The 57393-nt window shown below is 68.5% G+C and carries 52 protein-coding genes, 1 tRNA gene and 1 pseudogene (2 of these 54 cut by a window edge); 19 read left to right on the forward strand and 35 right to left on the reverse strand.

The window, feature by feature from the left end; genetic code table 11:
• The 5 genes from OHA11_RS03670 to OHA11_RS03690 all read right to left on the reverse strand — a co-directional run.
• Window positions 1-452 carry the beginning of a toxin TcdB middle/N-terminal domain-containing protein gene (locus OHA11_RS03670; protein WP_266491886.1) on the reverse strand. It extends 5374 nt beyond the left edge of the window, so only the first 452 of its 5826 coding nucleotides appear in the window; its start codon is at window positions 450-452; its stop codon lies off the left edge, out of view.
• Window positions 453-462: 10 nt separating this feature from the next.
• The gene (locus tag OHA11_RS03675; protein ID WP_266491888.1) at window positions 463-3873 is read right to left on the reverse strand and encodes a hypothetical protein; all 3411 of its coding nucleotides are present in this window, start codon (window positions 3871-3873) and stop codon (window positions 463-465) included.
• 334 nt (window positions 3874-4207) lie between these two features.
• Window positions 4208-4816, reverse strand: a complete 609-nt coding sequence (locus tag OHA11_RS03680) for an ester cyclase (protein ID WP_266491890.1) — start codon at window positions 4814-4816, stop codon at window positions 4208-4210.
• 178 nt (window positions 4817-4994) lie between these two features.
• The gene (locus OHA11_RS03685) at window positions 4995-6257 is read right to left on the reverse strand and encodes a luciferase family protein (RefSeq protein ID WP_266491891.1); all 1263 of its coding nucleotides are present in this window, start codon (window positions 6255-6257) and stop codon (window positions 4995-4997) included.
• A gap of 12 nt (window positions 6258-6269) precedes the next feature.
• A complete protein-coding gene (locus OHA11_RS03690; RefSeq protein WP_266491892.1) occupies window positions 6270-6899 on the reverse strand; it encodes an NADPH-dependent F420 reductase in 630 nt (209 codons plus the stop codon).
• A gap of 105 nt (window positions 6900-7004) precedes the next feature.
• Between OHA11_RS03690 and OHA11_RS03695 the strand changes: the two genes are divergently transcribed.
• On the forward strand, window positions 7005-7472 hold the full coding sequence (locus OHA11_RS03695) for a MarR family winged helix-turn-helix transcriptional regulator (RefSeq protein WP_266491893.1): 468 nt from the start codon (window positions 7005-7007) through the stop codon (window positions 7470-7472).
• Window positions 7473-7626: 154 nt separating this feature from the next.
• Window positions 7627-7872: pseudogene (locus tag OHA11_RS03700) on the forward strand (alcohol dehydrogenase catalytic domain-containing protein); the annotation flags it as partial.
• Window positions 7873-7909: 37 nt separating this feature from the next.
• Here OHA11_RS03700 and OHA11_RS03705 read toward each other — a convergent pair.
• The 9 genes from OHA11_RS03705 to OHA11_RS03745 form a co-directional block, all read right to left on the reverse strand.
• Window positions 7910-9346 (reverse strand): class II 3-deoxy-7-phosphoheptulonate synthase, encoded by a 1437-nt coding sequence (locus OHA11_RS03705; protein WP_266491894.1) that lies wholly within the window; start codon window positions 9344-9346, stop codon window positions 7910-7912.
• A 43-nt stretch (window positions 9347-9389) separates the two neighbouring features.
• The gene (locus OHA11_RS03710) at window positions 9390-10319 is read right to left on the reverse strand and encodes a diiron oxygenase (protein ID WP_266491895.1); all 930 of its coding nucleotides are present in this window, start codon (window positions 10317-10319) and stop codon (window positions 9390-9392) included.
• Between the two features lie 13 nt (window positions 10320-10332).
• Window positions 10333-11160 carry an aminotransferase class IV gene (locus OHA11_RS03715; protein ID WP_266491897.1) on the reverse strand — a complete coding sequence of 276 codons (828 nt, stop codon included), beginning with the start codon at window positions 11158-11160 and terminating at the stop codon, window positions 10333-10335.
• A complete protein-coding gene (gene pabB / locus OHA11_RS03720) occupies window positions 11157-13259 on the reverse strand; it encodes an aminodeoxychorismate synthase component I (RefSeq protein WP_266506920.1) in 2103 nt (700 codons plus the stop codon). Before pabB ends, OHA11_RS03715 begins: the two co-directional genes overlap by 4 nt.
• On the reverse strand, window positions 13259-14089 hold the full coding sequence (locus OHA11_RS03725) for an arylamine N-acetyltransferase (RefSeq protein ID WP_266491898.1): 831 nt from the start codon (window positions 14087-14089) through the stop codon (window positions 13259-13261). The genes pabB and OHA11_RS03725 overlap by 1 nt, the downstream gene beginning before the upstream one ends.
• A 14-nt stretch (window positions 14090-14103) precedes the next feature.
• Window positions 14104-14931, reverse strand: a complete 828-nt coding sequence (locus OHA11_RS03730; protein WP_266491899.1) for a 4-hydroxybenzoate octaprenyltransferase — start codon at window positions 14929-14931, stop codon at window positions 14104-14106.
• 79 nt (window positions 14932-15010) lie between these two features.
• Window positions 15011-16183 carry a cytochrome P450 gene (locus OHA11_RS03735; protein ID WP_266491900.1) on the reverse strand — a complete coding sequence of 391 codons (1173 nt, stop codon included), beginning with the start codon at window positions 16181-16183 and terminating at the stop codon, window positions 15011-15013.
• Complete coding sequence (locus OHA11_RS03740) at window positions 16180-16437, reverse strand: hypothetical protein (protein ID WP_266491902.1); 258 nt, start codon at window positions 16435-16437, stop codon at window positions 16180-16182. The genes OHA11_RS03735 and OHA11_RS03740 overlap by 4 nt, the downstream gene beginning before the upstream one ends.
• A gap of 45 nt (window positions 16438-16482) precedes the next feature.
• A complete protein-coding gene (locus OHA11_RS03745; protein WP_266491904.1) occupies window positions 16483-17520 on the reverse strand; it encodes a polyprenyl synthetase family protein in 1038 nt (345 codons plus the stop codon).
• Between the two features lie 584 nt (window positions 17521-18104).
• Here OHA11_RS03745 and OHA11_RS03750 point away from each other — a divergent pair.
• The 3 genes from OHA11_RS03750 (at window position 18105) to OHA11_RS03760 (ending at window position 20352) form a co-directional block, all read left to right on the forward strand.
• Entirely contained in the window at window positions 18105-18542 is a 438-nt protein-coding gene (locus OHA11_RS03750) for a hypothetical protein (RefSeq protein ID WP_266491906.1), read from the forward strand.
• A gap of 181 nt (window positions 18543-18723) precedes the next feature.
• The gene (locus OHA11_RS03755) at window positions 18724-19872 is read left to right on the forward strand and encodes a cytochrome P450 (protein WP_266491908.1); all 1149 of its coding nucleotides are present in this window, start codon (window positions 18724-18726) and stop codon (window positions 19870-19872) included.
• 51 nt (window positions 19873-19923) lie between these two features.
• Window positions 19924-20352: a hypothetical protein gene (locus tag OHA11_RS03760; protein ID WP_266491911.1), complete on the forward strand. Its 429-nt coding sequence runs from the start codon at window positions 19924-19926 to the stop codon at window positions 20350-20352.
• Window positions 20353-20373: 21 nt separating this feature from the next.
• On the opposite strand, the gene OHA11_RS03765 is transcribed toward OHA11_RS03760, so the two are convergent.
• The 4 genes from OHA11_RS03765 to OHA11_RS03780 form a co-directional block, all read right to left on the reverse strand.
• The gene (locus OHA11_RS03765; protein WP_266491913.1) at window positions 20374-21288 is read right to left on the reverse strand and encodes an IS982 family transposase; all 915 of its coding nucleotides are present in this window, start codon (window positions 21286-21288) and stop codon (window positions 20374-20376) included.
• A 202-nt stretch (window positions 21289-21490) separates the two neighbouring features.
• Window positions 21491-21682, reverse strand: coding sequence for a hypothetical protein (locus tag OHA11_RS03770; protein WP_266491915.1), 192 nt, complete (start codon window positions 21680-21682; stop codon window positions 21491-21493).
• Window positions 21683-21773: 91 nt separating this feature from the next.
• Window positions 21774-22607 carry a methyltransferase domain-containing protein gene (locus tag OHA11_RS03775; RefSeq protein ID WP_266491916.1) on the reverse strand — a complete coding sequence of 278 codons (834 nt, stop codon included), beginning with the start codon at window positions 22605-22607 and terminating at the stop codon, window positions 21774-21776.
• A gap of 554 nt (window positions 22608-23161) precedes the next feature.
• Window positions 23162-24073: a cyclopropane-fatty-acyl-phospholipid synthase family protein gene (locus tag OHA11_RS03780; RefSeq protein ID WP_266491917.1), complete on the reverse strand. Its 912-nt coding sequence runs from the start codon at window positions 24071-24073 to the stop codon at window positions 23162-23164.
• Between the two features lie 635 nt (window positions 24074-24708).
• Between OHA11_RS03780 and ispH the strand changes: the two genes are divergently transcribed.
• The 3 genes from ispH (at window position 24709) to ispG (ending at window position 28881) form a co-directional block, all read left to right on the forward strand.
• Window positions 24709-25659 carry a 4-hydroxy-3-methylbut-2-enyl diphosphate reductase gene (gene ispH / locus OHA11_RS03785; protein WP_266491919.1) on the forward strand — a complete coding sequence of 317 codons (951 nt, stop codon included), beginning with the start codon at window positions 24709-24711 and terminating at the stop codon, window positions 25657-25659.
• A 259-nt stretch (window positions 25660-25918) separates the two neighbouring features.
• Complete coding sequence (locus OHA11_RS03790; RefSeq protein WP_266491921.1) at window positions 25919-27742, forward strand: 1-deoxy-D-xylulose-5-phosphate synthase; 1824 nt, start codon at window positions 25919-25921, stop codon at window positions 27740-27742.
• 17 nt (window positions 27743-27759) lie between these two features.
• Entirely contained in the window at window positions 27760-28881 is a 1122-nt protein-coding gene (ispG, locus tag OHA11_RS03795; protein WP_266491923.1) for a flavodoxin-dependent (E)-4-hydroxy-3-methylbut-2-enyl-diphosphate synthase, read from the forward strand.
• 170 nt (window positions 28882-29051) lie between these two features.
• On the opposite strand, the gene OHA11_RS48470 is transcribed toward ispG, so the two are convergent.
• A complete protein-coding gene (locus OHA11_RS48470) occupies window positions 29052-29345 on the reverse strand; it encodes a LuxR C-terminal-related transcriptional regulator (protein ID WP_353962944.1) in 294 nt (97 codons plus the stop codon).
• 223 nt (window positions 29346-29568) lie between these two features.
• Here OHA11_RS48470 and OHA11_RS03800 point away from each other — a divergent pair, with 223 nt between their 5' ends.
• Window positions 29569-29835, forward strand: coding sequence for a hypothetical protein (locus tag OHA11_RS03800; RefSeq protein WP_266491924.1), 267 nt, complete (start codon window positions 29569-29571; stop codon window positions 29833-29835).
• A 670-nt stretch (window positions 29836-30505) separates the two neighbouring features.
• Here OHA11_RS03800 and OHA11_RS03805 read toward each other — a convergent pair.
• The 12 genes from OHA11_RS03805 to OHA11_RS03855 form a co-directional block, all read right to left on the reverse strand.
• Window positions 30506-31480 (reverse strand): CdaR family transcriptional regulator, encoded by a 975-nt coding sequence (locus tag OHA11_RS03805; protein ID WP_266491925.1) that lies wholly within the window; start codon window positions 31478-31480, stop codon window positions 30506-30508.
• Window positions 31481-31488: 8 nt separating this feature from the next.
• Window positions 31489-31917 (reverse strand): helix-turn-helix transcriptional regulator, encoded by a 429-nt coding sequence (locus OHA11_RS48475; RefSeq protein WP_353962970.1) that lies wholly within the window; start codon window positions 31915-31917, stop codon window positions 31489-31491.
• Between the two features lie 868 nt (window positions 31918-32785).
• Complete coding sequence (locus OHA11_RS03810) at window positions 32786-33973, reverse strand: ABC transporter ATP-binding protein (protein ID WP_266491927.1); 1188 nt, start codon at window positions 33971-33973, stop codon at window positions 32786-32788.
• Between the two features lie 26 nt (window positions 33974-33999).
• The gene (locus OHA11_RS03815; protein ID WP_266491928.1) at window positions 34000-34833 is read right to left on the reverse strand and encodes a carbohydrate ABC transporter permease; all 834 of its coding nucleotides are present in this window, start codon (window positions 34831-34833) and stop codon (window positions 34000-34002) included.
• Window positions 34833-35750, reverse strand: coding sequence for a carbohydrate ABC transporter permease (locus OHA11_RS03820; RefSeq protein WP_266491929.1), 918 nt, complete (start codon window positions 35748-35750; stop codon window positions 34833-34835). The genes OHA11_RS03815 and OHA11_RS03820 overlap by 1 nt, the downstream gene beginning before the upstream one ends.
• Window positions 35747-37057, reverse strand: a complete 1311-nt coding sequence (locus tag OHA11_RS03825; RefSeq protein WP_266491930.1) for an ABC transporter substrate-binding protein — start codon at window positions 37055-37057, stop codon at window positions 35747-35749. The genes OHA11_RS03820 and OHA11_RS03825 overlap by 4 nt, the downstream gene beginning before the upstream one ends.
• Before the next feature lie 228 nt (window positions 37058-37285).
• A tRNA-Pro gene (locus OHA11_RS03830) sits at window positions 37286-37359 on the reverse strand.
• 84 nt (window positions 37360-37443) lie between these two features.
• Window positions 37444-38319 carry a MurR/RpiR family transcriptional regulator gene (locus OHA11_RS03835; RefSeq protein ID WP_266491931.1) on the reverse strand — a complete coding sequence of 292 codons (876 nt, stop codon included), beginning with the start codon at window positions 38317-38319 and terminating at the stop codon, window positions 37444-37446.
• Window positions 38320-38460: 141 nt separating this feature from the next.
• Window positions 38461-39390 (reverse strand): ABC transporter substrate-binding protein, encoded by a 930-nt coding sequence (locus OHA11_RS03840; RefSeq protein ID WP_266506922.1) that lies wholly within the window; start codon window positions 39388-39390, stop codon window positions 38461-38463.
• Window positions 39391-39427: 37 nt separating this feature from the next.
• Window positions 39428-40117 carry an ABC transporter permease gene (locus OHA11_RS03845; RefSeq protein WP_266491932.1) on the reverse strand — a complete coding sequence of 230 codons (690 nt, stop codon included), beginning with the start codon at window positions 40115-40117 and terminating at the stop codon, window positions 39428-39430.
• Entirely contained in the window at window positions 40114-40779 is a 666-nt protein-coding gene (locus OHA11_RS03850) for an ABC transporter permease (RefSeq protein WP_266491933.1), read from the reverse strand. Before OHA11_RS03850 ends, OHA11_RS03845 begins: the two co-directional genes overlap by 4 nt.
• The gene (locus OHA11_RS03855) at window positions 40776-42065 is read right to left on the reverse strand and encodes an ABC transporter ATP-binding protein (protein ID WP_266491934.1); all 1290 of its coding nucleotides are present in this window, start codon (window positions 42063-42065) and stop codon (window positions 40776-40778) included. Before OHA11_RS03855 ends, OHA11_RS03850 begins: the two co-directional genes overlap by 4 nt.
• A 120-nt stretch (window positions 42066-42185) precedes the next feature.
• On the opposite strand from OHA11_RS03855, the gene OHA11_RS03860 reads away from it, so the two are divergent.
• The 4 genes from OHA11_RS03860 to OHA11_RS03875 all read left to right on the forward strand — a co-directional run bounded on the left by OHA11_RS03860 (window position 42186) and on the right by OHA11_RS03875 (window position 46329).
• Window positions 42186-43196 (forward strand): ornithine cyclodeaminase family protein, encoded by a 1011-nt coding sequence (locus OHA11_RS03860; RefSeq protein WP_266491936.1) that lies wholly within the window; start codon window positions 42186-42188, stop codon window positions 43194-43196.
• Complete coding sequence (gene hutH / locus OHA11_RS03865) at window positions 43193-44758, forward strand: histidine ammonia-lyase (protein WP_266491937.1); 1566 nt, start codon at window positions 43193-43195, stop codon at window positions 44756-44758. Before OHA11_RS03860 ends, hutH begins: the two co-directional genes overlap by 4 nt.
• The gene (locus tag OHA11_RS03870) at window positions 44755-45660 is read left to right on the forward strand and encodes an amidohydrolase family protein (RefSeq protein WP_266491938.1); all 906 of its coding nucleotides are present in this window, start codon (window positions 44755-44757) and stop codon (window positions 45658-45660) included. The genes hutH and OHA11_RS03870 overlap by 4 nt, the downstream gene beginning before the upstream one ends.
• A gap of 132 nt (window positions 45661-45792) precedes the next feature.
• Window positions 45793-46329 carry a hypothetical protein gene (locus tag OHA11_RS03875; RefSeq protein ID WP_266491939.1) on the forward strand — a complete coding sequence of 179 codons (537 nt, stop codon included), beginning with the start codon at window positions 45793-45795 and terminating at the stop codon, window positions 46327-46329.
• Between the two features lie 14 nt (window positions 46330-46343).
• On the opposite strand, the gene OHA11_RS03880 is transcribed toward OHA11_RS03875, so the two are convergent.
• Entirely contained in the window at window positions 46344-47258 is a 915-nt protein-coding gene (locus tag OHA11_RS03880) for a YceI family protein (protein ID WP_266491941.1), read from the reverse strand.
• A 206-nt stretch (window positions 47259-47464) separates the two neighbouring features.
• Window positions 47465-48499, reverse strand: a complete 1035-nt coding sequence (locus OHA11_RS03885; protein ID WP_266491942.1) for a LacI family DNA-binding transcriptional regulator — start codon at window positions 48497-48499, stop codon at window positions 47465-47467.
• Between the two features lie 148 nt (window positions 48500-48647).
• Between OHA11_RS03885 and OHA11_RS03890 the strand changes: the two genes are divergently transcribed.
• From OHA11_RS03890 to OHA11_RS03915, 6 genes are read left to right on the forward strand one after another with little or no spacing between them, the layout of a single operon-like run.
• Window positions 48648-49874, forward strand: a complete 1227-nt coding sequence (locus OHA11_RS03890) for an amino acid ABC transporter substrate-binding protein (RefSeq protein ID WP_266491944.1) — start codon at window positions 48648-48650, stop codon at window positions 49872-49874.
• 7 nt (window positions 49875-49881) lie between these two features.
• Entirely contained in the window at window positions 49882-50769 is an 888-nt protein-coding gene (locus tag OHA11_RS03895; RefSeq protein WP_266491946.1) for a branched-chain amino acid ABC transporter permease, read from the forward strand.
• On the forward strand, window positions 50753-51889 hold the full coding sequence (locus OHA11_RS03900; protein WP_266491948.1) for a branched-chain amino acid ABC transporter permease: 1137 nt from the start codon (window positions 50753-50755) through the stop codon (window positions 51887-51889). The genes OHA11_RS03895 and OHA11_RS03900 overlap by 17 nt, the downstream gene beginning before the upstream one ends.
• The gene (locus OHA11_RS03905; RefSeq protein WP_266491950.1) at window positions 51886-52638 is read left to right on the forward strand and encodes an ABC transporter ATP-binding protein; all 753 of its coding nucleotides are present in this window, start codon (window positions 51886-51888) and stop codon (window positions 52636-52638) included. The genes OHA11_RS03900 and OHA11_RS03905 overlap by 4 nt, the downstream gene beginning before the upstream one ends.
• Window positions 52628-53443, forward strand: coding sequence for an ABC transporter ATP-binding protein (locus OHA11_RS03910; protein WP_266491951.1), 816 nt, complete (start codon window positions 52628-52630; stop codon window positions 53441-53443). Before OHA11_RS03905 ends, OHA11_RS03910 begins: the two co-directional genes overlap by 11 nt.
• 31 nt (window positions 53444-53474) lie before the next feature.
• Window positions 53475-55658: a sorbosone dehydrogenase family protein gene (locus OHA11_RS03915; RefSeq protein ID WP_266491953.1), complete on the forward strand. Its 2184-nt coding sequence runs from the start codon at window positions 53475-53477 to the stop codon at window positions 55656-55658.
• On the opposite strand, the gene OHA11_RS03920 is transcribed toward OHA11_RS03915, so the two are convergent.
• On the reverse strand, window positions 55648-57120 hold the full coding sequence (locus OHA11_RS03920; protein WP_266491955.1) for a glycoside hydrolase: 1473 nt from the start codon (window positions 57118-57120) through the stop codon (window positions 55648-55650). The genes OHA11_RS03915 and OHA11_RS03920 overlap by 11 nt on opposite strands.
• Window positions 57121-57220: 100 nt before the next feature.
• Window positions 57221-57393: the 3' portion of a maleylacetate reductase gene (locus tag OHA11_RS03925; RefSeq protein ID WP_266506924.1), read on the reverse strand. The gene runs 874 nt beyond the window's last position; only the last 173 of its 1047 coding nucleotides appear in the window; its start codon lies off the right edge, out of view; it ends in the stop codon at window positions 57221-57223.

The following is a 57393-nucleotide window of genomic DNA, read 5'->3' on the forward strand; positions in this document are numbered from 1 at the left end:
GGAGCCGTGACGCGTCCGGCGGCGGTCGTGCCGAGTTCGGAGCTCAGGCCGGTGCGCTCGTCGACGATCCAACCGCCGTTGTGGCGGCGGTAGCGGGCGTACGCGCTCTCCACCAGCGCGCGGTGCTCGCCGGGGGCGACCTCGACGAGCTCCACGCCCCCGTCGTGGTAGCGCTCGACGCCGCTCTCGCCTGGGACGCCCAGGTCGAGGCTGCGGTCGATCCGGCGCAGCGGCATGGTCCAGCCCTGGCCGAACGGCGAGACGCCGCTGCCGTGGGCGTAGCGCAGTCGCAGGTCCGGCTTGAGTCCTGCCACCCCTTCGGGCATGGGCAGGGCGACCGTGTAGCCGCCCTGGCCGGTGTTGAGGTCCAGTGTGAATGCCTCGCCGAGCCCCGGGGCGTTGCCCGTGCCCGCCGGAGGAGAGACCGCGGTGGCCTCTGTTCCGTTAGCCATGGCAGAGCCCCTATCGGTAGTCGAATCCGTACTCCTGGAACACCTGGACGTCGGTCAGCGCGCCGAGGTCCAAGGTGCCGTCCTCACCGATCGGGCCGGGGTTGTCGGCCGCGGTGATCCGGAGTTTCCAGACGTCGAGCATCGGATGGCCGATCAGTGAACCCAGCGGATCGCCCGGGGCGGAACCGGCCACCATGCCGTCGGCGTCGGTCGTGACGACGAGTTCGGTACCCGTGCTGTCGGGGGTGATCCGCAGGACGAGACCGGCCGCCAGGGACGCGGGTCCGCTCACGCGCAGGGTCGCCGACCGGCGCACCAGGTTCTTCTGGAAGCGCGGGAAGTCGCCCGGTACGAAGGCGAGTTCGGCCTCGCCGGAGTTGCGCAGGAAGAACAGCTCGTCCGGTGCGACCAGCCGCAGCGAGGTGGAGCGCGACGCCGTGCCCGAGGTGGGCAGCGAGGCGCGTACGGCGTCCTCGATGTCGGTGTCGTGGAAGGCGTCGAAGCACAGGACCACCTGGACGTCCAGGATGTCGTCGAGGTCGAAGTCGTTGGCGCCGGGCGGCAGATCGAGCTGCCACATGGTGGCGACCCCGTTGTTCTCGAAGAGCCTCAGCTCGTTGGGGTCGGCGCGGAAGACCAGCGCGTCCTGCCGGATGTCGTAGCGCGAGAGCGGCATCACGTCCGAGGGGTAGACCTGCTGGCGGATCGAGCCGGACTGGTCGCGGAAGCTGGAGACACCGATGTTGCGCAGCGTGCCGTGCACCTCGCCGACCCCGGTGACACCGACGAGGGCGAGCTCGACGTTGTGCAGCTTCTGCAGATACAGCCCCGGGTAGAACCGGTCGAACTGCTCCATCGTGGTCTCGAAGAACGCCTGGCCGGTACGGTGCAGCGCGTCGAAGGCCATCGGGTACAGGTCGGCGAGCGAGAGCGTCACCTTGACCGGCGCCTTCTTGGTGCGCGTCGTGGTCACGTGGTCGAGGGTGAAGTAGTCGATGTCCCTCAGCAGGGTGTCCGCGCCGAGCAGCCCGAGGGTGGCCGGGATGTGGTAGTCGAAGCGGATCTTGCGGAGGTCGCGGCCGGTCTCCCCCTCGTAGGCGCGCTCCATCAGTACGGCGACCTCGACCGCCATGTCCAGGTAGCGCTGGGACAACGCGCGCATCGTGCGGGCCAGTTCGTACCACAGCCGCGCGCCGAACTCCTTCTGGTCCAGGAACTCCTGGTTCTCCTTCGCGTGCCGTTCCTGGAGCTGGGCGACGACCACCCGCTGCTGGGCCACGGCGACCCGGCTCTGTGCTTGCAGCACCTGTTGCTGGGCCACCGCCTTGTAGGCGGTGGAGGAGGCGATCTCGCGGCTCAGCCGGGCGGCCTCCAGGTCATGGGTGATGAGCGTGCGCTTGGCCGACAGCTCCTGAATGACGTGACTGCGGCGCTTCGACCCGGTGCTGTACGCCGACCACGAGTCGGGGATGTTCAGCCGCACCTCGTCGTCGGCGCTCACCGACTGCGCCGACGCCCATGCCTCCAGCTGGGTGAGCTGGAGAAGGTCCCAGCGTATGTTGGCGAAGTCGTTCGCCGACTGGACGGCGTTCGCCCGCTGGGTCTCCGCGTAGTTCAGCCCTGCCCTGGAGACCCGCTCACCGGCCCGTGCCTCGTCGACGCCGCGCCGCTCCAGCTCCACCGAGGCGCGCGCCAGGTCGGCCTGCTGGTCCATCTGCTCCCGGCGGAACTCCTCGTTCTCCGCCTGCGACTTGAACTGGATGTAGCTCTGCTCGATCGCCGCGGCGTGCTGGGCGAAGTACCGCGCGGTGTTCTGCAGGTGCGTGAACCCGAAGGGAGGCAGATAGTCCGGCGGAATGCCGAAGAAGTTGAGGCCTGCCGCCAGTTGTCCGAGCCTGGCCCGGGCGTTCAGCAGCGCGCCGATGACGACGGGGTTCTCGTCCAGAACCGTCGGATCGGCGGCGGCCAGCACCGCCTGGGCGCGAGGCGCCATGGGAGCCAGCCGTCCGCGGTAGAGATCCGATGCGGGGAGGGTGCCGTCCCGCCGGACGATCCGCTCGTAGACGGGCCGCGCGGCGGCCGCCGCCGCCAGATCATTGCCGCCGGCCCGGTAGAGGGCGTCGCCCCAGGCCAGATAGAGCTCGGCCAGCCGCGTCCACACCTTGGGCAGTTCGACATGCACGTTGAGGAAGGGATACGCCGCGGCGGTCAGGTACTGGCGCTCGGCCGCGGCGAAGTCGCCCATCTCCGCGAGGGTGTCCGCGATGGACATGGGCAGCACGAAGAAGTACACGTGCGGCAGATAGGCGACCAGGACGGGCGGAGACAGCGCCTGTACGTGCAGCAGCGACAGGTCCTTGGTCGACGCCAGCGCCTCCAGGTGCCGGCGCAGACCGTTGCCGCCGCCCCCGCCTCCCCCGCCGCTCCCGCTGTCCTCGCCGCCCTCGCCGCCCGTGTCCAGATCCACGGTGTGCAGGCCGGATTCGGTGTTCAGTACGAGATGCCTACCCGCGCTCTGCTTCGTCGCGTAACGCAGCGCGAGCAGCACCGCGCCGTCCGCGCCGCCGCCCTGGACGGTCGCGCTGACGCCCACCCGCCGCGCGGGCAGATCGATGCCGACGGCGTGGATGCCGCGCTCCGCGGCCAGCTTCTTGGCCTCGGCGTCGGTCTTCTCGGCCTGCTCCCGCTGCCCGGCCCGCCGCAGCACGCCGGCGAGAGCGGTGAACGTCCGCACCTGGCCCTCGGAGTCACCGGCCCTCTTGAAGGTCTTGACGGCCTCCTGCATGGTCTCCAGCGCCGTGTCCCGCCGACCGTTCCGCTCCTGGAGGATCGCGAGGTCGCGCTGGAGGAAGCCACGCATCTGGTTCTCGTCGCGGGGCACCGCTTTCAGCGCCTCCGTGTAGGAGTCCCGTGCGCCCTGCCAGTCCTCCTGCTCCACCGCCGAGGCGGCGTTCTCCATGTGCAGCGCGACGAGGTCGACCTCGGTGGGCTGGCGCAGCCCGCCGCTGAGCGCGAGGTCAAGTTCCTTGCCCACGGTGTCGTCGAGCCGTACCGGTCCCACGATCTCCGGCGGGAGGGACGGGACGGGCGGCGGGGTGCGCCGCAGCACCTGGAGGGACCCGGTCAGGATCGCGTCGAAGAGCCCCGCGACATGGGGCGCCCTGAACTGCGGAGTCCGGCTCTGGCCGACGGGCAGCGCGGGGTTGACCGTCTTCAGGATCAACGCCTGCAAGCGCTGGTAGCCCACCAGCGCCCGGCCCAGCTCCTCGCGGAGGTGCGCGGTACGCGCCTCCGCGAGCTCGGCCTGCACCTGCTCCTCGAACACACTGGTCGCGCTGGCGACCTCGTAGTTCAGGCTGCGGACCCGCCGCAGGTCTTCCAGGTGCGAGTAGCGGTTCTCGACTAAGTACGCACGGTCCATCGAAAGCCCCCGTGATTGATGGCCCCCGCGAGGCGCGGGGCCCGGCCCTCGACAATCTCCGCCGCACACAGCGGACTGTCCATGCGGCTCGGGGCGTGCGCGACAAAGTTCAGCCGGGTGTGGTGGCCGTGTCTGCAACGGGATACGACCGGCGATCGCGGCAACTGTCCCGGCTCGCCGACCACAAACGAACCGGGGCATCACAGCCGGGCCGGTCCTCACCTGGTCCGCCGTCGACTCGCCCACCGTCGACTCGCACGAATCGCGTCGGCTCGCACGGACCGCGTCGGCCCGGCCGGGGTGGCACTTCCCCGGCCGGGCCGCGCTCACCGGCTCAGCCGCCGAGGCCGATCTGGCTGTAGAAGGTCTGGTTGTCCCAGAACAGGAACTCCTCGTCCATGGTGCCCCCGCGGTTCCAGAGGCCGACGGTGGCCATGTTGATGGAGTACTTCTTGCCGGTCGGCTGGATGAAGCCGCCGTTCCCGTCGGGCATGGGGCGGGTGAAGGTGCCCTGCATCACGCCGGTGACCGCGGTCAGTTCGTTCTTGGCGACCCGGAGCGGGTGGGACAGGATGCGGGTGTCGGGTGCCCACACGAAGAGGGCGGCGAGGTCCTTGATGTGCTTGTCGATGCCGTCGGTGTAGTGCCCGTCAGGCCAGTGCACGCGGACGTTCTTCGCGTGGCTCTCGCCCAGGCGGGACCAGTCGGCGTGGGTGAAGATCTCGAAGTCCAGCTCGTCGAAGGTCTCCAGGTGCTTGCGCTCGGCGCGGGTCAGGTCGTGGGGGTAGGGAGGGTTCGGCACCGGCGTGGTGGCCGGGTCCGGGAGCAGGCCGGGGTACTTCTGGGACGCCTCGGCCAGGCCGCCCCCGTTGGTGACGGCGGTGATGGCGAGCGCGCCGAACGCGGCGGCGGCTCCACCCTTGAGCATGGAACGACGCTCCATGGCGAGTCCTCGATTCTCGTGATGAGCGCTCTCGACGAGCGCTGGATGGTGAACCTGTTCTCTGTGACGGCCCGGCTCTGACGGCCCAGCCCTGATGGCCCGGCCGACAGGCGGGTGGCTGTGTGGTGCGGGATTCCGCGGAGATGAGTTACGCGGAGATGGGTTACGAGGTGGTGGGCTACGCGGCGGCCGGGGTGAACCGGCCCGCGGCCCAGGCGTGGCTGGTGCTCACGATCGCGGTGACGATGTCGAGCTCACGCTCGTCACGAGGTCCGTAGACCAGCACCATGCCCGGAGTGAGCCTGATCCCGGCGAGGGGATGGGCCACGGCCCAGCCGTGCCGGATCGCGTCGGCGGCCAGGCCGACCGGCAGCGCGATGTGGAGCGATCCGTCGTGTCCGGGGTGCAGATGGGCGAACTCCCTGGCCCGTGGCACCAGGAAGGCCTGCTCGGGCCCGGTGGTGTGCGTCCCGGTGAGCATGAATCCTCGCGCGCCCGGCACGGAGATCGCCGACTGGCCGGTGTCGACGTCGGCGAGCGCGCTCAGCCGGGCGAACAGTTGCTCCTGCATTTTCGGCGGGGAGTTGTCGCTGGTCTGCTGCTGGGGGATCGTCACGCTGACGTGCGGGCGCGGTCCGTCGCGATCGGGAAGGCGGCCGGGAAAGCCGTCGGAGAGACCGCGGGGAAGGCCGTCGGTAGGGCCGCCGGGCAGGATCGGCCATCGCGCCGGTTGCCTGCCGGGAAGTCCATGGCGGGCCACGTGGTCGGCGCGCTCCGCGAGCCAGCCGCCGAGACCCGCCAGCGCGGCGGTGGCGATGCCGTGCCCCACGGGGTCCCGTCGGGCGATCGTCGGCGCCCCGGATTCGCCGGTCAGGTAGTGCCAGGTGCGGTCGAGCAGTTCGCGCGGGATGACGTGGTCGTGCTCGCCCTGGGCGACGAACACCGGTACGCCGGCCAGTCGGGCGGGCTCGGTGGGCACACCCGCGTCGAAGGGCAGCGTGCCGTAGAGGATCGCCGCTCCGGCGAAGCGTGCCGGGTTGTCCAGTACCAGCCCGCCCGCGAAAGCGGCGCCGCCGCTGAAGCCGACGAGCAGAACCGGTCGGCCGGGCGGGGCGATCTCGTCGAGCCAGGCGTTGAACCAGTTCATGGTGGCGCGCAGTGATTCCGGGACCGGGCGGCCGATGCCACGGTTGGCGAACCACGCGAACCCGGGGCCCTCGGCCAGGGGTGCGCGCACCGCGGCGTACGACAGCTCGGGAGGCAACGCTTCGGCGAGCGCGATGATCTCGGTCTCGCGCGAGCCGCGGCCGTGCAGCAGGACCACGAGCGGTGCCACCGCATCGCCCCGGGTCACCACGGTCGGCGGCCCGAACGAGGAGCCCGGTCTCTCGGCGTCAGCAGCAGTTGGAGTGGGCGTACGCGTACGCGGAGGAGTAGTCATGATCGGCTCTCCTCAGCCCGTCGGGCCGAGCAGCGCCCACCCGGACTGCCAGGACCAGCCCTGGCTCGCGTTCAGCGAGATGTTCAGGAAGGCCATCTCCTCCAGCGCGCGGGCCATGCGCAGCCCGCCCGCGTCGATCGGCTCGAAGCCGAGCGAGGCGGCGAACTCGGAGACGGTCTTCTTCGCATCCGCGTCGTCACCGGCGTGGAAGAGATGGAGCGGGACGCCCTGCTCGACGGGGTTTCCGAGGCGTCCGGCGAAGACGGTGTTGAAGGCCTTCACCACGGACGCGTCCGGCAGGTGGCGCTGCAGAGTCTGCGCGGCGGCGGTCTCCGCTATGTCGAGGTCGGTGAAGGTCGCGTTGAGGGGGTTGGTGGCGTCGACAACGACCTTGCCGCGTACGGCCTGCGCCAGTTCGTCCGCGACGGCGGTCACCGCACTGCCGGGCACGGCCAGCACCACGAGGTCGGCGTCGGTCACGGCGTCCACGTTGTCCGCCGCGGGGCGCGCGCCCGTTTCTGCCGCGACCGCGGCGGCCTTCTCCTGGCTGGTAGCCGATACGGACACGGTGTGCCCGGCGGCAGTCGCGGCCCTGCTGAGGGCGGAGCCCACGTTGCCCGCTCCGATGATCGCGACATGCATGACAGCCTCCAATTCCTTGACTCGTCAGATATTGACACAGTAACCATTGATGCTTGACTGCGCAACATCTGACTACTCAGGCTTTTCGCGGGTAGGATGGTCGACATGCCTTCCGCGACCCCCCTCAACGACCCCCTGATCAGCACGTTCGGCCGCCTGGCCGAGGCGTACAACCGGCTGGAGCAGTGGCTCGGATCCGCCATGGAGTCCGAGACCGGACTGCCGCACGCCTGGTTCGAGGTCCTCATCCGGCTGGCCCGATCAGAGCGAGAGCAACTGACGATGAGCTCCCTGGCCGACCAGATCGCGCTCACCTCCGGCGGCGTGACCCGACTGGTGGACCGCATGCAGACAGCCGGATACGTCGAGCGACGCCCGTGCCCCACCGACCGCCGCGTCTCCTACGCGGGCATCACCGCCGCCGGGCACGACGCACTCGAGCGAGCGGCCACCGTGCACGCCCGCAACCTGCGGAAGGCCTTCGACGGGTTCAGCGCACGGGATCTCGCCGCCCTGGACGCCGTACTGGACCGCGTCCGGGACTCGGCATCCGCACTGCCCCGGCAGCCGTAGCGCGCGCCCGACCACAGGCACCGCGAACCGGCTCCGGGCACGGGCCCGTAGCCGGAAGCCGCTGGGAGGCCACCAAAGGCAGTGCGCCGAAGGTGTGTTGCTCCCACAGCCGGCGCGAGGCCTCCCCGGGACAGGCGGCGACCGTGGGTTCGGTGTCCCCTGATCCATCAGCTGCGGATCCTGCGACACCTGCCATGCCGGACTGACCGCCCACTGCACGGCCGTACCCCACATGGCCATGTACGGCGCGCCGATCGGCGGCAGTTGGCGCGGTCTCTTCTCCGGCCTGGTCCGCGTGCCCTACGCCGACGCCATGCTCGTACCCCTGCCCACGGGTCTCGACCCGGTCGCCATGGCCTCGGCCGGCGACAACTGGTCCCTGTCCTGGCGCCTGGTCGCTGGTCCAAAACCTCAGACCAAGCCTCGAACACGTGGTTTCACGCGCCGAACGAGGCGGGAGAATTGCTGTGACCAGCGCCCCAGGCCTCGGGATTCACCGCCTCGGCATTCACCGCTGCGTCCGGCGCCACGACGCCGGTTGTTCCTGGGTTGAACATCTCTGCGACCAGGAAGGCCAGGTCAAGCGCCTGGTCTCCGTTGAGGCGCGGGTCGCACGCCGACTCGTACCTGCGGTGCAGGTCGTCGAAACCCAGTTCGGCGCCGCCGCCGACGCACTCGGTCACGTCCTCGCCGGTCAGCTCCAGGTGCAGTCCGCCGACGTGGGTGCCGAGCGTCTCGTGCACCTCGAAGAAGCCGGCGACCTCGGCGAGGATGTCGTCGAACCGCCTGGTCTTGTGCCCGCTGGGAGCCTCGAAGGTGTTGCCGTGCATCGGATCGCACACCCACACCACCGGCGCGCCGGAAGCCGTGACCTTCTCCACGATCTCCGGCAGCAGGTACCGCACACGGTGCGCCCCCATGCGCACGATGAACGTCAGCCGGCCCGGCCGCCGGTCGGGGTCGAGGCGGTCGATCAGGGCCAGCGCCTGCTCGGGCGTGGCGGCAGGGCCCAGCTTCACCGCGATCGGGTTGTCGATGGTCGCGAAGTAGGCGACGTGGGCGCCGTCGAGCTGTCTGGTGCGGTCGCCGATCCACAGCATGTGGCCGCTGCCCGCATACCTTCGGCCGGAACGCGGGTGGTAGCGGGTCAGCGCGGCCTCGTAGTCGAGCAGCAGTCCCTCGTGGCTGGCGAACAACTCCGTGGTGCGCAACGGATCGTCGCCGCCGCACGCGTCCTTGCCGGACAGTGCCTGGCCGATTCGACCGGCGAGTTCGTCGTAGCGTTCACCGGCAGGCGAGCGTGAGACGAAGTCCTGGTTCTCCTTGTGCAGTTGGCGTGGGTCGATGCCGCCACGGGCGCATTCGCGCATGACGTCCAGGGTGGATCGCGAAGCGTCGTACATCCGAAGTAGCCGGGCCGGGTCCGGCCGTCGTTCGGCGTGGCTGAAGCCGATGCCGTTCACCGCGTCGCCCCGGTAGACCGGGAGCGTGCGCCCGTCGACGGTCTCGGTCGGCCGGGATCGGGGCTTCGCGTACTGCCCGGCCATCCGGCCCACCTTGACCACCGGCACCGCCGACGCGAACGTCAGGATCGCGGCCATCCGCTGCAGGAGGCGCAGTTTGCCGTGAATCACCTGTGTCGAGAGGCGGTCGAGACGTTCGGCGCAGTCGCCACCCTGCAACAGGAACGCCTTGCCCTCTGCCGCCTGGGCGAGTCGTGCGGTGAGCGTGTCGCACTCCTGTGGCGTGACCAACGGGAGCGAGGCCGCCAGGTGATCCGCCACGTCGCCGAGCTCAGCCGGGCTCGGCCACTCCGGCCGCTGATGGGCGACGAGTGTCCGCCAGTGCGCGGCGGCTTCGCCGGTGAGGGTCAACGTGATCTCCGTCCGCTTCTCATGGCTGGGCGGTGCGGGGCCGTCAGCGCTGGACCATCTCGACGAGGTCGTGGCTGATGCCCAGGTCGTCGAGCAGCAGCTGCAACGGTCCGGTGTCCCGCGCGGGCACGGGACGGGACGCGGCCCACTCGCTCAGCTGACCGGTGTCGATCTCGAAGCCGCCCTGGGCCGCCACGGTCACCCAGGGGTCCAGGTCCGCGGAGCGGAACGCGGTCAGCCCGGTGACGAGTGCTTCGCGGAACGTCCGCTGCTGTGCGCCGTCCAGGTTCCGGTAGAGCGAGCCGCACAACTCGCGGAACACCACCGCGTGTCCGCTCTCGTCCCGCCGGTGCAGATCGGTGGTGATCCGGTTCATCGGCTGGATCTCCTGGGCGGTGGCGAGTGCGGAGAGGAACCCGCTGATCGTCGTCTCGGCGGCCAGGGAGAACGCGATGTCGACGATGTCGCGGTCGAACCCGGACAGCCCGACGCGGACCGCGTCCCGTCCCTGGACGACCGACCAGACACCCGGCGTGAACCGCACGTCCTCCAGGCCGCGCCGCCTGCGGGTGACGCCGACGGCGTTGCGGCACATCAGGATGTGATAGTGCTCATCGATGATCGTCTGGTGCAGCGCGTCGACGGCGACGTCGTCGCGGCGGACGGGGATCCGTTCCTGGAGCATCAACCGGCAGGCCGGCAGGATGATCTCGTCCTCGATGGCCGCGGTCTTGGCGTTGTAGGCGATCCACGCCGCGGACAGGATGCGCTCGCGAGCGTCCCGGTCGAGCCGGTCGGCACCCGGCAGGCCCAGCACCGGGACGAGGTGTTCGGGGAAGTCCGGCAGCGCCGCGTCGAAGTGACCGTCGAGGTCGAGCTCGTCCTTCTTGACGGCCACTCGCTTCCCCCAGCGGAGCGTCAACTGCACCAGCAAGTCACGCTCGTACTCGGGCACTTCACGTGCCGCGGTCATCGGGAAACCTCCTTCATGGGTTCACCGCAGGAATCAGGGAGGCGCCGGCCGGAACGGCGAGCGCGGCCAGGCGCGACTGCCAGCGCTCGGCCACTGCGGCGTCCGTGTCCTGGAACCGGCCCAGCCCCTCGGTGACCGGCCGGATGCCGTGCAGGGCGTTCAGCGTCCAGACGGGCACGTCGGCGAGATCCGGCGCGGTGGCCTGCTCGGTGACGACCTGGTGCCCTGCCGTACCGGCGAGCTCGCCGAGCAGGGCGCGGGTGATCCCGGGGAGCAGGCCGGGGCCGGGTGGTGGCCCGCACAGCGTGTCGCCCCGCCACCAGACGATGCTCGTGGACGCCCCTTCGACCACGTGCCCTTCCGTCGAGACCAGCAGCGCCTCGTCGGCTCCCGCCGTAGCTGCGGCAGCGCGCAGGGAAGCCAGGTGGTCCAGGTCGGCGCCCTTGACGGCCGGCAGTCGACGACGGTCGGATCCCGCGGCAGTCCACAACCGGACGGTCGCGGTGCGCGGTGGCGCGGGGCGCAGCCACATCCGCAGCCGCGTTCCCGACCCGGTCTCCACGAGTTCGACGCGAGGAAACCATCGGCCTCGCGGGGGCAACGACTCGGCGACCGCCCGCAGGAACCGGTTCGTCTGTTCCGCTCCCGGTTCGGAGAACCGGTGGCAGGCCGAACCGAAGCGTTCGGCGTGCCGGTCGAGTCCCCGCACCCGTCCCTCGTCCACGAGCCAGGAGTCGATGACCAGCACCGTCCCGGCGGCGTCGGCCGTCGACCATCCGCCATCGGCGTCCCACCACCGGCGGACGCCCGGGGCGGTCGCTGTGCTCGTCGCCGTGTTCATCGTGGGGAGCCGCCCACGTCCGACACCGCCGGCGCACGCCAGGCGCGGAGCGACGCTGCCGCCTTGAGCAGCATCTCCTCGTACTCTTCCTGCGGGTCGGAGTCGAGCACGATCGCCCCGCCGGCTCCGATGGTCAACCTGTCACCGACGCGGACCGCGGTGCGGATCACGATGTTCAGGTCCGTGCCGCCGGAGAGGCCGAAGTAGCCGAGGGCGCCGGAGTAGACACCCCGGGCCTCCGTCTCCAAGCGATCGATGATCTCCATGGTGCGCAGCTTCGGCGCCCCGGTCATCGACCCGCCCGGGAAGCACTGCCGGGCGCAGTCCACCGCGCTGACCCCGTCATTGAGCCGTCCACGAACAGTGGAGACCAGTTGGTGCACGGTCTCGTAGCTCTCGACGGCCAGGTACGGGTCGACCTCGATGCTGCCCACCTCACACACCCGGCCCAGGTCGTTGCGCAACAGGTCGACGATCATCAGGTTCTCGGCCTGGGTCTTGGCGCTCGAGGCGAGGGTGGCAGCCAGTTCGGCGTCGCGCACCGGGTCGGCGTCGCGAGGGGCTGTGCCCTTGATCGGCTTGCTGGTGACCGTGCGGTCTCTCTCGATGCGCAGGAACCGCTCCGGCGAGGAGCTGAAGACCGTGACGTCGCCGAGGCGTAAGAGCGCGGCGTACGGGGCCGGGTTCGCCCGGCGCAGCCTCCGGTAGAAGGACGTGTCGTCGTCATGGAACGGCAAGTGCAACATGTTGGTCAGGCAGATCTCGTAGCTCTCGCCCCGGTTCAGCTGCCGTCGGGACTCCGTGATGTCCGCCAGGTACTGGCTCCGGCCGCGGCCGAGGTACTCCTCGGCATTCGGGGGCGGGCCGGCGGCAGGGTCGCCCGCCGGCTCGGCGTCGGCCGGGTTCAGACCCCTCAGGAGCGCGGACGTCCGTTCCACCCACTCCTGCGCGTCGCGCCGGGTCTTCTCGTCGTGGACGGCCACCAGGTAGGTCAGTCCCTCCTGGTGGTCGACCGCGATGACGCGATCGGCGAACATCCAGATGGCGTCCGGCGTTTCGGCGGTGTGGCGGGCCGTGGCCCCGCATTCGGCCTTGAGTTCGTAGCCGAAGTAGCCGACGTAGCCGCCGGTCAGGTCGAAGGGCAGGTCCGAGTCGGGGATGCGCCGTTCGCGCAGCCGCTGTTGGAGGACGTCGAACACGCTGCCGGTGACGAGGTGGACGCCGTTCGCATCGCGCGCTTCCACTGTCCCGCTGCCGGTGCGGTAGGTCAGGACCTCGCTGAGCGGACCTGACGTGTCGCCGAGGAACGAGAACCGGGACAGGCCTTCCTCCACCCGGCTGCTGTCCAGCCAGAAGCAGTACGGGATGTTGTCGAAGAGCTTGAGAAAAATGGCCTCGGAATCGGCAGCGGTCGACACGACCGTACTGATGATTCCCAGTCCCTCGACCGCGCCGGGTGTGTCGTCGGACAGTGCGGTGACGGTGTCGCTGTCGGTGACGGGCGGCCGTTGTCCGTGCTGCGTCCGGCGGGTCAGTTCGGCGAAGTTCTGCAGGATCTCGCGCCCGTACTGGGAAGCGATCGACTCGGGGTGGAACTGCACGCCCCACTGCGGCAGATCGCGGTGACGCAGCGCCATGAGCACACCGTCGTCCGCCCACGCGGTGGCGACGAGTTCCTCGGGCAGGGGCTCCTGCACGCACAGCGAGTGGTAGCGAACCGCGACGAATTCACGCGGAATTCCGGCGAACAGCGGATCTCCCTCGTGGGAGACCTTGGCGAGGTGCCCGTGTTTCGGTTCGGGCGCGGCGACCACCGACGCTCCGGCCAGGTGCCCGATCATCTGATGGCCGAAGCAGACGCCCAGCACGGGCAGCGTGGTGCGGCGCAGCAGGTCGCCGAGGAGGCCGACGTCGCGGGGGTTCTGCGGCCGTCCAGGGCCGGGTGAGACCACGATGTTGTCGAAGTCCTCCAGCCGCAGGCTGGACAACTTCGGATCGTCGTTGACCATGACGACCGGCTCCTGGCCGTTGATGTCGGCGATCAACTGGTACAGGTTGAAGGTGTACGAGTCGTAGTTGTCCAGCAGCAAGGTACGCATCATGGACCGTCCAAGATTTTCCAGAGCGTCTGGACGTCGCCCGGTTCCAAGGTGATCCCGAAGATCTCCTCGGGAGCGGAAAGCAGCTCGTCCACATCGAGTTCCCGGAAGGTCGCCGGCTCTGCGGGACGTATTTCCGTGAGAGTGCTGCCGGCGAGGAGGTGCCTCACTTCGGGCTGTGTGCGCTGGAGGACCATCCGTTGGTTGAACGGCGAGCGCGGATGCGTGAGGCAGAAGTGGTTGAGGAGCTCGAAGTCCGACGGATAGCGCACGTCCGTGGTGAAGCCGTAGAGCTCCAGCGGTCCCTCCGGCCGCAGGAACCGCAGCACGTGTTCACCGGTCGGCTCTCGCACGAGATCGAACGACCAGTCGCCGTCCAGCCGCGCGTTCTCCGCGAGCTGGATCGGCTCGTGCGGCCCGTAGGCGCCGAAACTCACGTCGTGGAGCCAGCGTTCGCCGTCGAGCTCCACGCACAGGGCCACGTGCAGGGCCGGCCCGAACTTGCTCCCGGTGCGGATCCGCGTCCTGCCGGCGAACGCCGTGAACGTGAACCCGATGCGGTCCAGCACGGCCGCCATCAGCACGACCTGTTCCAGACACCAGCCGCCGCGGCCCTGCCGCACGATTTTCTCCTGGACGCTGTCCAGGTCCAGCGGCACCGCCGTGCGCCCGAGCAGCGCGTCGAGGTTGTCGAAGGCGATCGCGTCGACGTGGGCGGTGTGCAGGCCCCGCAGCGTGGAGAGGTCCACAGCCACGTCGCCCTGGTAACCCACGCGGGTCAGGTAGGCGTCCAGGTCGACGCCATTCCCCTGCCACATCGAATCTGTCACACGTGGCTCATCGTTCATGTGAACTGCCCGGCGACCACGGCCGCGAGAATGATCCAGCCGAAGTAGGTGTTGGCGACAAAGGTGTCCCAGCACGATTTCGGATCATCCAGGTCCACGCGTACGACCAGATAGGACAGAAAGATTCCCGCGAGCACGACGATCAGGTAGAACGCCCACCCGATCGGCGTCCGGGAACCGGCCCACAGCACGCCGCCGACGCTGAGCACGAGGAAACTCGCCAGCCACGCCTTTGTGGCCTTGCCGAACAGCAGAGCGGAAGACTTGACACCGATGTTCCGGTCGTACTCCTTGTCCTGATGGGAGTAGATCGCGTCGTGAATCAGCGTCCAGAAGGCCCCGCAGGCGTACAGGCCGTACACCGTGAGCGGGTAGTCGGCGCTCCCGGTCACCGCCGTCCAGCCGATCAGCACGTAGACGCTCATCACCAGCGCCAGGAACGCCGAGGGCCAGAAGAAGATGCGCTTCATGTAGGGGTAGGCGACGATCAGCGGGTACGAGGCCGCGGCGACGAGGGCTGTCTCCACGTTCGCCACCGCCAGGACCAGCAGTGCGACCACGGCCTGTGCGGCGGCGAACAGGAGTGCGTTCCCGACGCTGATCGTCCCCGACGCGACAGGACGCGACACGGTGCGGGCGACTCGGGCGTCGACGTCCTTGTCGACCACGTCGTTGACCGCGCAGGCCGCGCCGCGCACCAGCACCGCGGCGACAGCGACCACCACCACCGTCAGCAGGTCTGGTCGTTGCCCGGAGGCGAGGACGACGGCCCACAGCCCTGGAAGCAGGTAGAGCACGTACCCCGTAGGCCTGTCCAGTCGCATCAACAGGAGATATGCGCGGACTGAATTCGGGCTCTTCGTTACTACGCCGGTAGATATCTTGTGCAGCATCAGGATCCAATCACCATGTCACCGGAAGTTGGATCAACCCGCCGATCAGCGTGTTGTGGCGCAGCCTCAGCTCCTCTACACCGACAGCCAGCCGCATGGTCGGGAATCGTGCGACGAGCTGGGCGAGCACCACCTGCAGCTGCATCCGGGCCAGCGTCGCGCCGACGCAGTAGTGGGCACCGTGCCCGAACATGAGGCTGTCCGTGGTGTCGCGAGTGACATCGACCCGGCCGGGGTCGGTGAAGGCCGTCTCGTCGTGGTTGGCCGCGATGATGTTCAGCAGCACGAAGTCGCCGGTCCGGATGGTGACCCCGTCGATCTCGAAGTCCGTCAGCGCATAACGGGGCATGCCGCCGTTGTGCGGGTTCGGCATCGACATCCGCAGGGTTTCCTCAACCGCGCCGGGGATGAGACTCGGGTCGTGCAGCAACGCCTGCCACTGCTCGGGGTTGGCCAACAAGAGCAGCACACAGGTGCCGATCCGGGCCACCGTGGTCTCATAGCCACCGAACAGCAACAACGCCGTCAGCCCGAGGACCTCGTTGTCGTTGATCCCCTCGGTCGCGCAGATCCTGGAGATCACGTCATCGCCCGGATTTTGCCGTTTGTCGGCGACAAGTTGCCTGCAATAGCCGAACAACTCGCCCAGCCCCTGCTTGGACCTGACCGGGTCCCCGACGTTGGCGGCGTCCTGGGTCCAGCTGCCGAACCGGTCCTTGTCCTCCTGGGGCACGCCCAACCACTCGCACATCACCTGAATCGGCAGCGACAGCGCCAACGCCTGGCGCAGGTCCACCGGTGGCTTCTGCCCGGCCAGTTGGTCCAGGAGTTGCCCGGTCAGTTTTTCGACGTATGGCCGCAGCGCCAGCAACCGCTCGGGTGAGAAGTGCGGTTCCAGCAGCGCACGCAACCGAGCGTGGTCGGTGGCGAAGTCGCCCAGCAGGCCGGCGAGAAGTGCCGACCCGCTGTCCTTCGCCGCGGCCTCCGGATCGGGATGGGAGCGGCCGAGCCGGTCATCGTCGAGCAACTGCCTCACCCAGGCATGACCGGTGACCAGCCACGCCTCGTCGCCCTCGGCGGTACGAACCCGATGGACCGCGCCCTGGGACTGGAGCGTGCGCAGCCCTGGCGCGAGTTGCAGCACATTCGTCTGCTCCAAGGGCAATTGAGCTGGGGTACTCACTGACGGCCTCCGCCGGAATCGAGGTTCAGACCACCTTGTCGAAGACGATCACGACGTACTGGAGCTCGTCGCCCCGGTGTCCGTCGAGGAACGAGGAAGGCAGACCTGCCGGCCGGCCCCCATGCGGCGGGCGGAAAGTCGCCCAGCGACGGGTTGATCGGGTCCTGGGTCCTGGTCACGTAGTGCGCCTGCTCCCAGCGCTCGAACTCGCCGCGGATGACGGGCGGGGCCGGGTTGTCGTGGGTGATGGCCATGATCACGTACTCCCATCCAGATGCCGCCCCTGTCGGGAGTACGGGTCATACCGTGCGATTGACGATGCGGTCGAACAACGCGGTCAGTTCGGTGGACGCGGCCGGGGCCAGCTCGGCTCGTCCGAGGTACTCCAGAGCCGAGTCCAGATGGCTGCGGGACAGCTGCTCGGCCGTGTGCCGGCCGCCGGATTCCTCGACGAGGTCGACCATCTCCTGCAGGTGCGCTGTCGTGGTGCCGTCGGCGTGCCACAGCCGGCGCAGTCGTTCGCCGGCCGGGCTGTCGGCGGACAAGGCCGCCAGCACCGGAAAAGTCGGGTTGCGCCGCAGGATGTCGCTCCGGACGGGCTTGCCGGTCACCATGGGGTCGCCCCAGATGTCCTCGACGTCGTTGAAGATCTGAAAAGCGAGGCCCAGATGCCTGCCCGCGCTGCGCAGGGCAGTCAGGACGTGCTCCGGTTTGCCCGCCCGCAGTGCGGGCGTCACCAGTGCGCACTCCAGCAGCGCGGACGTCTTCTCCTCCACGATTCGGTCGTACTCCGCGATGCCGGTGCCCGAACCCAGCCGGACGGTGAGCTCGCGAGCCTGGCCCGCAAGAACCAGACCGATGGCTTCGGCGAACACGCTGGATATTTCCGCACGGCCGGGGCCGGGGTCGTCGACGACGATCCGCAGCCCAAGAGCCTGCAACGCGTCCCCGGCCAGGATGGCCAGACTGGCGCCGAACACCTTCCACGCGGCTGGGCGGCCGCGACGCACCTCGTCCGCGTCGATGATGTCGTCGTGGATCAGGGTCGAGTTGTGCAGCAACTCCAGTGCTGCCGCCTGGCACCGCACGTCCTCCGGCCGCAGGCCGACTCCATCGGCCGCCGCCATCATGAGGGCGGCGCGGGTCAGCTTGCCGCCCTCTGCACTGCTGGGGTCACCGTGTTCGCCGATGAAGCCGAGGTGGTAAGAGCAGATCCGGGCCAGGGTCGGCTCCAGTGCGGAAGTCTGCTGCCGCATAACGGGCAATACCGTGGACTGCACCATCCTCGGCGACAGGAAGGCTTGGAGCCCGGTCGACGAGGTGTCGAGTGCGCTCATCGAGATTCTCCTCCGGTCGCATGCCTTCCCAATTCCTGGTCAGAACCTACGCGCATGGGGTTCGCGAATTGCACCACTGAAAATCACTGTGCTGGATATGTTTGCGTAAATATCTTCTCAGCCCTTGCCCCACCTCGCCGTGCTGTGAAACCTCGGCGAACTGTCGAAGGCGAAGGCTTGCGCAAATCTCATGATCACCCGAGATCGCTACAGGTCAATACGTAGACAGCTTTGGCGTCTACGCGCAATCTGAACCTGGAGTGATGACCCGGAATTTGCGTGACCGTTCCGACCGCCATCCTGAACGACCTCTCCTGGCCGTGTCAACGACACAGCGTGAGCATCTTCGACTTTAGGAAAAACCCCAAAGAACACGGCGTAAGGCCTGGATTAGACTACCCTGCAGATTGGTAGCCGCTGGGCAGCACCAAGGCCGTATTCGAGTCCGGCTATTAAGCCGGCACCCAACGGCAGACAAGACTTCCCGAGAAGGACTCGGTTTCTACCGACCGGCGTGGATGCCCTGTTCGGCATCGCAAGCCAGGCGTTCCGACGTGGACGTCATGGCACGGAACGGAGTGGGAATGAGTGGCGGTAAGCAGGTCCTGCTGGCCGAGCCACGGAGTTTGTGTGCCGGTGTACGCCGAGCGATAGCCATCATCGACCGCCGGGGTGTCCGGTTCGTCGACTCCGAGCAGGAGGTGCCGGAGGGCGCGGTGTGTGTCGTCTCCGCGCACGGCGTCTCTCCGCAAGTGCGGCAGAACGCGCGCGCACGCGGGCTGGACGTGCTCGACGCGACCTGCCCCCTGGTGGCCAAGGTCCACCAGGAGGCCCGCCGGTTCGCCCGCGACGGGCGGACGTCGCCGCTGGTCGGGCACGCGGACCACGAGGAGGTCGAGGGCACCTTCGGGCACGCTCCCGACCAGACGGTCATCGTCGAGACGGCTGCCGACGCGGAGGCACTGGACCTTCCCCCCGACATCACACAACGTCGCTGGTCATTACCGGGAATGGTTCACTGAAGGCTTGAGAGGCGGAATGGCTATGTCAGTTGATTCTGGGCAATTACATGAAGGCAGGCCGTTCGACCCGTATGGGGCACATCGCGACGACCCGTATTCATTTCTGGCCGACATCGGAGAGACGGAGCCGGTGTTCTACGCCCCTTTGCTCAACGCATGGTGCGTCACTCGGCGCGAGGACATGGTTGCCGTGCTGCGGGACGACCGAAGCTTCTCGGCGCGTGACCACAACCCTCGTCCCGCGGTCGAGCTGCCCGAGGACGTGAGTCGGATGTTCCGCACCTGGCGCGGCGCTGATGCGGTGGCCGTCGGCTCACTCGACCCTCCCGAGCACGCCAGGATCAGGGAAGTGCTCAACGCCGGGTTCACGCCGGCCAGGGTCAGAGCGTTCGAACCCACGGTCCGTGCGATCGCCACCGACCTCGTCGAGCGTGTTGCGGTCTTGACGGAGTTCGATTTCATTTCGGCGTTCGCCGTTCCGTACGCCCTTGAGGTGATCTGCCGGCGCCTTGGCGTCCCGGACGAGTACATCGACCGCTGCCGCACGTGGTCCGAGCAACGCATCGAACTCATGATGTCGCAGCGCAACGCCGATCCTGACCGGCTGCGTGAATACGCCCGCGGGCTGATGGACTTCGGAGCGTTCTCCCGTTCACTCGTGCAGGAGCGGCTGGCCGCACCGCAGGACGACCTGATCAGTGAGCTGCTCCACGACGGCAAGGCGGGCCGCACACTCACCGCCGACGAGGTTTCCGTCCAGGTCCCCACACTGATCTTCGCGGGACACATGACCTGCGCCGAGGCGCTTGGCACGATCCTCTACCAGCAGCTTCGGTCACCCGGCGGCTGGGCCGAGGTCGTCGACGGGACGATCGCCACACGGGACCTTGTCGAGGAGGGGTTGCGGTTCGACAGCCCGCTGGCGGGCATGTACCGGACCGCGGTCCGTGACGTAGTGGTCGGCGACGTCCACCTGGCCGAGGGGAGCCGACTACTTCTGCTGTACGGAGCGGCCGGGCGGGACAGCCACTCCCACGCATGTCCGGCCGGGTTCAGTCCAGGCAGTGGGTCTGCCACGCATCTCGCGTTCGGGCACGGCATCCACTTCTGCCTCGGAGCCGGATTCGCCCGCCTGGAACTGGAGGTCGCGATACAGGCCATCGCCACCAGGATGCCAGGTCTGACTCTGGCACCAGGGCTGCCGCCACATCACCGGCCAGTGTTTCCGCTTCGGGCATTGACCGAGTTGCGGGTGCGGCAGCGGGGAGGGACATCCGGGCGGTCGCCGGGAGATCTGGACGACACGTTGACCCCTGCAGAACGCACTTGACTCAGTTGTCCGACGGCATTGAAGGATAGCCCCTGGGTTCCACAGATCAGGATGCCGGCCAGCCTCGGCATTTCGCGACGGCCCGTCAGTTCAACTGGTGGGCCGTTTCGGCTTGTCGGACTGGTGATAGGCATGCCGGTGGCCCGGCTGTCGCGTCGGGTGGGCGCCGGGTTCCACGGCTCCGGTGAGATGGTGCTGCGCACGGGGACGGGAGAGTACTGGTCAGCAGGGGTTCGGGAGGGTGTCGAGCCGGGCCGGGCCTTCCCTGATCAGGTGGGTCCAGGGCCAGTGCTTCGTGAGGCGGAGGATGTGCCGTCGGCCGATGGTGCCGAGCTGGGCGGCGATGGAAAGCAGCCGCAGACGGCAGGGTTCCCACAGGCGGGCCTTGCCGGTCAGGGTGGGCAGATCGCCGCGTATGTCGGCCAGGAAGTCGATGACGTCGTGGTGGCGGGCGCAGGTGATGTCGTGCTAGATGAATGAGTCCGAGGGGTGTCGTTGCGGTCAGTGATCGTAGGCGGTCAGTGATCGCTTGATCGGTTGTCCGGTCTTGTCGTTGTGCCAGATCGCGGCGGTGAGCGCGAGGATCCGGCACAGGACGCGGGCCGCTACCCCCGCCGGGCTCTTGCCGCCGTGTCGTTCCAGGTCGAGCTGTCCCTTGAGGGTCTGGTTGACCGACTCGATGACCTGCCGCAGGGGCTTGAACAGGTGTGACCCGGCCCGCTCGGCCTCTCCCTTGCGGGCCGGCCGCAGCAACTGAAGGTGACGCTCGGCAAGATCATGCTCGAACTCGCGGCCGTAGTAGTTCTTGTCCCCGATGATCGTCTGGCCGGGGCGGGCGGCTGCGGCATCGGGCGCGGTGTCGAGCATGTCGCGCAGCGTCTCGCGCTCGTCGGCCTTCGCGCCGGTGAGGGCGAACAGGACCGGCAGCCCGCCGAGTGTGCACACCAGGTGCAGCCGCAGCCCCCAGAAGTACCGTGAGTGCGACGCGCAGTAACCGTACTCGGCCCAGCCCGCCAGGTCCGAGCGTTTCGCCGTCTCGCGGGAGCAGCCGCAGCCGACCGGGGTGGAGTCGACCAGCCACACATCGTCGCTCCACAGCGAGGTGTCCCGGGCCAGGATCCGGATCATGCTGGTGAGCAGCGAGGACGCGGCACGCAGCCGCTTGTTGTAGCCGGACTGCTGGGGCACGTAGGGGAAGAGGTGGCCGAAGTCCCGCCCGACGCGGCGCAGCCAGCGCCGCTCGGAGGTGTAACCGAGCAGCGCCGACGTGACTGCGAGGGTGACCAGTTCGGCGTCACTGAGCGTGGGCGCGATCCCGACGGCGGGCCGGTACGGGGCCAGCCACGGCGAAGCCTTCAACTCGTCGTCGATCCGGGCATAGAGTGCCGTTGCGAGGGTGTCCAGGTCTGTCTTCACACACTGACCTTGGACGCCCTCGTCTCATGTCCGCAGGCCATCCCTTGGACTCATTCATCTAGCGGCCGGATCGCGCCGCGGAGACCCAGAGCGACCAGCCCGGCGCGGAGATGACCTGGACATTGCTGCCATGGTGCTTGTGTTTCCCGCTCCAGCACAGGTCATGACCGTTGGGGCCGGATCGCGACCCGGTAGGCGGGGATCACCACCCGTCGAGGTACACGTGCGTCACGCCGGCTTGCTTGGCCTGCGCCAGGACGTGGCGCAGACCAAGGGCATGTGCGACGAGCAGGTCGGTACCTTCGTGCAGGTACCGGTAGCAGGCTTTGTCGCTGAGCTCGTTGTCACAGGCCAGTTGCGCGACACGGGTGCCGTCGAGGAACCGGGGGATCACCAGCGCGGCCTGTTTGAAGCAGCTCAGCGCGCCTTGGCCTCAGCCTTACTCCTTGAGACGCCGAGCTGAAAACCGAGGACGGCGCCCGCGCTCATGCGCGGACCGCGGTCAGGAAGAGGTAGCCGCTCTCCGGGATGGCCCCGAACCTGCGCACGAAGTCAATGAGCGAGTCGGCCTGTTCCTTGCCGACCAGATCGGACAGCTTGTCGCTGACAGTTTCAAAGGCGTCGGCCATGAGCCCGAGGGTACGGATGACGTTGTCGGTGATGTCACGGATCTCCACGTCGACGAAACCGTTGGCGGCCAACGCCGTCCGGTATTCGTCCACAGTGCCCAAGGAGCGCACCCCGTAGTTCGCACAGATGTGGTCCAGGACCACTTGTCCCTCAGGGCTGATCGGGTCGCGCTGGATGACGTCGGCGATGGCGAGGCGGCCGCCGGGGCGCAGGACGCGGGCGGCCTCGGAGAGCACCTGGCCGCGGTCGGGCATGTGCCACATCGACTCGAACGCCCAGGCCGCGTCGAACGAGCCGTCGGGGAAGGGCATGTCCATCGCGTCGGCGAACTGGAACGTGGCCCGGTCGGCGAGCCCAGCCGCGGCCGCGTGTTCCGTGGCCTCCTTCACCTGGATCTGGCTGACGGTGATACCCACCACGTTCACGTCACAAGTGCGGACGAGCCGCTGCGCGGGATGGCCGATGCCGCAGCCGATGTCCAGGACCCGCTGGCCGGCCTGCGCGGCGAGACCTGAGATCATCAGGTCGGTCAGGCGGTCTGTGGCTACCTCGACGGAGCTGTCGTCGGCGTCGTTCTCCCAGTAGCCGTAGTGGATATTGGGGCCCCACACCGAACCGTAGACCCGACCGAACCCGTCGTACACGTTACGGACGTCGTCGCTGTGAGTGGGAGACTGCTCGATCGTCATGAGGAACTCCGTGTCGTTGTGAAAGTGGCGGGAAGCCGACGGCGGTTCAGCCCTACCGGCGGTGAGCCCGCGAATGATCGTGCTGGTACGCCACCGCAGGTCCTGCGGGTCGACCGCGAACCACATTCCGGGGAACGCGTCGAGGAGATGGTCGGCGACGTGAATACAGCTGACGTAGTTTTGAGACCTTGGCCGCCGAAGGTGTGGCGTAGCGGCGGCCCGTCGTCCCGAGGGCTCTCGTGGTAGGGCGCGACTCGGAGCTGTACCGGCTGGCCGCCGCCGTTTACCTCGACGGTGGGCTTGTCCGCGGCGTCTTTCGTATACCACCGTCAACCACGAGCTGGCCCATGTCGGCTGATGACAGACCCTCTGCGGCGAGGGTCTCGGTCAACCGCCCTGGAATCCGGCAGTCACTTCGAAAGGTGGGCGGAAACCCGCTGTGCTCGGCTGGGCAACCCCAGCCGAGCACCTGCGTGATCTACTGACAACCACTGACAACCACGTAAGCCATCAGGTGTTGCGAGGACCCGAGAATCCGCCAGCACGTTCTTCGCTCACTTCAGCTCGAAGCGCAAGAAACCCAGCCGCAGGCCCCCTGCTCGCCATTCGGTGCCAAGCGCCTGGTTCGCCATCAGGGATATCCTCAGCTGCCTGCGGTCAACTGCTGAAAGGCTGCTGTCACTGTCCAGTACCGCCTTCGTCCAGGCAGCACTCTCATCCCAGAACGGCGAGGTTTCTGACGTAGCGTCGGCTTCATCGACCAATTCAAAACCCGCAGACTTCGCGGCTTCTGCGTAGTCGAGCACCGTAGCCGGTTTTGTGTAGAAGTATTCGGCCCACACATCGGCCCCGTGCGGGCGTGTAGTGAATACTTCCTCGATGCACACACTCGCGCCCGGACGAAGCACGCGTGCCAGACGCTCGAACCACTGAGGACGGTTGAAATATCCGCTGCTCTCGATTGCTACCGCCGCGTCGAAGGGGCCGCCGTCCGAGGGGAGATGCATCGCATCACAGACCAGTGTTCGGACCTTCCCACCCACACCGGATTCCTGCGCGAACCCCTCAACTATCGGCGCGTGTTCCGGCGCGTTGGTGACCGCCGTGACGTCGGCGCCGTACTCCTGTGCCCAGAAGAGCGAGCCCCCGCCAAGACCGCAGCCGACATCCAGGATTCTCCCCGACAGCCGGTGTTCAGCGCCCCAGATCTTGGCCGCATACCGCAGTAAACCCTCTTGATGAAGCCGTATGCTGCGGCGAATAGCATCCGGCGTCGCATCGTGCGCATTCAGCGGCGTTTCAGAGGAAGGGTAGTAACCCACGTGATAGTGGATCCTGGGTCCAGGCCCGTATTTGCGAACAAGCCTAGCTGTTTTGTCGTCGTAGTATTGGCCAACTATTCTTACCTCATCCTGAGACTCCAGCACTGTTTGAGGTGAACTTGAAATTTCATCCAGATTTGCCATGGTCACTCCTCCAGAGCTCGGATGCCGACGACGTTGGCGAATGGCCCGATTTGGTCGTTGCGCTGTGCTCGTCATGATTTTGGCGAGGTTACGTGGTTTGACGAGGATCGCCGGACCGGATTTCATGTTCATCAACTGTGTCGGCACCTCCCACATGCGAGAGTCACCCGGCACCGAGGCAAGTAGCGATCCATGAAATGGTTTGCGACACAAGTGGGTCAAGCTGGACGGTTGTACCAGCCTTGATCCGAGATTGTTGCCATAGCAGCGCCTCGTTCGAAATGCATAGCCGCCCTCATGATCCGGAACCTTGAGTCGCACTGAAATTGAGGGGCAGCTATTGGATTCCATCCTGGAGGACGACCATGGTCGTGTCAACGACACAGCGTGAGCATCTTCGACTTTAGGAAAAACCCCAAAGAACACGGCGTAAGGCCTGGATTAGACTACCCTGCAGATTGGTAGCCGCTGGGCGGCACCAAGGCCGTATTCGAGTCCGGCTATTAAGCCGGCACCCAACGGCAGACAAGACTTCCCGAGAAGGACTCGGTTTCTACCGACCGGCGTGGATGCCCTGTTCGGCATCGCAAGCCATGCGTTCCGACGTGGACGTCATGGCACGGAACGGAGTGGGAATGAGTGGCGGTAAGCAGGTCCTGCTGGCCGAACCGCGCAGTTTGTGTGCCGGTGTACGCCGAGCGATAGCCATCATCGACCTCGCACTGGAACAGCACGGCGCGCCGATCTACGTCCGCAAGGAGATCGTGCACAACCACCACGTGGTGCGCGAGTTCCAGCGCCGGGGTGTCCGGTTCGTCGACTCCGAGCAGGAGGTGCCGGAGGGCGCGGTGTGTGTCTTCTCCGCGCACGGCGTCTCCCCGCAAGTGCGGCAGAACGCGGACGCACGCGGGCTGGACGTGCTCGACGCGACCTGCCCCCTGGTGGCCAAGGTCCACCAGGAGGCCCGCCGGTTCGCCCGCGACGGGCGGACGTTGCTGCTGGTCGGGCACGCGGACCACGAGGAGGTCGAGGGCACCTTCGGGCACGCTCCCGACCAGACGGTCATCGTCGAGACGGCTGCCGACGCGGAGGCACTGGACCTTCCCCCCGACGCACCGGTCGCCTACCTCACCCAGACCACGCTCTCGGTGGACGAGACAAGGGACATCATCGCCGTACTCCAGCGCAGGTTCACCGACCTGCGCGGGCCCGCCACCGACGACATCTGTTATGCCAGCCAGAACCGCCAGGACGGCATCAGGGCCATCGTGGACCGGTGCGACCTGGTGCTGGTGGTCGGTTCGACCAACTCCAGTAACTCGATCCGGATGGTCGAGGTGGCGCGCAGGCTCGGCGGCAGGGCCGAACTGGTGCCGGACGTGACCCGCTTCGACCCCACGTGGCTGGCCGGCGTGAGCACGGTCGGCGTGAGCGCCGGAGCGAGCGCGCCGGAGATCCTCGTCGACCAGCTGCTCGACCGGCTCGCCGAACTGGGTTACGCGGATACGTCCGTGGAACGGGTGGCGACCGAGGACATCGTGTTCTCCCCGCCCACGCGGCTGACCGGAGTGGCGGACGTGCCGTGACCGATCGAGACCGGGCGACCCCTGTCGCTGATGGCGCCAAGGACTCTGTTGGCAAGAGCGCGTCGGTGGTGAGCCGCGTCGGCCGTCGTTCCGACCTGTCCGACCAGCCGCGGCCACCACATGCAATGAGGGGCCTTCCAGGCGTCAGCCGGCGCACGAGGCCGTCGGCCGAACCGGCATCGCGCCGGGCAGTCGGCCCGAACTGACCGAGAGAGCGGCCGCGGCCGCCCACCACACCCGGTGAGGAGCACTGTTCGACATGGCGCTGCTGGAAACCGTGCGCGACCCGGCGCGGCTGCGTGAGCTGACCGCCGGGGAGCTCCGCGACCTCGCCGGGGAGATCCGCGCGTTCCTGATCGAGCGGGTCTCCGCGACCGGTGGACACCTCGGGCCCAACCTGGGTGTGGTTGAGCTGACCATCGCGTTGCACACGGTGTTCGAGTCCCCGCGGGACCGGTTGCTGTGGGACACCGGGCACCAGTCCTACGTGCACAAGATCCTGACGGGCCGCCAGGCCGGGTTCGACCGGCTGCGCAAGTCGGGCGGGGTCTCCGGCTACCCGAGCCGCGAGGAGTCCGAGCACGACCTGGTGGAGAACTCGCACGCGTCCACCGCGCTGTCCTATGCGGACGGGCTGGCCAGGGCGGACGCCCACCTCGACCGACGCGACCGGGCGACCGTCGCGATCATCGGCGACGGCGCGATGACCGGCGGCATGGCCTGGGAGGCGCTCAACAACATCGCGGGCGGGCCGGAGCGGCCGCTCGTCATCGTGCTCAACGACAACCAGCGCTCCTACGCGCCGACCGTCGGCGGGCTGGCCGAGCACCTGGCCGACCTGCGCGCCGGGCGCGGGCCGGGCGTGTTCGAACAACTCGGGCTCGGTTACCTCGGCCCCGTCGACGGTCACGACCTCTCCGCCGTCCAGGACTCCCTGCGCCACGCGGTAACGCTGGGCGGGCCGGTGGTGGTGCATGTGATCACCGCCAAGGGCAAGGGATACCGGCACACCGAGACCAACGACCTCGACCTCGGCCACGCCGTCAAACCGATGGACCCGCACACCGGGCAGGCGCTGAAGGCGTCGCCCCCGTCGTTCACGTCGGTGTTCGGCGAGAAGCTGGTCGAACTGGCCGAGCAGCGCGACGACCTCGTGGCGATCACGGCCGCGATGACCGAGCCGACCGGGCTCCTGCCGCTGCAGCGCAGGTTTCCGCACCGGGTGATCGACGTCGGCATCGCCGAGCAGCACGCGGTCACGATGGCCGCCGGGTTGTCCATGGGCGGCGTGCATCCGGTGGTGGCCATCTACTCCACGTTCGTCAACCGCGCGCTCGACCAACTGCTCATGGACGTCGCGCTGCACCGCCGCCCGGTGACGTTCGTCCTCGACCGGTCAGGGGTGACCGGCGACGACGGGCCGAGCCACAACGGCATGTGGGACCTGTCGGTGCTGCAGGTGGTGCCGGGGCTGCGGATCGCGGCGCCGCGGGACGGCACCCGGCTGGCCGAACTGCTGGCTGAGGCGGTGGCGTGGCACGAAGGTCCGACACTGCTGCGGTTCCCCAAAGGCCCCGCCGGTGAGGACCTGCCCGCCACCGCCACGTTCAACGGGCTTGACGTGCTGCGCCGTTCCGGCCGGCTGGACGTGCTGATCATCGCGGTAGGCGCGCTGGCCGGGCTCGCGCTCACCGTCGCCGACGGTGTGCGGGCACAGGGCATCGGGGTGACGGTGGTGGACCCGAGGTGGGTCACCCCGGTCAACCCCGCGCTGGCCGACCTGGCCCGCCGCCACCGGCTCGCGATCACGGTCGAGGACAACAGCCGCGCGGGTGGTGTCGGTTCCGCGATCGCGCAGGCGTTGCGGGACGCCGACGTGCACACCCCGCTGCGCGAGTTCGGCATTCCGAGGCGGTTCCTCAGCCACGGCTCCAGGGCCGAGGTACTCGCCGCCTGCGGGCTGACCGCGCAGAACATCACCAGGGTCGTGGTGGAGCTGCTGACCGGCCTCGACGCCGCACCGGCGTCGGCAGGCATCGACGACCCCGGCACCTGGCCGGTTCACTCAGGGGAGGAACATTGACGACCGTCGATCTGGGAATGCCCTTGCCACGCAAGGACGAGGCCCCGTTCTCGGTGGCCACGCGGCGGACGTCCCGCCAGATCATGGTGGGCACGGTGCCGGTCGGCGGCGACGCGCCGGTGTCGGTGCAGTCGATGACCACCACGCCCACCACCGACATCGACGCCACGCTGCAGCAGATCGCCGAGCTCACTGCGGCGGGCTGCGAGATCGTGCGGGTCGCCGTGCCGTCGGCGGACGACGCGGCCGCGCTGCCGGTGATCGCCCGCAAGTCGGGCATCCCGGTGATCGCCGACATCCACTTCCAACCGAAGTACGTGTTCGCCGCGATCGACGCCGGCTGCGCCGCGGTGAGGGTCAACCCCGGCAACATCCGCCAGTTCGACGACCAGGTCGGCACGATCGCCCGTGCGGCCAAGGACGCGGGCATCCCGATCCGGATCGGCGTGAACGCCGGGTCGCTGGACAAACGGTTGCTGCACAAGCACGGCGGCGTCACCCCGGAGGCGCTGGTGGAGTCGGCGTTGTGGGAGTGCTCGTTGTTCGAGGAGCACGGCTTCACCGACCTGAAGATCTCGGTGAAGCACCACGACCCGGTGGTGATGATCGAGGCGTATCGCAAGCTCGCCGGCCGGTGCGACTACCCGCTGCACCTCGGCGTGACCGAGGCAGGCCCCCGGTTCCAGGGCACTGTCAAGTCCGCGGCCGCGTTCGGCGCGCTGCTCTCGGAGGGCATCGGCGACACCATCCGCGTCTCGCTCTCCGCACCACCGGTCGAGGAGATCAAGGTCGGCGCGCAGATCCTGGAGTCGCTCGGGTTGAGGCCACGGGGACTGGACATCGTGTCGTGCCCGTCCTGCGGCCGGGCCCAGGTCGATGTGCACACCCTCGCCGAGCGGGTCACCGCGGCACTCGAGGGGTTCCCGGTGCCGTTGCGGGTGGCGGTGATGGGCTGTGTCGTCAACGGGCCTGGCGAGGCGCGCGAGGCCGACATCGGTGTCGCCGCCGGCAACGGCAAGGGCCAGATCTTCGTCAAGGGCAAGGTGATCCGCACGGTCCCCGAGTCACAGATCGTGGAGACCCTCCTGGCCGAGGCCGCACGCATCGCCGAGGAGATGGGCGTGGACGTCGAGGCGTGACCGGCCGCACTTGGTCCGACGACGAGAGGAGCCCGCGGACTCGTGGCCGGTCAGCGCCTGACCTCCGGCCTGACCAGAAGGAGCGAGATAAAGGCAAAACCCAGGAAAAATGACACAAAATACAGTTCACGCGTGAACGTACGGATTACGATCTCGTGAACCACCGACCGTTAATCCACAGTTTCACACGCAATGCGCGGGGGCCACGAATCTGTTCGCAGAATCTGGAGGACGAACGCCCTCGAAACTAAAGAGACACGATTCGGCGCCTGCAGCTTGTCGGACATGACGCGGACGTGATAGTCGATGGTCTTCGAACTGAGGTGCAACTCTCTCGAAAGTCGCCCGCTGGAGAAGCCGGCCGCAACACCCTCCAGGATCCTGGCCTGGACCGAGCTGAGACCCCAGCCACCGACTGGCGGGGACACTTCGCAGCCGTTCTGATCGTTATCCATGGCACCCATCCATTCCGTACAGCCGGCTAGGCCAGGACCGTAAACGGAGAAATGCAGAGCGAGAAGTACTGGAAATATCCTAGGGTGGACCACTCACTCTTGTCACTGTTGCGCCGTCGCAACCCGTCAATTTCAGTCCACCTCGGAATTCCCTCCAAATTTTACGGAATTCTGGCCTTGTACGTATTAACGTGCGCGTGCCGGGTAATAGCGTTGGCCGACGAGCTACGACATGAAGATCATCAGCTCCCACGCATCCAACCCCGGAGATGAGACTCAGCCGTGCGTCCACAGTGGAGCAGCTTCGAGGAACGGCCGTGACGAACTCCGCGCGCGATACCAAGACCGCAGCGCCGGCAGCCCTCTACGAGGACCTGAGCGTGGCGAGCTCGCCGGCGAAGACCTCGACGACATCCGCGCGGCCATGCGCGCCGCGTCGCTCTCGGTGCGCAGCTACCTGTGGCGGACCGGTGACAACGATCCGGCGGACCGGAAATGAGCAGCTCAAGCCGCCACAATAAGTGGCGGCTCAGCCGTTCCACGCAGGGCGACCCCCACCTGGACGACAAGGTCATGGCGATCGCGCGCTAGCAAGGTCAGCGCCACAACGACGACCAGCGGGATCACCACATCGTGACTCAGCTCCGATTTTCCGCAATTCGCGGAGAACCGCCCGAGAACTCATGGAAGTCGGCCACCAGTCGCACCGGCTTCGCGGACGCCTCTTCCCCGGCACAGCGGCCGGCTCGCCAGTTGGATGGCGTCGCTCAGGCCGCACCACCAGGCGGCGAACCTGTCCGACTCGTCGAACTGTCACGGGCGGGCGTTGCGGATGCTCGGTGAGGTGACCGAAGGGGCCCGCGGCGGGGCGCTGCTGCAACGCTCGAGGTCAGCACGCGTACTGTCGAGAAACCTCATCACTGCTATCGCAAGCTCGGAGTCGGAGGCAGGGCAGAATTGGTAGAGGCGCTCGAGTCTGCCGCGAGACGGTCCGCGGCGGAATCCCTGACCGAGCGGTAGTGCTGTCGGGGCGGACCTGTCCACGGTACGTGAGTGTGCGATCGGGTACGGGAACTCCGCTGGGGCCCTGTTGCCACTACATCTGCACGCACGCGATACGCCCAAGTCGTGAGCGTCGTCCGACCGCTGCAGGTCCGCTGTGGAAGCAGCTACGCGCGGTCGGCTACGCGCCGTCCTGCACGGCGATCAGCGCACACCTGGTCATCCTCTTGCAGGGCCTCGGCGATCATCGCCGCCGTCAGCATCTGCGCGCCTCTGCCACTGGTCGGGTCGCAGCCGGTGACGTCTCCGATCCGCCTCAGGCGGTAGTCCAGCGTGCTGCGGTGGATGAACAGGCTGCGGGCCGCCTTGTTCCTGCTGTAGTCAGAGTCGACGAAGGCAGTCAACGTCTCCCACAGAACCTTGTGCGCCCGAAGCGGCCTGATCACCGCAGCCAGGTCGGTCCGCACCTTCTCGTGCAGCGTGACCGCATACTCGACCAACACGTCCGAGATCGTGTAGGCACCGCTCGGGCGCAGTCCCGCCACCACCAGCCTCAGCACGTAGGACGCCTCGTTGAACCCATCGACGAGGCGTGCTCTGTCCCGTTCCGCAGTCGCGAGCCAGCCCCTGCCGCCAAGACACTGGGTCAGCCTCGTCACCGAGCGTTCGCCGCTGTCTGGACCGGCTGTCGGGATGAAGAGGACGACGTTGCCGTCCCGGTGCGTCAGCAGCGTGTGCTCTCCCGCCACCGCGCGTAACGCAGCCACCTCGCGTCCGGGCTCCGCAAGCCTCACCACGGCGATCAGGTATCGAGGAGTAAGCCCTTCGAGCACGTCCGCGGGCAGCGGATGACCGTCGGCGAGGTCGCCTGCCAGATCACGCGAATCATCCGCAGTGGTTTTTTGCTGGTATCCGTCGAGGAAGTCCTGCAGCAGGCTACCCCCGGCGCGCACGATGGCGGCCAGCCTCGGATCACCTGCCGCCGCCTTGGTCAACAGCTCAACCAGCTCGTCCGGCTTGTTACCGGTCCACTCCTGCCCTGCGGCCCGCACCTTCGCCCTGAAGTCAGCGACCCCGTCCTCTTCCGGCGTCGAGCGGAGCGCCTCGACCGGGGATAACGACCTGCCTAACATTTCGACCATTCCTCACCTCATCTTCCCGAATGGTGCGGTCGCCCATAAGACCGCACCTGACGCTTTCTACAGATGCCGCTCAGGTAGTTCCTGACGGTATTTTCGGTCAGGCACATATTGAGGGCCACTTCGCGGGTCACCAAGCCGGAGGCGAGCAGCGCCATAATTCGCTTTTCCCGGTGCGACAGCCGGACCGTGCGCTTTCGCCTTCCCCTCACCACCGGATTCGGCTGCGTCGACACCGCCGCCGTCCAACAGCACGTGGGCAGCAACTTGACGTCCGACTCGATCGAGAACCGCCTCACTTCCTGGGCCATGCCAGGTCCGCAAGACAAAAGGACGTCATCGCCCGAACGGACCTCATGGAGGTCGCGTACCACCCGGGCTTCCGGCCAGGAAAGGCAAATCGATCCGGCACCGTGAGAACCGACCAAAGCCACTGACATTAACGCCGGAGAAAATTCTCCCGCCGGAGCAGTGTGGGTTTTCGGCACGGCACTCTCCGTCCATGTCCACGAGGGCGCATCGGAGCCTGTGGCGAGTCACTCCGACCCTGAAGATCCTAACACGGATACTAAATATTGTAATATATTACCCGCCAGTTACGTTCCTTTATGTCTTATATCTACTTCTTTTCCTTGGAATTACCCCTTGAACATCGTCAGGTGTATTCCAACCGCTTGTCAGGCATATTCCAATCGCTTGAGCGAAGTACGCCGTCGGCCGACGATGGCGTCGTGGTGGTCGAGCGGGATCAACTCGTGGCGCCCGAGCCGCCCTCCGCACCAGGTTCATCGCGGATCGCCCGGGTGGTCTTGGCGATGTTGTCGGCTCCGGGGATTTCAGCACGCCGATGGCGAGATTGCGGAAGATCGCCATGGCGCGAGGTGCGGTCCCGGTCTCCACTCGCCAGTGGGCACGGATCGCGGCGGCCAGATCTGCCGGGGCCGGTCCGGTGGGCGTCGAGGCTGGTGACGGCGTAAACGCTCTCACAGGTCTCGCGTTCGCCGGTGGGCTCGCGCCGACGGTGGACTCGTAACGCCCCTGACGCCACCCTGGCCGCGGTCGACTCCCGATCAAGATCCGGACCATGCGCGGGCCAGAGTCCGACTGTTTCCTCTACCGTCCATCGTTTGCGCAGGTCACGGGCGCCTGCGGCCTGTACCACCAACAGACGAAGAACCTGCCGGCATTACGGCCTCCAACGCCAGTCGATCATCCACGCCTGGAACGCCCCAATGTGTGCGCGGCTGACCAGCCGCCTCATGAGTCGCCGGGTACACGGACGCGGATCGCGCCCTGTGCGGTGCAGTGTCAGTTCACCCTCACTGGATGCGTGAGGTTCTCTCCGGTCGCCGGGGCGAACACGTGGGCCTTGGCCATGTCGACCCGCAGCTCCACGGGTTCGCCCTCGCGGGCACGCGTGGCGGCGTCCAGGCGGGCCACCATGTGGGAGGCGTCGGCGCCGGTGTCGCGCTGGCCCGAGTCCCTGGCGAGTTCCTCCAGTTCGGTGGTCGTCGCGGGCCCGCCCTCCGCGCTGAAGTAGATGTACACATCGGAGCCCAGCGACTCCAGTACCTCCACGGTGGCGGTGAAGACCGGGCCCGTCCGGGCCCGGTCGTGCGCCAGGGCCACGTCCTCGAATGCCTCCGGTCGCAGCCCGACGATGACCTCCCGGGGCGCGTTCTGCCGTTCCAGCGCCTGCCTCGTACGGTCGTCGAGAGGCAGGTCGCCCAGGGGTGAACGCAGGGCGCCGCCCTCCAGGGTCGCGTTCAGGAAGTTCATCGCCGGGGAGCCGATGAAGCCCGCGACGAAGATGTTGCGCGGGAAGTCGTACAGCTCGGCGGGTGTGCCGATCTGCTGGACCAGGCCCTGCCGCATGACCACGACCCGGTCGCCGAGCGTCATCGCCTCGGTCTGGTCGTGGGTGACGTACACGGTGGTCGTGCCGAGGCGCCGCTGCAGCCGGGAGATCTGGGTGCGCATCTGTACCCGGAGTTTGGCGTCCAGGTTGGACAGCGGCTCGTCCATCAGGAACGCCTTGGGGTCACGGACGATCGCCCGGCCCATGGCCACCCGCTGGCGCTGACCGCCCGAGAGGTTGGCGGGCTTGCGGTCCAGGTGCTCGGTCAGGTCGAGGACCCGGGCGGCTTCCGTCACCTTGGCGTTGATGGTGGCCTTGTCCACCTTGGCCAGGCGCAGCGGGAAGCCCATGTTCTCCGCGACGTTCATGTGCGGGTACAGGGCATAGCTCTGGAACACCATGGCGATGTCGCGTTCCTTGGGAGCGAGGTCGTTGACGACCCGGTCTCCGATGCGCAGGGTCCCCTCGGTGATGTCCTCGAGTCCAGCGATCATGTTCAGGGTGGTGGACTTGCCGCATCCGGACGGACCGACCAGGATCACGAACTCGCCGTCGGCGATGTCGAGGTCCACGTCCTTCACGGCGAGGGCCCCGTCGGGGAATCGCTTGGTGACTCCCTCAAGGATGATCTCGGCCATGGCTGGTGCCTCCTTGCCTTCCCCGTTCAGCCCTTGACTGCCCCGGAGGTCAGTCCGGCGACGATCCGCCGCTGGAAGAACAGGACGAAGATGATGATCGGGATGGTGATGACCACAGCGGCGGCGGCGATCGACCCGGTGGGCTGCTGGAACTGGGAGCTTCCGGTGAAGAACGCGATCGCGGCAGGCACCGTGCGCGCGGACTCGGTGGACGTCAGCGAGATCGCGAACAGGAAGTCGTTCCAGCAGAAGATGAACACGAGGATGGCCGTGGTGAACACGCCAGGCGCGGCCAGCGGCACGATGACCATCCGGAAGGCCTGCGCGGGCGTCGCCCCGTCGACCTTGGCGGCCTTCTCCAGATCCCAGGGGATCTCCCGGAAGAAGGCCGACAGGGTGTAGATCGCGAGCGGCAGGGAGAAGGTCATGTACGGGATGATCAGCCCGATCCAGGTGTCGAAGATCCCGATGATCCGCTCGATGTTGAACAGCGGTGACACCAGGGAGATCGGGGGGAACATGGCGATCAGCAGTGACATGCCGATGAGCACCCGCTTGCCGGGGAAGCGCAGCCTGGCCACCGCGTAGGCGGCCATGGTGCCCAGCGCCACCGCGATCACCGTGGAGATCAGGGCGATACCGATGGAGTTGATCAGCGCACGGGTGAACTCGGAGGTGTCGAAGATGCCCCGGTAGTTCTCCAGGGTCCAGTCCCTGGGGATGTAGTCGCCGTCCGTGAGGGTGCTGGGGTCCTTGAACGACAGCGCCGCGATCCACCACACCGGGAACAGGGCGTACAGCACCACCACCACGTTGATGACACCCCATCGGGCGGCATGGGTCTTTCCCACCTCGGCCATCAGCGCTTCACCTCCGCGCCGGGTGCGGCAGCGCCGAACATCTTGACGAAGGTGAAGGCGATGATCCCGACGCAGATGAAGATCAGGACCGAGATCGCCGACCCGATGCCCAGGTTCAGCGCGGTGAACAGGTTGTCGTACCCGAGGATCGACAGGGAGCCGGTCCCCTGGGCGCCCCCGGTCAGGATGTAGATGTTGTCGAAGATCCGGAACGCGTCCAGTGTGCGGAAGAGCAGTGCCACCAGGATGGCCGGTTTCATCAGCGGCAGCATGATCTTGGTGAAGCGCTGCCAGGCGGTGGCACCGTCCACCATGGCCGCCTTCAGGGTCTCCTCGGGGACCAGCGCGAGGCCCGCGAGCAGCAGCAGGGCCATGAACGGCGTCGTCTTCCACACCTCGGCGAGGATGATCAGCCAGAGCGCGGGCCACTGCTCGGTCAGCGGGGCGTCCCCGCTGGGCAACAGCTCGGCGAGGTATCCGAGGTCCGGGGTCCAGGCGTACTGCCAGGAGAAGGCGGCGACCACGGTGACGATCCCGTACGGAATGAGGACCGACGTGCGGACGACGCCGCGCCAGAAGATCGTGCGGTGCATCACCAGGGCGAGCATCATTCCGAGGACCAGTTCGATCGCCACGGAGACGGTGGTAATGAACAGCGTGACCCAGAAGGCGTCCCACCAGAACGGGGAGGACAGCACAGCCCCGTAGTTGCTCAGGCCCACGAACTCGGCCCGTCCGGGGAAGCGCAGGTCGTACCGCTGGAGGGACAGATAGATGGCGTACCCGATGGGGTAGGCGGTCACGGCGATCATGACGACAACGGCGGGTGCGCAGAGCAGCCAGCCGAGCCGCCGCTCCTGCCTGGCGCCCGCCGAGAGCGCCGCTTGGTCCGGCTCCGTATGCTCCGTCTGGTTCACGGGATCACACCCTCGGATCGCAGGGCATCGTCGATCTGCTCCCTGATGGTGTTGACGGAACTCACCGGTTTGATCCCGGACGGCGGAGACAGCGTGTGGGAGACCGCGATCGACACGTTCTGGTAGACAGGAGTGATCGGGCGTACGCTCGCCGATTCCAAGGAGGCCAGCACCTCCCGGGAGAAGGGGTACTCCTTCATGAACGCGGGCTCGTCGTACAGGGCGCGCAGGGTGGGCGGCAGACCGCCCTCGAGCGCGGCGGTGAGCTGGTTCTCCCGGTTGCGCAGGCACAGCGCCGCCTCGAAGGCCAGGTCGGGGTGGCGCGAGTAGGCGCTCACCGCCAGATCGATGCCGCCGATGGTGGGCCGTGCCGGGCGGTTCGCGTCGACCCGGGGGTACGGCGCCCAGCGGAAGTTCTTGAACAGCGCGGGGTTGTTCGCCTTCATCGACGGATAGACGAACGGGTAGTTGAGCTCGAACGCCGCCGTCCCCGACTCCATGGCGAGGCGGTTCTGGTCCTCCATCTGGTTGGGCAGGGAGGGGTCCGCGGCCGGGGACTTCGCCAGATCGCGCATGACCCCGGCGGCCCGCACGGCAGGAGGACCGAGGGAGGGCTCGGTCGCGCTCGCGTTGAGGATGGAGCCGCCCGCGCTGTTGATCAGCGTGTTGAACCAGACGGTCAGGCCCTCGTACTGGGCGCCCTGGATCTCCACGAAGTGCGGTTTGCCCTGCCGGGCGAGGGCGCCGGCCATGTCCAGCATCTCGGCCCAGGTCTTGGGCGGGGTGGGCACCAGGTCCTTGCGGTACCACAGGAGCTGGGTGTTGGTGTTGTACGGGACGGCGTACAGCTTGCCTTTCCAGGTCGAGGTCTGCAGCGGTACGCGCAGGGTGCCCTCGACGGCCTGCCGCTTCGCCGCCCCCGTCCATTCCCGGATCCAGCGTGCCTCGGCGAACTCCGCCGCCCAGGTGACGTCCAGGCCCATGATGTCGATCGAGTCGTCCTCGGCGGCGAGTCTGCGGACAAGCTGCTGGCGCTGGCCGTCCGCGGCGCGCGGGAGCTTGTTGTAGCTGATCCGGTAGCGGCCGCCCGACGCCTGGCTGCACCGGTCGGCCGCCTTCTGCAGCGCACCGGAGTCGTCGGGGAAGTTGTACCAGTTGAGGGTGGGCGTGCCGGAGCCCTCGTCACTGCCACAAGCGGCCAGCGCCGACGCCAGCAACGGCAGTACGGCGAGCGCCCGCAGCCATCGTGTCCCTCTGGGGCGTCCGTTCTGATCCGGAACGGGACGGTAGCCGCACCTCGCGTGCACGCGCTCCACACCTCGCTTCCGGACGGTGGCACAGGCCTCGGACCTCGCAGCGTTTCCCTGCCCGGCGAACACTAAAGACCACATACGGCAAGATCAAGGACATATCGCACAGAATCGCCCGGCGGTGTTTGACCGTCCCATGGCGCTCGGTCCCGTCCGGTCCCCAGGAACGACGAAGAGGCCACTTCCGGTAAACCGGAAATGACCTCCGACCCGCTCTTTCGCAAGTCGGGACGACAGGATTTGAACCTGCGACCCCTTGACCCCCAGTCAAGTGCGCTACCAAGCTGCGCCACGTCCCGATGCGCTTCCTCGCGGCGAACCGCGCGAACACGCAGGTGAACCCTACCGTACGGGCCGGGCGACCGGGTCGGCGCCGGGGCCGGTCAGTCGACGAACAGGCCTCGCGCCGCCGCCCGCGTGTCGAACTCCTCCAGGCGGGCCTGGGCATCGGGCAGGGCGTCGCACATCGCCTCCAGGAGGACCTGGCCGAGGAGCATGGGGGCGCCCACCGTGTCGAAGACCAGGTCGGTGCCCACGGCGGCCGGGAGCAGCAGGTCGCTGTGGGCGGCCACCGGGGCGAAGGTGCCGTCGGCGATCGTCACCACGGTCAGTCCCGTGTCGCGGGCCTGGTCGAGCGCGTCGAGGAGCTCGGCCGGGTGGCGCGGCAGCGCGAAGCACATGAGTGCGCTCGCGCCGGCGTCCCGAGCCATATCGATACGGTCGGCGAGCCGCGAGCCGCCCTCGTCGAGCAGACGTACGTCCGGGTGGACCTTCGCCGCGAAATAGGCGAAACCGCGCGCCTGTGCCGCGGAGGCCCGCAGTCCGAGCACCGGCAGCGGCCGCGAGGCGGCGAGCAGCCGACCCGCGCGCTCCACGGGCCCGGGATCGGCCAGCAGGGACGCCAGTTGGAGCAGGTTGTGGATCTCGGCCCGTACCGCTTGCTGGTACGGGTTGGCCGGCCGCGCGTCCACGGCCGGTCCGGCGGGTGCCACGTCCCGCAGGTGTCTGCGCAGCGCCGGGTATCCGTCGAAGCCGAGGGCGACCGCGAAGCGGGTCACCGACGGCTGGCTCACCCCGGCCAGTTGGGCCAGCTCCACGCTCGACAGGAAGGGTGCGGCCGCTGTCTGCCGCATCAGACAGTGGGCGATACGGCGCTGCGTGGGCGTCAACCGGCGTCCCTCGAAGAGCTGGTGCAGCCGCGCGGGCGCGACGGCCCCCTGCGGCGCGACGCCTACGCCGACTCCGTCCGTGTCGGTCACCTTGGTCCCCCTCCCTGTCGGACGTACCGGTTTCCCTGCCGGACGTACGGGATTCCTTGCCGGGTCCGCCGGACCATCCACACCGGTCGCGCAGGCTGCGCGGGGTGCGGGCGGTCCTGGCGGTCCGGGCGGCCGTCACGGTCAGCTCGCGAGGCCGGCCTGCGTCAGCCACTCCTTGGCGACGTCGGCGGCGTCCTCCTTGTCGTTGACGAGCTTCTTCATCATCTCCAGCAGGTCCTCGGTGGTGAGCTTGGCCGAGAGGGCGTTGAGCGCCGCCTTGGCCTTGTCGTCAACCGCGGACTTGTAGACGAGGGGTGTGACGTTCTGCGAGGAGAAGAGGTTCTTCGGGTCCTCCAGGACCACCAGCTTGTCCTCGACGATGGCCGGGTCGGTCGTGTAGAGGTTGGCGGCCTGCACCTTGTTGTCCTTCAGCAGCTTCAGCAGGGTGCTCTGGGCACCCGCGTCCAGCGGCTGGAACTTCCCGAACTCGACGCCGTAGACCGTCTTCAGACCGACCCCGCCCTGGGTGCGGGTCTTGAACTCCGAGCCGGCGCCGATGGTCATGTCCTTCGCGACCGGCTTCAGGTCGGCCAGGGTCTTCAGCTTGTACTTCGCGGCGACCTCGGAGGTGACCGTGACCGAGTCCTTGTCCTCGGCCGCGGCGGAGTCGAGTATCTCCACGGACGACGGGAGCTTCGCCTTCAGCTCCGCGTTGATTTCCTCCGTACTCGTGGCGGTGCTCTTCTTGTCGACCGCCACGGACAACAGCGCGCCGTTGTACTCCGGGAAGACGCCGATGCCTCCCTTGACCACCTGGTCGTAGTAGACCTCGCGGGCTCCGATGTCGAACTTGCGGGTCACCTTGAGGCCCTTGTCCTCCAGGGCCTGGGCGTAGATCTCGGCGAGGAGCTGGTTCTCGGGGAAGTTGGCCGAGCCGACGACGATGGCTTTGCCGCCTCCGCTGTCCTCGCTGCTGCCCGTCAGCGGGTTGTCGTCGCTGTCGCTGCCGCCGCCTCCGCAGGCGGTCAGGGAGAGAGCGGCGATCACGCCGAAGGCCGCGGCACGGAACATGGCTTTCATCGGTGTTTCCTTTCAGGAACTCAGGAACTCAGGACTTGGTCGCCGAAGGCCGCAGCCCCGGCGAGACGACGACGCGCCGCAGCGCGGTGAAGACGGCCTGGACGACGAGCGCCAGCATGACGACGACGGCGGAGCCGCCGATGACCAGTTCGTAGTTGTTGCGGGCGAGTCCGTCGACGATGAAGCGCCCCAGACCGCCGAGCCCGGGATACGCGGCGACGGTCGCCGTGGCCACGACCTGGATCGCGGCGACCCGCAGCCCGAGCAGGATCAGCGGCAGTGCCATCGGCACCTCGACCTTCAGCAGGACCTCCCAGCCGGTCATGCCCATCCCGCGCGCGGCGTCCCGGGTGTCGGGATCCACGCCGCGTACGCCCTCGAAGGTGTTGATGAGTATCGGCGGGACCGCCAGCGCGACCAGGGCGACCAGCACGGGCGTGGTACTCAGTCCGGCGAGCGTGACGACGAGGACGACCAGGCCGAAGGTGGGGATCGCCCGCGCGAGGTTGGCCACACTGGCGACGGCGAACGCGCCCCGGCCCGTGTGCCCGACCAGCAGTCCGAACGTCAGCCCGATCAGGGTGGCGAACACCAGCGATATGCCGCTGTAGGTCAGATGCTCCGCGAGCCGGTGCGGGATGCCGTCGTCCCCGCGCCACTGCTGGGACGACGTCAGCCAGTCGCCCACGAGTTCGAGCTGGTTCAGGAAGTCGTTCACGCCGTCGCCCCCTTGCCGCGCGCCCATGGCGTGAGCAGCCGCTGTGCCAGTACGAGCAGTGCGTCGGTGACGAGGGCCAGCAGCATGATCAGTACGGTCGCGGTGATGATCGGGGTCGGGAAGTCGAGCTGGAGGCCGCGGGTGATGTAGTAGCCGAGGCCGCCCTGACCGATCAGCTGCCCCACGGCGACGAGGCTGATGGACGAGACGGCGGCGACCCGGACTCCGGCGACGACGACGGGCACGGCGATCGGCAGTTCGACCTGGACGACGCGGCGCACCGTGCTGAATCCCATGGCGGTGGCCGCCTGCCGTACCGGTTCGGGGACCGAGGCCAGTCCGTCCACGACGTTGGGGATGAGCACCGACAGCGTGTAGAGCGTCAGCGGGATCATCACCGTGCGTTCGGTCAGCCCCGTGTAGCGGACGAAGATCATGAACAGGGCCAGCGACGGGATCGAGTACAGCACGTTGGCCGCGGTCAGGGTCGGCGGGTAGACCCACCGCCAGCGGTGGCAGAGCATGCCGAGGGGTATGGAGATGATCAGTCCGAAGAGCACCGGCAGGAGTCCGAGCCGCAGATGGACTCCGGTGTAGTCGGCCAGCTCACCGATGTGATCGCCGATCCAGTCCCACCGTATGAGCGGTTCACCGTCTCTCATCGCTCATCACCGCCCTCGCCCGAGCCGTCGGTGTCGTCGCCCGCTTCGCCCTTGGACACCCGCACCTCGGACAGGGCGTCCCCGGGCGTCTCCGCCTCGGCCGTTCCCGCCCGCGTCGGTTCCGTTTCGGCTGCCTCGGCCCCGGCCGCCTCGCCGTCGACCGCCGCCGTCTCCACCGCCGCTGCGGCTACGGCCGCCCCGCTCCCGGCCATCGCCGCGGACAACTCGTACGCGTCCGCGACTCCGACGACCGCGCCCTGCGAGTCGACTCCCACCGCGAGGCGGGACGGCGACAGCAGGGCCGCGTCGAGGGCGGCCCGTGCCGAGTCGCCGGCCAGGCTGAACGTATGGCCGAGCGGGGTCAGCGCGGCGTCCGCGAGCGTGCCGCCGGTCGGCAGATCGGCGACCGCGGCCCAGCCGAGCGGCCGCCGGTCGCCGTCGACGACGAGCACCCAGGGTTCGCCCGCGGCCCGGGCCCGCGCCACCGGAGAGTCGGCCGCCAGGACCGGCCCGTCGCGCAGTGGCAGATCGGCCGCCTTGACGAAGGACAACCGGCGGATACCACGGTCCTGGCCGACGAAATCGGCCACGAAGTCGTCGGCGGGATGCGCGAGCAGCCGCTCCGGGGTGTCGAACTGGGCGAGTTTGCCACCGGTGCGGAGTACCGCGATGTGGTCGCCGAGCTTGATCGCCTCGTCGATGTCATGGGTGACGAACACGATCGTCTTGTGCAGCTCCTTCTGCAGCCGGATGAACTCCGCCTGCAGCTCCCCCCGGACGATGGGGTCGACCGCGCTGAACGGCTCGTCCATCAGCAGCACGGGCGGGTCCGCGCCCAGCGCCCTGGCCACCCCGACGCGCTGCTGCTGTCCGCCGGAGAGCTGGTACGGATAGCGCTTGGCCATGGCGGACGGCAGCCCCACGAGCTCCAGCAGCTCCGCCGCCCGCGAGCGCGCCTTCTTCTTGCCCCAGCCGAGCAGCAGGGGCACGGTCGCTATGTTGTCCAGCACCGTGCGGTGCGGGAACAGCCCCGCGTGCTGGATCACGTAACCGATACCCCGGCGCAGCTCCGGGGCGGCGATCTCCCGGATGTCCCGGCCGCGCAGGCTCACGGTCCCGGACGTCGGCTCCACCATGCGATTGACCATGCGCAGAGTCGTGGTCTTGCCGCAGCCGGAGGGACCGACCAGGACCGTGATGCCGCCCTCCGCCAACTCCAGCGACAGCTCGTCCACGGCTGTCGTGCCGTTGGGATAGTTTTTGCTCACCGCGTCGAATCTGATCAAAGCTGCCCCTTACCCGACTGCATATGGTCATGCAGAGTTGTTCGTGGCTGAATTAGAGTCAATCCCCTTTTGTAAACGGGGCGTTACGTTCGTCCGAAGAAATTGAAAGGGCGCCCGGAAATGCAGGCGTTTGATCCGATTTGGTTCACGTTCCTGAACGGCTCGGACATCGCACAGCTCGACCTGGACGACGCAGAGGTGCTCGACGCCGTCGAGCAGGGGCTGCGCGCCCAGGGCCGCGGAGAGACGGTCATCGAACCACGGGTCCATCTGACGCCCGATCCGGCGTTCAACGGCCATTTCAACGTTCTGCGCGGCTATGTCGCTCCGCTCGGGCTGGCCGGAGTCAAGATCGTGGGCGACTACGTCGGCAACTACCGGGCCGGGCTGCCCTCCGAGATGGCGCTGCTCAACCTCTTCGACCCGCGTACGGGCATGCCGGTGGCCGTGGTCGACGCCACCGCCATCACCGAGATGCGCACCGGCGCGCTCACCGCGCTGGGGGCACGGCAGCTGGCCCGACCCGACTCCAAGGTGCTCGGTCACATCGGCGCCCGCGCCACCTCGTACTGGAACGTCCGCCTGCTCGACCGGATCTTCGACTTCGACGAGATACGTGTCCACTCGCGCCGCCCGGAGAGCCGTGAGGCCTTCGCCGAGCGGTTGGAGCGCGACCTCAGCAAGCCGGTGATCGTCACCGACGACTGGAAGACGTGCGTCGAGGGCGCGGACATCGTCGTGGAGGCGTCCCGGCTGGAGCGGCCCGAGCCCCTGCTGCGGACCGAGTGGATCGCGCCGGGCGCCCTTGTCGTACCGTACGGAACGATGAGCGCGGTCGAACTCTCCCTCACCGACATCATGGACAAGGTCGTCGTCGACGACTGGGGCCAGTGCCGGTCCGGGCCGTTCGGTGCCCTGCGCGCGCACGTCGAGTCGGGCAGACTCAGCGAGGAGACCCTGCACGGCGAACTGTGCGAGATCGTCGTCGGCGACAAACCCGGCCGTGAGCGCGACGACGAGACCATCCTGTTCTGGCATCGCGGCCTCTCGTTGTCCGACATCGCGCTGGGCGCGGCCATGCTCAAGAAGGCCCAAGAGCGTGGCCTCGGGCAGAACCTGCGGTTCTCATGACCGGTACGCTCCCCGCTCCTACCCCGGCCGTCGCCGCTGACGCCGTGGTCCTCGACGGGCGCGCCCTCACCTGTGACGACGTCGCCGCCGTCGCCCTTCGCGGCGCCCGGGTCGTGCTGGCCGACGGGGTCCTGCCCCGGCTGGAGCGCGACCGCGCGGTCGTCGACGACGTGGTGGACCGTGAGGTGCCGACGTACGGTCTGACGACGGGTCTCGGCAGCCGGTCGTCGTACGCGCTGCCGCGGGCCGAACTGGGCGAGTTCAGCGTGCGCACGGTCCGGGGCCGGGCCAACGCGGTGGGCGATCCGCTGCCGGTCCCCGTCGTGCGCGCCGCCCTGCTCGCCCGAATAAACGGCGTCGCGGGCGGCGGCAGCGGGGTGCGGCCGGAGATCGTGCGGCTGCTGGTCTCCCTGCTCAACTCCCGGGTGCATCCGGTGATCCCCGAGGTGGGGTCGATCGGCGCCTCCGATCTGTGCCAGCTGGCCCACGTCGGCCTGGTCGTCATCGGCGAGGGCCGTGCCGAGTTCTCCGGTGAGGTGCTCGACGGTGCGGAGGCACTGCGGCGGGCCGGTCTGGCCCCCGCGGAACTGGGGCCGAAGGACGGGCATGTGCTGTGCAGCGCGAGCCCGCTGGCCGCCGGAGTCGGGGCCCTCGCCCTCCATGAGACGGCCGCCGTCCTCATGCTCGCCCAGGCGGTCACGGCCCTTACCTTCGAGGGGTTCCGGGCGAACACGAGCCCCCTCGACACCCGCGTACTGGGCCTGCGTCCGGCCCCCGGCCAGGCCCGGGCGGCGGGCGAACTGCTCGCGCTGCTGGACGGCGGCGAGCTGGCGGATCCCCGGCACGCGCGGCGCGTCCAGGACCCCGTGAGCCTGCGCTGTGCCGCCCAGGTGCACGGGGCGCTGCACGCCGCCCTGGACTTCGCCCGTGCCGCGCTGGAACCCGAGCTCAACGGCTGCGGCGACAACCCGGTGGTGCTGGCCGACACCGGGGAGATCCTCTCCTCCGGCAACTTCCACACCCCGGCCCTGGCCCTCGGCTTCGACACCGTCGCGCTGTCCCTGACGCAGACCGCGGCGATCTCGGCGGAGCGCATGCGGCGGCTGCTGAATCCCGCTGTCAGCGGACTGCCCGCGAACCTCTCGCCGTACGGTCCGGAGCGCTCGGGTTTCGCCCCGCTGGCCAAGACGGCGCAGGCGCTTGTCGCCGAGATCCGTGCCCTGTCCGCGCCCGTGTGCACGGATCCCCGGCACGGCGCGGACGCGGTCGAGGACGACTCGACCAACGCGGCGCTCGGGGCGCGACGGCTGACGACGATGCTGGTCAGGCTGCGGCAGCTGCTCGCCGTGGAGGCGTTGGCCGCCGCGCAGGCCGTGGACCTGGCGGGCCCGGCGACCGTGGGCCGGGGACCCGGGCTCCTGCACCGCGCGATCCGCGAGCTGGTCCCGCGCCTGGACGACGACCGGCCCTGCGGAGTGGACGTGGACCTGGTGAGCCGTGACGTCCTGGGGTCCGACGAGGTACGAAGCGCGCTGTGCGCCTGGGTGGAAGGAGCTTCGTGACCAACGTCGACGTACACCAGCATCTGTGGACCGCCTCGTTCCTCGCGGCACTGCGCGCGCGTGACGAGCCGCCGTTCCTGGACGGCTGGACCCTGCACACCGCCGGCGAGCCGCCCTACGAGGTCCCGGCCGCCCACCACGACGTCACCGCGCGTGCCGAACTGGCCGCCACCGACGGTCTCGGCAGGGCGCTCGTCTCGCTGTCCGCCCCGCTCGGCGTGGAGTGGCTGCCGTCCGGCGAGGCACGGCCGCTGCTCGACGCGTACCACGAGGACGCGGCAGCGCTGCCCGAGCCGTTCGGGGCCTGGGCCGCCGCCTGCGTGCGGGACATCGACGCCGACGCGACCGCCGCGGACCTCGATCGAGGGTTCGCCGGGCTCCAGCTCCCGGCGAACGCCCTGACCGACGAGGCCGGTTACGCGCGCTGTGCCCCGCTGCTGGAGCTGCTCGAAGCGCGCGGCCTTCCGCTGTTCGTCCACCCGGGCCCGGCGCCCGGCGCGTCCCCGGGGCCCGGCTGGTGGCCCGCGATGGTTCCGTACGTGCAGCAGATGCACTCGGCGTGGTTCGCGTTCCGGGCGTTCGGCAGGCCTCGCCATCCCCGGCTGCGGGTGTGTTTCGCGCTGCTGGCCGGGCTCGCGCCGCTGCACGGGGAACGCTTCGCCGCCCGTGGCGGGGACGAGGGCCGCGGAGAGGTGGATCCCGACGTGTTCGTCGAGACGTCCTCGTACGGTCCGCGTGCCGTCGACTCGGTCGTCCGCGTCCTCGGTACCGACGTCGTCGTGATGGGCTCGGACCGGCCCTACGCGGAACCGCCGCAGCAGCCCGGCTTCGGCCTGGGAGGGGCCACCGCGTACGCCTTCCGCATCACCAATCCACGGCGCCTGCTCACCGGAAAGGACTGACCGCGCCAGGCCGGGCCCGCTCTTCCGGGTTTTCCTGCGGCTTGCGGCGTCCCGCGAGCTCGCCGCCGTCGCGACAACGGCGACAGGCCGCCGACGGCCGTCCAACACGTAACCGACACAAGGGGGATGAGCATGAACCCGACCCCGATCGACACGACCGCACTCGCCGAACTCGGCGTGTCCGACCGGCCGTTCCGGCCCGAGGAGTGTGCGGACCGGGCCCGCCGCGCCGCGGAATTCGTCGACACCGCCGCGCTCGACCGCTCCGGCCCCGGCTCGTATCTGCTGCTCTGGCGGAACGAGAACTCCGAGGCGTGGCTGAACACTTGGTGGGAATCGCGCGACACCGGCTACCACGACCACCAGGGGTCCTGCGTCGGCGTGCACGTGATCGAGGGCGCCGCCTGGCAGGAGGGGCTGCCGGTGGGCGGGCCGCGCCGAGCCCGCCGGTACGGGCCCGGCGAGTCGTTCTCGTTCCCGGGGTCGGGCGTCCACCGGATGGACCACGACGCGGGCGCCGTGACCATCCACGTCTACTCGCCGCCGATCCAGGCCATCGGGCACTACGAGATCATCAACGGCGAACTCCACCGCACACCCGGGCCGCCCGACGAGGGCTCCCCCGCCAGTCCCCGGCTGCTCGACGTCCTCAACTCGATCGGCCGGTGAGCCGGAGAGCCTCGCTACTCCGGCGGCGTGGGTGTGTCGTGCGTGCGGTACATCGCCTGGACGTCCAGCTCCAGTTGGACGGTGGGGCCGACCACCGCGATGCCCCGAGCCAGCATGGTTCGCCAGTTGAGCGTGTAGTCGTCACGGTGCAGTTCGGCCTTGGCCAAGGCCGCACAGCGCAGTTCCTCGCCGTAACCGCCGTTCACCATGCCCAGGTAGCTCGTGTCCAGGGCCACCGAGCGGCTCACCCCGTGCATCGTCAGCGAACCCTGCAGGATCCACTTGCTGCCGCCGCGGTACGCGAACCGCGTGCTGTGGAAGTCGATGAACGGGAACCGCTTGACGTCCAGGAAGTCCCCCGACCGGAGGTGGTTGTCGCGGGTCGTGTTGCCGGTCGTGATGCTCGCCGCGTCGATACGGACGTGGACCCGGGACTCGGTGATGTCCTGGGCGATCTGGATGCCGCCGTCGAAACGCTCGAAGCGGCCGTGGACGTTGGCCATCCCGACATGCTTGGCGATGAAGCGGATCGCCGTGTGGGGCGGGTCGAAGAGCCAGGTACCGGGCGGCGGCAGGTCGAGCTGACGGGCCGGCTCCAAGCGGGCGTACAGGGTCGGGAGCGTGACGCCGGCGACGATCTCGACGGTCTCGCGGACCGGGGTAAGTCCCTCGGCCATGACCATCATGCTGTAGGCGCCCGGCGGCAGTACGGCCGTGAAGAGGCCGTACGGATCGGTGGTGCCGCGGGCCGCGACGCGATGGGAGTCGAGCGCCGTGACCGTGACGTCGGCGCCGCCCATGGGCTGGCCCATGGGGTCCGCGACCTCGCAGCCGATCGCGCCCGCGCCGGGCGGCAGGGGCAGCGCGAGGCCCGCCGCGGCGGCGGAGGCGCCCTTGGAACGCCGACGCCGAAGCAGTCCGAGGGCCATGATGTTCACCTGTCTTCTCAGTTCGATTGCGTTTCACGGCCCGACGTCCTCCCCCGCACCCGGAAGGTCCGTGCGACCCGCCACGGACACAGGCACGGCACGGGCACGGCACAGGCGCGCGAAGCGGAACGTGAGCCGCTCATGATCGTGATCCGGCCGACGACGGCGCGGGTGTCTCAATACGAGACACCAGGCGCCCGGTTGTCTCACCGCAGGGGCGCGGGTCCGGTGGAGTCGCGTACCACCAGCGCATGGCCGGTGGACTTCCGGCGGGGCCGGGAGGCGGGCGGCCTGAGGGCCATCGCGAGGGCCTGGCGGCCCATTTCGGCGAGGGGCAGCCGCACGGTGGTGAGACCGGGGGCGAGGTCCGCCGCGAACGACACGTCGTCGAATCCGGCGACCGACATCCGATGCGGGACCGGTACGCCGTGGGCGCGGAGCGCGGAGAGGACACCGATGGCCATGGCGTCGTTCAGGGCGACGATCGCGGTGGTGTCCGGGTGGTCGCGCAGGATCCGCTCGGCCGCGTGACGCCCGCCGTCGCGGGTGAACTCGGCCTGCGCCACCGGCAGTTCATCGAAGGGAAGTCCGGCCCCGGCCAGTGCCGACGCCACCCCCGTGAACCGGTCGGCGACCGTGGACAGCACCATGTCCCCCGCCGCCACCGCGATCCGGCGGTGCCCAAGGGACAGCAGATGACCGGTGACGGCCTCGGCGCCCTCCTTGTTGTCGGGCCGTACCGCGTCGGCGTTGAGGAAGTGACGGCCGATCACCGTGAGCCTGCCGCCGGTGTCCTGGAAGACGGAGAGTTCGGCCTTGGACTCGGCCTCCATGCGGGGGTCGACGTATCCGGAGCCCGCGATGATGATGACGCCGACGCGCTGGGCGATCAGATGGCGGATCTGCCTCAGTTCGTTCTGCGGATTCCGGCCGGAGTGGCAGATCTGGACGATCAGATCGCGTTCGCCCGCCACCTGGACGACCCCGCCCGCGATCTCCGAGAAGTACGGGTCGTCGATCTGATGGACGATCAGCCCCACCGTGGACGCGGTCCCGCCCGCCAGGGTGCGCGCATGCGGATTGGCGACATAGCCGAGCTCCCGCGAGATGCGGCGCACCCGCTCGGCCACCTCCTCGCGCACCCCGTCCCGCCCCGCGAGCGCCCGGGACGCCGTGGCCAGTGAGACGCCCGCGCGCTCGGCCACATCGGCGAGCCGCAGTCGTGAACGGGGCCTGGGCATGCGTCACCGCCTCCGAACAGGGCCTTGTGAATCGGTCCTTGCACGACGCTTGTCTCAGCTCGTGTGACGTGGATTACATGGTACGCAAGCGCTCGCGAAAGCGCTTTCGAACGGCGAAGAGAGTGCCTGCGGACAGGGGAGTCCAGCGATGAGCACAACACAGCGCCTTTCATGGAGAGTTGCCGCCCTCGCGTCCGCGACCGCACTCACGGCCGGTGCGTGCGGCTCGGGCAGCGGCTCGGAGGACTCGCCCGACGACCCCATCACCATCGGTGTCTCGCTCCCGCTCACCGGGGACTTCTCGGAGCCCGGCAAGGGTGTGGAGCGCGGCTACAAGGCATGGGCGAAGATCGTCAACGACAAGGGCGGACTGCTCGGCCGCAAGGTCGAGTTGAAGATCCTCGACGACCAGTCGAACGCCGACCGGGTGGTCTCCGACTACGAGCAGCTGATCGGCAGGGACCAGGTCGACCTGGTCTTCGGCCCGTTCTCCACCCGGCTCGTAGTGCCCTCGGCCCGGGTGGCGGAGGAGTACGGCCTGCTCTTCGTCGAGCCGGCCGGCGCGGCCCCGGAGGTCTTCGAGCAGGGCTTCAAGAACCTCTTCTACGCGGCCCCCGCGGTCGCCAACGACCACTACAACCATCTCGCCGATTACATCCTGGCGTTACCCGAGACCGAGCGTCCCAAGTCGGTGGCGTACGCCGCGATGGACGACCCCTTCGCCCAGGGAACGGCGTACGGGCTCAAGGACAAGCTGGAGAAGGGCGGCATCAAGACCGTCGTCGACGAGGTCTACCCGCCCAACACCACCGACTTCGGCTCGATCGCCGCGAAGATCGCCTCGTCCAAGGCCGACATGGTGGTGGGCGGCTCGCAGTACCAGGACGGGGTGAACCTGATCGTCGCCCTCCAACAGCTGGACTACCAGCCGAAGTTGGCCGCCTTCTCCACCGCCCCGACGGAACCGGAGTTCGCCAAGGCCATCGGCAACAAGACCGAGGGCATCCTCGCGCCGACCGGCTACACCCAGCACGCGGACTACCCGAGCAACAAGGAGTTCGTGGAGAAGTACACGGAGCAGTTCGGCAAGGCCCCGGAGGAGGACGAGGCCAACGCGTACACCACGGGACAGGTCGTCACCGCGGCCGTCGAGGCCGCCGAGTGCGCCTCCCAGGACGAGGAGTGCCAGCAGCAGCTCGTCGAATGGCTGCGCGGCAATCAAGTGGACACCGTCGTCGGGCCCCTCAAATGGGACGAGAAGGGCCGCCCGCAGAGCGCGCACATGATCCAGCAGTGGGTGGACGGCGAGATCCAGATCGTGCTGCCCGAGGAACAGAAGGAAGCCGACCTGGTCCACCCCAAGCCGAAGTGGTGATTCCTGCGTGCCCTCCGCGAGCCTCGTCTTCCAGAGCGTCGTCCTCGGCGTGCTGCTGGGAGGGCTCTACGCCCTCCTGGCGGCGGGCCTGACCCTCTACTTCGGCGTCATGCGCGTCGTGATGATCGCCCACTCCGCGTTCCTGATCCTCGCCGCCTACCTCGCCTGGTACGCCCACCGGGAGACCGGCGTCGACCCGCTGCTCACCCTGCCCGTCACCGTGCCGCTGTTCTTCGTCGCGGGCGTGGCCGTGCAACGGCTGCTCCTGACCCGGCTGCGCCCGGCGACGCTGACCATGATGTCCGTCCTGCTGACCTTCTCCGTCGCCCTCGTCATCGAGGGACTCCTCGGGTACGCCTTCTCCGGCACCCAGCGCCGGATCCGGCTCGGCTACTCCTCCGCAGGCCTGGAGTTCTTCGGCGCTCGCGTAGCGGTGGTCAAGCTCATCGCGTTCGGTCTGGCGGCGACTGCCCTGCTCGGGCTGTATCTGCTGATGAGGCACAGCAGGTTCGGCCAGGCGCTGCGGGCGACGATCCAGCACCGGGAGGCCGCCGCTCTGGTCGGCATCGACACCGACCGGATCGCCGGGTACGGCTTCGGGCTCGGTCTCGCCACGGCGGCGGTCGGCGGTACGGCACTCGCGCTCGACACGACCATCTACCCCTCGCTGCACTGGCACTGGATCGGCCCGCTGATGGCGATCATCGTCGTCGGCGGCCTCGGCAGTGTGCCGGGCGCGGCGATCGCCGCCATGGCCCTCGGCCTGACACAGAGCCTGCTCCAGCTGGAACTCAGCACGACCTGGGCGCAGACGGTCTTCTACGTCGCGCTCTTCGTCACCTTGGCCGTCCGGCCGCAGGGATTCTTCGGGGGTCGGCTTGCCCAGAGATTCTGAACGCCCGCGCCGCACCGGCACGTTACTGCGCCTGGGAGCACTGCTCGCCACGGTCGCCGCCGCGCTGTCCTTCCCGTCCATGGCCCCGAGTCCGTACGAACTGACCGTGGGCATCGCCAGCCTCAACTTCGCGGTGCTCTCCACCTCCTGGAACTTCGTCGGCGGTTTCACCGGCTACATCTCCCTGGGACACGGCGCTTTCGCCGGGCTCGGCGCCTACGCGACCGGGCTGCTCGTCACCAAGGGCGAACTGCCGTCCTTTGTCGCGCTGTTCGCCGCGGCGGCCCTGGTGGCCGTGCTCGCGATACCTGTCGGATACGCGGCCTTGCGCGTGCGCGGCGCGTCCTTCGTCATCGTCTCGATCGCGCTGGTGCTGATCCTCCTGCTGGTCTTCCAGAGCTGGGCGTCGTTCACCGGCGGCTCGCGCGGTCTTGTGGTGCCGCGGCCGTTCCCCGGCAAGCTGCGCTCCGAGCACCACGAGATCTTCTACTTCCTGTTCCTCGGGCTGCTGGCGCTGGCGCTGCTTGCCTGGTGGATCATCGACCGCTCCCGTTTCGGCATGGGGCTGAAGGCGATCCGCGAGGACGAGGACAAGGCCCAGTCGCTGGGCACCCCCACCTACACGTACAAGCTCGTCGTCTTCGTGGTCTCCGCGGCCTTCACCGCACTGGCCGGAGGGCTCTACGGGCTGTGGTTCGGCGACCTCGACCCCGTCTTCCAGTTCTCGATCCTGAGCGGGGCCTACATGGTCCTGATGGCTCTCCTCGGCGGCGTACGCCATCTGTACGGGCCGCTGCTCGGGGCCGTGATCGTCGGGTACGGGCTGGAGTACTCCAAGCTCGAATACGGGGACACCCCGCTGCACCTGGTCTTCGCGGGGCTGCTGCTGGGCGTGGTCGTGATGTTCATGCCGGACGGTGTCATCCCGGCGGTCACCGGGCTGATCGCCCGTGTCCGTGGGACCGGCGAGACGTCTATCCGCGAGGTCACGGCGGCCCAACTGCGCGACGAGCGTGAGGAGCGTGAGGCGGACGTCCGGCCGAACCATGGGCGGGACCATCGGCGGGACCGCCGGTCGGACGGGAAAGAACCGGACGGGAAGAGAGAGGTGAGGCAGTGAGCGCGGACGAGGGTGAGCGGAGGTGCCTGGCGACCGTCGGGCTGACCAAGTCCTTCGGCGGGGTCGCCGCGCTTGACGGCGCAACCGTGTCCTTCCGGCACGGCAAGGTCAACGCCCTGATCGGACCGAACGGCTCGGGCAAGACCACGTTCTTCAACTGCGTCACCGGCATGATCCGCCCCGACGCGGGCCGCACGACGTACCGGGGCCGCGACATCACGGCCAAGCCGCCGCACCGCATCGCCCGGGCGGGCATCGGCCGCTCCTTCCAACTGTGCCGCGTCTTCCCCCGCATGACGGTGCTGGACAACCTGCTCGTCGCCGTACGCCCGCCGAACCTCCTGGCCCAACTCGCCGGGGCCCGCAAGCGGGAGGAGAGGGAACGGGCCCGGTACTGGCTGACCCGCATGGGCATCGAGCATCTGGAGCAGGCGGAGGCGCGGAACCTGTCCTGGGGGCAGCAGAAGCTGCTGGAACTCGCGGGCGTCCTGATGAGCGAGCCCGAGCTGATCCTCCTCGACGAACCGGCGGGCGGGGTCAACCCCGCGCTCATCGACCGCATCTGCGACCTGGTGCGCGAACTCAACGCCGAGGGAAGGACCTTCCTGATCGTCGAGCACAACATGGACCTGGTCATGTCGCTCAGCGACCACATCGTGGTTTTCGACCGCGGGCGGCCGATCGCCGAAGGCCCGCCCTCGGTGATCCAGTCCGACGAACGAGTCCTGGGGGCCTACCTTGGCGTCTGACTCCGGCTTCTCCCCTGTCTCCCCGTCTTCGTCTCCGTCCTCCTCCGGCTCCGATTTCCTTCTCGAACTCGACGACATCCGCGCCGGATACGGTCGGGCGGCCCTGGTGCTGCGCGGGCTGACGGTCCGGGTGCCCGCCGGAGCCGTGGTGTGCCTGGTCGGCCCGAACGGCGCGGGCAAGTCCACCGTGCTGAAGGTCGCCAGCGGGCTGCTCGCGCCGCGCGCCGGCCGGGTCCTGGTCAACGGCGAGGATGTCACCGGCCGCGGGCCTCAGTACCTGCTCGCCGCCGGAGTGGCCCATGTCCTCCAAGGGCACAGTGTCTTCCCGGAGATGACCGTCGCGGAGAACGTGCTCCTCGGCGGCTACACGATCAAGGACAAGGCGGTCCTCGCCGAGCGGGCCGACTTCGTACGCGATTTCTTCCCGCTCGTCGCCGAGCGCTGGCGGAGCCTGGCCGGACTGCTCTCCGGGGGACAGCAGAAGCAGGTGGAGTTCGCCCGGTCGCTGATGGTCAGGCCCCGGGTGGTGCTGCTCGACGAGCCGTCCATGGGGCTCGACCCGAGGACGACGGGCATGGTCTTCAAGGTGATCGAACGGATGCGGGAGGCGGGCACGGCCGTACTGCTGGTCGAGCAGAACGCCCGCCGCGCGCTGGAGACCGCCGACACCGGCTGCGTACTCGACCTCGGACGGGTCCATATGTCGGGACCGGCAAGGGAGTTGCTGGCCGATCCGCAACTGGGCGAGCTCTACCTCGGAGGCAGACCCGCGCAGCCGCCGGCCACGCCCGAGAGACAGTCCTGACAGCGCACAAGTCCGAAGAGGAGTGACAGCCATGACCGGATCCCCCGGCATCAGACCCAGAATCGAGCACAGACCCAGAATCGGGCACAGACTCAGAATCGGGCGCAGAACCGGACTCGGGCACCGCCCCAGGCCCATCGTCCTGACCCCATTACTCGTTCTCGCCCTGCTGCTGTCCGTCCTCGTCGCCCTGCCCGGCGCCACGGCCCACGCGGCCGAACCGATCACCGACCCGATCCCCGAGCGGCCCGCCGCCTCCGGTATCGGGCTGACCGTCGAGGAGTACGCCGCCTTCCCGAAGAGCGTGCCGCCGGACGGTCCCGTCAGCGATCCGCGGCTGATGAGGCACGCCCGCATCAACTTCCTGAGCGAACTCCCCGACGGCTCGGACCGGATGGCCGTCCCGGATCTCAACGGCAAGCTGTATCTCGTCGAGGACGGCACCCCGCACGTGTATCTCGACGTCGCCGGCACCTTCTCCCCCGCCTTCTTCGGCAGCCAGGGGCTCGGCATGGGCCTCGGGTTCGTCACCTTCGACCCGCGTTTCAAGAAGAACGGCCGCTTCTACACCGTCCACACCGAGCTGGCCTCCGCCACCACCGCCGTACCCGACATGCGCCAGGCGGCCACCTCGGTGTACCACGGCATCGTCACCGAGTGGACGGCCGACGACCCCTCGGCCGACACCTTCAAGGGCACCCGTCGCGAGGTCCTCCGCATCGGCTTCGCGGGCCGGGTCCACGGCATCCAGCAGATCGACTTCAACCCCACGGCTCGGCCCCACGACAAGGACTACGGGCTGCTCTACCTGGCCGTGGGCGACGGCGGCCAGGGCGCCAGGAACACCGAGCCGCAGAGCCTGGCCCTGCCGCACGGCAAGATCCTGCGCATCGACCCGCGGGGCACCGACAGCGCCAACGGCAAGTACGGCATCCCTGCCGCCAACCCCTTCACCGGCACGCCCGGCGCACTCGGGGAGATCTACGCGTACGGCATGCGCGACCCGCACCGTTTCAGCTGGGACCCCGGTGGCCGCCACCGTATGTACCTCGGCCACATCGGTGAGCACGCCATCGAGGCCGTCTACGAGGTGAGGGCGGGCGACAACCTCGGCTGGAGCGAACGCGAGGGCGCCTTCGTGTTCGACAAGGCCGCCACCGATCCCTGCGCCAAGCTGCAGCCGCTGCCCGCCGACGACGAGAAGTACGGCTACACGTATCCCGTCGCCGCCTACGACCACGACCCGCCCGCCAACTGGGACTGCACCTCCGACGTCGGACGGGCGATCGTCGGCGGTTTCGTCCTGCGCGACCGCGCCCTGCCCGAGCTGTACGGGAAGTACGTCTTCGGCGATCTCGTCGACGGCCGGCTCCTGTACGCCGACGCCTTGGACATGCGGCGGGGCGGCACGGAACTGGCCCAGCTGTACGACCTGATGCTGTACGACGTGAGCGGCACGCGCGTGACCATGCGGGACCTGGCCGGGGACAGCCGGGTCGACCTCCGCTTCGGGCAGGACGCCGACGGCGGGCTCTATCTGCTCTCCAAGGCCAACGGGAAGATCTGGAAGGTGACCGGCACCCGGAAGTTCGCCTCCTGCGACACCGACGGCACGAGGGTCACCGATGTCATGGCCGGACGCAACTGGGCCCCGGTCACCCCGTCCAAGTGGCGGTTCCCGGGCCGTGAGGCGATCCTCGCCGAGGCCGGGGTCGCCCGCCCCGGCCCGCGCCGCCCCTTCGAGTACGCCGTGCTCACCGCGGGTCCCCCGGCCTTCGGCTCCGTACGGATCGACGCGCGGGTCCGTCTGGACACACCCGTCGAGATCACGAACCGCGACGTGATCATCGTCTTCGGCCACCAGTCGGACACGAAGTTCTACTACGCGCACCTGTCGACCGACAACACCATCTATCCGCACAACGGGATCTTCGTCGTGAACGACGCCGACCGGCTGCGCATCGAGGACCAGTGGAACGGCACCACCGGCGCGCCACCGGCCATCACCGACGCGGCCTGGCACAAGGTGCGGGTGGTGCACTGCCCCGGCACCGGAGAGATCGCGGTCTACCTCGACGGCGCGAAACGGCCGCTGATGACCACCGTCGACACCACGCTCTCCTCGGGCCGGGTCGGCTTCGGCTCGTTCGACAACACCGGGCGGATGCGTGACGTGAAGGTCACGGGTGCGGGCGGGGCTTCCCTCACACGGTGACACCGTCGATCTCGAAGGTCTGCACCGAGGCGGCGGCGAACGGCACGCTCAGGCTCTTGCCGCTCAGGTAGGTGTCCGAGCGGGCCGTGTAGAGGTCGCCGCCGCCGGAGGTGAGGGTGTTCCAGCGCCGTACGAGGCCGCCGCTGCCGCCCGTGACCGTGGTGAAGCGGGACAGGTCGAAGGTGAGCGTCTGCGCGGCACCGGAGTTGACGGCCACGATGACGAGGCGCTTCTGTGTCGCGTCGTGGGCGGCGACCGCGTACCCGACGCCGGTGTCGAGGATGGTCATCCCCGGGCGGATGTGGCGGCTGAACTGGGCCATCACGTAGTACTTGGTCTGCACGGTGGTCGGCTGCAGGGTGCTCGCGTCGTACGCGATCATCGCCCAGCCGGTGGAGGGGTCCATGACCTGCCAGTAGACCCAGGCGGTCGGGTGCAGCCAGCGGAAGTCCAGGCACAGGTTGCTCGCGAGGGTGAGTCCGGTGCCGTCGCTGTCACCGGTCTCGGAGTTCCAAAGCTTCTTGCCCGCCGTCGTCACGACGTCCGTGTGGAGGAGGTCGCGACGGCCGCCCGAGCCCTGGTATCCGTGCACGTTGACCTGGCTGACCAGTGCCTTCGTCGACGCCCCGAACGAGTTCCAGGTCGTACGGGCCAGGTCGTAGCTTGTCTCGTCGGACGCGGAGATCCTGATGCCGGACAGGCCGCGCGCGTCGAGCTCGCTGCGCATGTACGGGAGGACGGCGGCCTGGACGGCGGCGTCCATGTGGCAGCCCTCCTGGGTGCCGGTGGCGGTCCACCAGCTGGAGGAGGGTTCGTTGAAGGGGTCGACGGTCGCGAAGTTCACGCCCCAGTTGTTCTTCGCGCGCAGGGCGACGGCCGCCAGGTGGGAGGCGTGCTGCCGGTAGTTCCAGGACTGGAGGTTGTTGCCGCCTCCGGACGCGCCGGACGGGTTGTGGTTGAGGCACATCCACCACATGGGCGAGTTGGCGAACAGCTCGGTGACCGCGCCCCGTTGGACGGCCTTCACCAGGGCGGCGCGCTGGTTGGCGTCCGCCGTCCAGTCCCAGGCCGAGGATGTGGGGTCCTCGTTGTTCCAGTCCTGCCAGTAGCCCTCGATCTGCTTGAAGGCCGGGATGTTGGGCGAGGCGACCATGGACTGGCCGCCCACGCTGTTCGGGCTGCACGCTCCCAGGTTGTAGCGGGCGATGTTCATGCCGAGACCCGGCAGCGTCCTGCCGCCGTAGGCCACGGACTTGGTGGTGAAGAAGATGTCGGCGAAGTCGTCCCGCGCGCCGAACACGTTGGCCCACCACGCGAGCGAGGTCCCCCACCCCTCCCAACTCCCGTAGCTGGTGGCGGGGTTGACGCCGATGGTCGCGTCGGCGCGGGCGGTGCCCGTCGCCAGCGCACTGCCCAGCAGCGTGCCGCCCGCCGCCGCCAGCAGCGATCTGCGCTTCATCATGAAGGTCTCCTGTCGCGCTCATGCCACAACCTGCTTGAAGAATGAGGCGGGGGCAAACGGTTGTCGAGACAGGTGACAGCGCTTTCTCTTTCGATAGTTTCTATTCCGGGAGCTCGACGCCAGGGGTGTCCCCGGCATACGCCGCCCTCAGTACCGCCAGCGCGCCCTCGTGCGTGACCTCGCGCGGATTCGCGTACGCCTGTCCCGCGACCTGCTCGGCCGCCACCGTCAAGTCGGCTTCCTTCAGGCCCAGTTGAGCCAGGGAGCGCGGTG

Source organism: Streptomyces sp. NBC_00878, from assembly GCF_026341515.1.
GTDB lineage: Bacteria > Actinomycetota > Actinomycetes > Streptomycetales > Streptomycetaceae > Streptomyces.

Coding starts and splice junctions, on each gene's coding strand:
- OHA11_RS03775 (WP_266491916.1), bottom strand. CDS start 22,607: ATGACGATCGAGCAGTCTCCCACTCACAGCGACGACGTCCGTAACGTG.
- OHA11_RS03760 (WP_266491911.1), top strand. CDS start 19,924: ATGCCGGCCAGCCTCGGCATTTCGCGACGGCCCGTCAGTTCAACTGGT.
- OHA11_RS03695 (WP_266491893.1), top strand. CDS start 7,005: ATGCCTTCCGCGACCCCCCTCAACGACCCCCTGATCAGCACGTTCGGC.
- OHA11_RS48475 (WP_353962970.1), bottom strand. CDS start 31,917: ATGTCAGTGGCTTTGGTCGGTTCTCACGGTGCCGGATCGATTTGCCTT.
- OHA11_RS03850 (WP_266491933.1), bottom strand. CDS start 40,779: ATGAGAGACGGTGAACCGCTCATACGGTGGGACTGGATCGGCGATCAC.
- OHA11_RS03780 (WP_266491917.1), bottom strand. CDS start 24,073: ATGGCAAATCTGGATGAAATTTCAAGTTCACCTCAAACAGTGCTGGAG.
- OHA11_RS03885 (WP_266491942.1), bottom strand. CDS start 48,499: ATGCCCAGGCCCCGTTCACGACTGCGGCTCGCCGATGTGGCCGAGCGC.
- pabB (WP_266506920.1), bottom strand. CDS start 13,259: ATGCGTACCTTGCTGCTGGACAACTACGACTCGTACACCTTCAACCTG.
- OHA11_RS03715 (WP_266491897.1), bottom strand. CDS start 11,160: ATGAACACGGCGACGAGCACAGCGACCGCCCCGGGCGTCCGCCGGTGG.
- OHA11_RS03790 (WP_266491921.1), top strand. CDS start 25,919: ATGGCGCTGCTGGAAACCGTGCGCGACCCGGCGCGGCTGCGTGAGCTG.
- OHA11_RS03710 (WP_266491895.1), bottom strand. CDS start 10,319: ATGACCGCGGCACGTGAAGTGCCCGAGTACGAGCGTGACTTGCTGGTG.
- OHA11_RS03675 (WP_266491888.1), bottom strand. CDS start 3,873: ATGGACCGTGCGTACTTAGTCGAGAACCGCTACTCGCACCTGGAAGAC.
- OHA11_RS48470 (WP_353962944.1), bottom strand. CDS start 29,345: ATGGGTGCCATGGATAACGATCAGAACGGCTGCGAAGTGTCCCCGCCA.
- OHA11_RS03860 (WP_266491936.1), top strand. CDS start 42,186: ATGCAGGCGTTTGATCCGATTTGGTTCACGTTCCTGAACGGCTCGGAC.
- OHA11_RS03800 (WP_266491924.1), top strand. CDS start 29,569: ATGAAGATCATCAGCTCCCACGCATCCAACCCCGGAGATGAGACTCAG.
- OHA11_RS03840 (WP_266506922.1), bottom strand. CDS start 39,390: ATGTTCCGTGCCGCGGCCTTCGGCGTGATCGCCGCTCTCTCCCTGACC.
- OHA11_RS03685 (WP_266491891.1), bottom strand. CDS start 6,257: ATGACTACTCCTCCGCGTACGCGTACGCCCACTCCAACTGCTGCTGAC.
- OHA11_RS03740 (WP_266491902.1), bottom strand. CDS start 16,437: ATGGCCATCACCCACGACAACCCGGCCCCGCCCGTCATCCGCGGCGAG.
- ispG (WP_266491923.1), top strand. CDS start 27,760: ATGCCCTTGCCACGCAAGGACGAGGCCCCGTTCTCGGTGGCCACGCGG.
- OHA11_RS03690 (WP_266491892.1), bottom strand. CDS start 6,899: ATGCATGTCGCGATCATCGGAGCGGGCAACGTGGGCTCCGCCCTCAGC.
- OHA11_RS03880 (WP_266491941.1), bottom strand. CDS start 47,258: ATGGCCCTCGGACTGCTTCGGCGTCGGCGTTCCAAGGGCGCCTCCGCC.
- OHA11_RS03755 (WP_266491908.1), top strand. CDS start 18,724: ATGGTTGCCGTGCTGCGGGACGACCGAAGCTTCTCGGCGCGTGACCAC.
- OHA11_RS03805 (WP_266491925.1), bottom strand. CDS start 31,480: ATGGTCGAAATGTTAGGCAGGTCGTTATCCCCGGTCGAGGCGCTCCGC.
- OHA11_RS03815 (WP_266491928.1), bottom strand. CDS start 34,833: ATGGCCGAGGTGGGAAAGACCCATGCCGCCCGATGGGGTGTCATCAAC.
- ispH (WP_266491919.1), top strand. CDS start 24,709: ATGAGTGGCGGTAAGCAGGTCCTGCTGGCCGAACCGCGCAGTTTGTGT.
- OHA11_RS03680 (WP_266491890.1), bottom strand. CDS start 4,816: ATGGAGCGTCGTTCCATGCTCAAGGGTGGAGCCGCCGCCGCGTTCGGC.
- OHA11_RS03875 (WP_266491939.1), top strand. CDS start 45,793: ATGAACCCGACCCCGATCGACACGACCGCACTCGCCGAACTCGGCGTG.
- OHA11_RS03915 (WP_266491953.1), top strand. CDS start 53,475: ATGACCGGATCCCCCGGCATCAGACCCAGAATCGAGCACAGACCCAGA.
- OHA11_RS03890 (WP_266491944.1), top strand. CDS start 48,648: ATGAGCACAACACAGCGCCTTTCATGGAGAGTTGCCGCCCTCGCGTCC.
- OHA11_RS03745 (WP_266491904.1), bottom strand. CDS start 17,520: ATGAGCGCACTCGACACCTCGTCGACCGGGCTCCAAGCCTTCCTGTCG.
- OHA11_RS03920 (WP_266491955.1), bottom strand. CDS start 57,120: ATGATGAAGCGCAGATCGCTGCTGGCGGCGGCGGGCGGCACGCTGCTG.
- OHA11_RS03810 (WP_266491927.1), bottom strand. CDS start 33,973: ATGGCCGAGATCATCCTTGAGGGAGTCACCAAGCGATTCCCCGACGGG.
- hutH (WP_266491937.1), top strand. CDS start 43,193: ATGACCGGTACGCTCCCCGCTCCTACCCCGGCCGTCGCCGCTGACGCC.
- OHA11_RS03750 (WP_266491906.1), top strand. CDS start 18,105: ATGAGTGGCGGTAAGCAGGTCCTGCTGGCCGAGCCACGGAGTTTGTGT.
- OHA11_RS03730 (WP_266491899.1), bottom strand. CDS start 14,931: ATGCGACTGGACAGGCCTACGGGGTACGTGCTCTACCTGCTTCCAGGG.